Consider the following 55,825-nt stretch of genomic DNA (forward strand, 5'->3'; position numbering starts at 1 on the left):
CCCTGCGCGGGCACGCCGCCGTTCACGCCGCATTCGACGCTCAGCGTGAGCAGGCCCGCCACGCCTTCCTCGGCCGCCACCGACGGCACGCCGGCCGGGATGCCGATGCCCAGGTTGGTGACCGCGCCGGGCCGCAGCTCCATCGCGGCGCGGCGGGCGATGACCTTGCGCTCGTCCAGCGGCAGCGCCGGCACGCGGTCCAGCGGCACGCGCACGTCGCCGCTGAAGGCGGGATTGAAGGCCGTGGTGATGGTCTGCAGATGGTTCTCGGGCTGGGCGACGATCACGTAGTCCACCACCAGCCCGGGCACCTTCACGCTCTTGGGATGCAGGCTGCCGGCGGCCACCACCGCCTCGACCTGCGCCACGACGATGCCGCCGCAGGCGCGCGCCGCCTGCGCGATGGCGAGCTGCTCCAGCAGCACGCCTTCCTTGTCCATGCTGAGGTTGCCGCGCTCGTCGGCATAGGTGGCGCGGATGAAGGCGACGTCGATGCGCGGCGCGGGATGGAAGAGCCATTCCTCGCCCTCGAACTCGACCAGGCGCACCAGGTCCTCGCGCGACGCTGCATTCAGCCGGCCGCCTTCCTGCCGCGGGTCCACGAAGGTGCCCAGTCCGACCTTGGTCAGCAGGCCCGGCGAGCGGCTGGCGATGTGCCGCGTGAGGCTGGACAGCGAGCCTTGCGGGAAGTTGTAGGCCTCGACCTCGCCGGCATGGACCATGGCCATCATGGCCTTGCCGGTCTGCCCGAAATGGCCCGCGACGACGCGCTTGACCATGCCCGGGTGCGCCAGGTGCGTCATGCCGCCGCTGCCGGCGTTGCCGATGGCGCCGCAGGCCCAGGTGGTGAGCTGGCGCGGGTGGCCGGTGGCGAGGAAGTGGCGCTCCAGGCCCTGCAGCGCTTCCTCGGCCAGGCCCATCATGGCCAGGCCGCCGAGGAAGACGGTCGCACCGTCCTGGACGAGGGGGCCGACCTGGTCGGCGGTGATGATCTTCATGCGGGCCTCAGGCGTCAGGGTTCTCGATGAGCAGCGCCATGCCCTGGCCGCCGCCGACGCAGGCGGAGACCACGGCGTAGCGGCCGCCGCGGCGCTGCAGTTCCCGCGCGGCGGTCAGCGTGAGCCGCACGCCGGTGGCGGCCAGCGGATGGCCCAGCGCGATGGCGCCGCCATTGACGTTGAGCCGGTCCAGGTCCAGACCGAGCTCCTTCGCGCAGGCCAGGGTCTGGGCGCCCTGGGCCTCGTTGATCTCGAAGAGGTCGATGTCGGCCAGCGTCAGCCCGCAGCGCGACAGCAGCGCGCGGATGGCCGGCGCGGGGCCGATGCCCATGATCTCGGGCGGCACCCCGGCGGCCGCCGCGCCGCGCAGGCGCGCCAGCGGCCGCAGCCCGCGATCGCGCACCTGGACGCCGGAGGCCACGACCACCGCCGCCGCGCCGTCCACCAGCGCCGAGGAGTTGCCCGCCGTCTGCACGCCGCCCTCGTAGACCGGCCGCAGCGCGGCCAGCGCCTCGAACGAGGACGGACGCGGATGCGTGTCGCGGTCCGCGACGGCGACCTTGCGCGGCAGCCGGATGCCGCGCGGCTCGTAGCCGTCGAGCTCGAAGCGCTCGCTCGTCACCGGCACGATCTCGCCGGCATGGAAGCCCTCGGCCTGCGCGCGCAGCGCGCGCTCGAACGAGGACGCGGCATAGGCGTCGACCTCGGCGCGCGTGATGCCGTACTGGCGGGCGAGGTTCTCGGCGGTCTGGATCATCGAGACCTTCGCGGCCGGGTCGTCCAGCGCTTCCCACAGGAAGTCCTTGAACTCGACCGGCGCGCCGAGCCGGAAGCCGCCGCGGTGCGTGTAGGCGCAGATCGGGTTGCGCGACATCGACTCCGCGCCCACCACCAGCGCCAGGCTGGCGTAGCCCAGCGTGATCTGGTCCGCGGCCTGGCGAATGATCTCGAAGCCGCTGCCACAGATGCGCTGCGCCAGGATGGCCGGCACCGCGATGGGCACGCCGGCGTACAGACCGACGTGGCGCGGCAGCATGTAGGCATCGAAGGAGGCCTGCGCCATCGAGGCGGTGACCACCGAGTCGATGGCGGCGCCAGGCACCTGGGCGCGCGTCAGCGCGGCGCGGGCCGCCTTGATGCCCAGGTCGATGGGCGAGACCTCGGCCAGCGCGCCGCAGTAGTCCACCAGCGGCGTGCGCGCGCCATCGAGGAGCCAGTGATCATCGAATCGGGCGGAGAAGTCGGGCATGGGAACGACTGGCGAGGCCAGTTGCTTGGCTGCTGATGATTAACAGTATTAACTAAAAGCGAGTCGTGTCTTTCAGGGTTTGCACGGATCTACACGTCGTGATCACCGGCTTTGAAGGCCATGAATCGCATGAGGATGGCGAGAATGAGCGGGCCAGTGGCGATGCCGCCGCTGGCCGCGAACCAGTGGATTGATTAGCGAAATGAATCGATCGCCGGAGGGCGATATCGCGGCTCAGCCGGCGGGCGCGGGCGGTTGCGCGGCGCGCTGGAGCCGGTAGGCCAGCTGCGCGCGCGTGAGTCCCAGCCGGCGGGCGGCGGCGGCGAGATTGCCGTGCTCGGCCTCGGTGGCCTCGCGCAGCAGCTGGCGCTCGATGGCGTCCAGCGCCACGTGGCCGGCGCTGCCGGGATGCAGGGCCTCGCCCAGCAGGTCCAGCAGGCGCGGCGCAGGCGCCGCGCCCTTGCGCAGCGTGCCGTGCGCGCCGATGGCCAGCAGCGCCTCGTCGCTGAGCTGCTCGCGCCGGAACATGTGGGCCACGTCGATGGCTTGGCCGTCCTCGGCGGAGATGACGCCGCGCTCGACCAGGTTCTGCAGCTCGCGGATGTTGCCGGGGAAGGCGTAATGCAGCATGGCCCGCACCGCGCGGGGCGTGAAGCCGGTCGGGTGGCGGCCGTGCCGCTGGGCCTCGCGCCGCAGGAAATGCGCCATCAGCAGCGGGACGTCGTCGCGCCGCTCGCGCAGCGGCGGCAGGTGGATGGGGTAGACGTTGAGGCGGTAGTAGAGGTCCTCGCGGAAGCGCCCGGCGCTGACCTCGGCCTGCAGGTCGACGTTGGTCGCGGCGACCACGCGGACGTCGACCTCCAGCACGCGCGTGCCGCCCACGCGCTCGATCTCGCCCTCCTGCAGCGCGCGCAGCAGCTTGCCCTGGCTGACCAGGCTGAGCGTGCCGATCTCGTCCAGGAACAGCGTGCCGCCGTGCGCCCGCTCGAAGCGCCCGGGGCGCGACTGGCTGGCGCCGGTGAAGGCGCCGCGTTCGACGCCGAAGAGCTCGCTCTCGATCAGCGTCTCCGGGATGGCGGCGCAGTTCACCGCCATGAAGGGCTCGGCCGCGCGCGGACTGATGCGATGCAGCCGGCGCGCGAAGGCCTCCTTGCCCACGCCCGACTCGCCGGTGAAGAGCACGGTGGCGCGCGTCGCGGCCACGCGCGCCAGCTGGTGGCAGGCGGAGTTGAAGGCGGAGGAGGCGCCGACGATGTCATGGCGTTCGGCCTGGCGGTCTGCGCGGCCTTCCGCGTGGCGTTCCGCGGGGGCTCCATCACGCTCGGCGGGCCGCTCGCCACGGGCGTCGGCCGGCGCGGCCGGCGACGACGGGGCGGGTTCCGCGGCGGCGTTGATGCGGCGGAAGTCCTTGGCCTCCAGGTAGCGCAGGTCCTCGCTGATGTCGCCCCAGGCCGCGGCGTGCCGGCCGATCACGCGGCACACGCTCGCGCCCATGGCGCGGCACTCCACCTCGCGGAAGATCACGAGCTGGCCGAACAGGCTGGTCACGTAGCCGGTGGCGTAACCCACCTGCGACCAGCAGGCGGCCTCGGTGCCCAGGCCGTAGGCGCTGATGTGCTCGTCGTCCTCGCTGGAGTGCTCCCAAAGGAACTCGCCCTCGTAGGTGCCGCGGTCGATGTCGAAGTCGAAGGCCAGCGGCGTCACCTTGACCACGCCCTCGAGCGCATGCAGCCGCGTACCGGCCATGAAGACGTTGGCCGCGTCGGCCTGCGGCCAACGCTCGCGCACCAGCTGCGCGTCGCGCGCGCCGGACACGTAGCCGGCGCGCGTGAGCAGGCCGCGCGCGCGCTCCAGGCCCAGCGTGTCGATCAGCTCGCGCCGCAGGTGCCCGACGGCGGAGCTGTGCAGCAGCAGCATGCGCTGGTCGTTGAGCCAGATGCGGCCGTCGCCCGGGGAGAAGAACAGCGACTCGGTCAGGTCGTCCATCGTCGGCTGCTGCGCCTCGACGAAGTGCCGGCTGTCGCCGCGGCGCAGCATCGTGCCGGTCTGGCGGGCCACTTCGGCCAGGGAGATGCGGGGCGGCTTGGTCATGGCTTGATCAATTGAGCAGATCGACCGCGGGTCGGGTTCTCAAATTGTTTTCATTTCATAAATATCGATGACCCGGGATAACCCGTGACGAGACCATCCACATTGGGGTGAGGGAAAGTCCCAGGGTGAGCGATGGTTCCACTCTGAAATCGATCCAGGAAGGCGCATCGATGCACCGCGGCGGCGCGCCGCCCTGGCGCGGCGCGGCACGGGCGTTGCACTGCAAGAGGGCGAGCGAACACCGGGTTCGTGCCTTTCAACCTCTTCAGCGTGGCCTGACATGACCTCTCGACCCTTCCTCGACCCCGCCCTGTGGCAGGAGCACGTGTACAGCGGCGGCTGGCGCGCCGCCGCGCAAGCCGCCGACCTGATCGAGCCGGCCACCGGCGCGGTGCTGACGCGCACCGGCATCGCCGTGGCCGCCGACGTGGCGCCGGCCGCGCGCGCCGCCGCGCAGGCCCAGGCGGACTGGGCGGCCACGCCGCCGCGCGAGCGCGCCGCGGTGTTCCTGCGCGCGGCTCAGCGCTTCCAGGACCACTTCGACGAGCTGGCGCTCTTCGTCACCCGCGAGAGCGGCGCCATCCTGCCCAAGGGCCAGCACGAGCTGCGCGAGGCCATCGCCTTCTGCCAGATCGCGGCCTCGATGCCGCTGCAATCCCAGGGGCAGGTGCTGCCCAGCACGCCGGGGCGGCTGTCGGTCGCGCGGCGCGTGCCGCTCGGCGTGGTGGGCGTGATCTCGCCCTTCAACTTCCCGCTGGTGCTGACGCTGCGCGTCGTGGCGCCGGCGCTGGCCGCGGGCAACGCCGTCGTCATCAAGCCCGATCCGCGCACGCCGGTCAGCGGCGGCTTCCTGATCGCCCGCGTCTTCGAGGCCGCCGGCCTGCCCGCCGGCCTGTTGCACGTGCTGCCGGGCGGCGCGGCCGTGGGCGAGGCACTGGTCGAGGATCCGGCCATCGCGATGATCTCCTTCACCGGCTCGGTCGGCGTGGGGCGCCGCATCGGCGAGCTGGCGGGCCGCCATCTGAAGAAGGTCTCGCTGGAGCTGGGCGGGAGCAATGCGCTGGTCGTGCTCGACGACGCCGACCTCGACCTGGCCGCGAGCAACATCGCCTGGGGCGCCTGGCTGCACCAGGGCCAGATCTGCATGGCCAGCAATCGCGTGCTGGTGCACGAGGCCATCGCCCCCGCCATCACCGAGCGCCTGGTGGCCAAGGCCCAGCAACTGCCGGTGGGCGACGGCGCCACCGGGCAGGTCGCGCTGGGGCCGCTGATTGACGAGCGCCAGCGCGACCGCGTGCACGCCGCGGTGCAGGCCAGCGTGCGGGCCGGCGCCCAGTTGCTGGCCGGTGGCACTTTCGATCGGCTCTTCTACAAACCCACCGTGCTGGCCGGCGTGCGGCCTGGCATGCCGACCTTCGACCACGAGACCTTCGGCCCCGTCGTCAACCTGGTGACCTTCAAGACGGACGAGGAGGCCGTGGCGCTGGCCAACGACAGCCAGGGCGGCCTGGCAGCCGGCGTGATCTCGCGCTCGGTCGGCCGCGCGCTGGCGCTGGGGCGGCAACTGCGCGCCGGCATGGTCCATATCAACGACCAGACGGTCAACGACGACGCGGTCAATCCCTTCGGCGGCCCCGGCATCGCGGGCAACGGCAACTCGCACGGCGGCCCCGGCGACTGGGAGCAGTTCAGCACCTGGCAGTGGCTGACCGTCAAGGACGCGCCGCCGCAGTTCCCGTTCTGACGCGCGCCGCGCGAGACGGCGCGGGCCCGCGGCAGCAGACAGACGACAACACACAAGGAGACAAGCATGAACTTCCATGGCAAGACCATCGTCATCACCGGCGCGAGCTCCGGCATCGGCGCCGAGACCGCGCGCTTCCTGCGCCTGAAGGGCGCGCGCGTCATCGGCGTGGACCGCAACGAGCCCGCGCTGACGCTGGACGGCTTCATCAAGGCCGACCTGTCGGAGCAGGCCGCGATCGACGCCGCCTTCAAGCAGTTGCCCGAGCGCTTCGACGCGCTGTGCAACGTCGCCGGCGTGCCCGGCACCGCGCCGGTGGACCGGGTGGCGCGGGTCAACTACCTCGGGCTGCGTCACCTGTGCACGCGCGCCGTCGAGCGCCTGCCCCATGGGCATCAAGGCGGCGCGATCGTCAACATCGCCTCCATCCTCGGCGCCGAATGGCCCGAGCGGCTGGCGCTGCACAAGGCGCTGGCGGAGACGCCCAGCTTCGAGGCCGGCCTGGCCTTCCTCGCGAAGAAGCCGGTGCCGCAGGAGACCTGCTACCAGTACTTCAAGGAAGCGCTGATCGTCTGGACCCTCACGCAGTCGCAGAAGTGGTTCCTCGGCCACGGCGTGCGGATGAACTGCGTCGCGCCCGGTCCGGTGATGACGCCCATCCTGGGCGACTTCGTGCAGATGCTTGGCGAGGAGCGCGTGCAGCGGGACGCCCACCGCATCAAGCGCCCGGCGCTGGCGGACGAGGTCGCGCCCGTGATCGCGTTCCTGTGCGCCGATGAGTCGCGCTGGATCAGCGGGGCCAACCTGCCGGTCGATGGCGGGCTGGCCTCGACCTACCTCTGATTCATTCAAGCAGGCCGCCGAGCCCGCACCACCCTCGAGGAGACACCATGACCCGACCCACCCGCCTCGCGCTGGCGGCGGCGGCGGCGGCAGGCTTCGCCCTGCCGGCCGCGCACGCCTTCGACATCGACCTGCCCAGCAGCGACTACAAGCTGCGCCTGGACCTCACGCCCAAGTACAGCACCGCCGTGCGGCTCAAGAATCCGTCCGCCGCGCTGACGCGGCTGGACGTGGCCGTGGATCCCGGCACCGTCAATGAGGACGACGGCGACCACAACTTCAAGCGCGGACAGATCTCCAACCGCTTCGATCTGCTGGCCGAGCTCGACCTCACCAGCCAGAACTTCGGCGCGCGGCTCAGCGGCAATGCCTGGCACGACGCGGTCTACCTGCGCCGCAACCGCTACGCCGGCACCGAGGTCCAGGCCGGCGGCAACGACCTGGGCACCGCCGTGTCGACGTCCAACGGTTTCCCCGGCCAGGCCGCCAACGAGTTCCTGCCCGACACGCGCCGCCAGCACGGCCGCGGTGGCGAGTTCCTCGACGCCTTCGTCTACTTCAAGGGCGAGATCGCCGGCATGAAGGGCACCGTGCGCATCGGACGCCACACGCTGCAATGGGGCGAGAGCCTGTTCTTCGGCCAGAACGGCATCGCCAACGCGCAAGGGCCGGTGGACGTGGCCAAGATCATGTCGGTGCCCGGCTGGCAGTTCAAGGAAGTGCTGCTGCCGGTGGAGCAGGTGTCGGGCTCGCTGCAGATCGCCGAGGGCCTCTCGCTGGGCGCCTACTACCAGCTCAAGTGGCGGCCGAGCAAGATCCCCGGCGTCGGCAGCTACTTCTCCAACCAGGACTACGTCGGCACCGGCACCGTCAACTTCGGCCAGGCGCCCGACGGCAGTCCCATCCTGCTGACCTACGACAAGCGCCGCGACCTGCGTCCGCGCGACTCGGGGCAGGGCGGCGTGCAACTGCGCATCAGCCCGACCGGCAGCGACTTCGAGTTCGGCCTCTACGCCGCGCAGTACCACGACAAGACGCCCGCCGTGCCGGTGTTCGACTTCGTCAACGGCAACGTGCACCTGGCCTATGGCGACGACATCCGCACGATCGGCGCGAGCGTCACCTCATCGATCGGCCAGCTGAACTGGGCCGTCGAGGGCTCGTTGCGCTGGAATGCGCCGCTGAACAGCGACCCCGCCGTGCTGGGCCTGGGCCCGGTGCTGAGCTGCGGGGGCAGCGACGCGCCGTGCTTCGCGGTGGGCCGCACCGCCCACCTGCAGACCTCCGGCATCTACGTGCTGCAGCCCGGCGCGCTGTGGCAGGGCGGCTCGCTGCTGGCCGAGCTGGCCTACAACCGCCGGCTCAGCGTGACCAAGGACATCTTCGCCGCCAGCAACGGCGCGAGCCAGGGCATCGGCGGCCTGGACCCGAACACCACCAAGGGCGCCTTCGCGCTGCGCGTGCTGTTCGAGCCGCAGTACTTCCAGGTGCTGCCGGGCCTGGACCTGTCCGTGCCCATCGGACTGGGCTGGAACTTCGGCGGCCGCTCCTCGGCGGTCGCCAACTTCGCCGGCGGCGCCTCCAGCGCGGGGGACTACAGCATCGGCTTGAAGGGCAAGTACCAGAACGCCTGGAACGTCGCGCTGACCTACAGCGATTTCTTCGGCACCGCCAAGACCTTCACCGAGACCCTTGTCGCCGGCAGCGGCTCGCCGCGCCAGCTCACCTTCGGCCAGACGCTGCGCGACCGCGCCTACGTCAGCCTCGCCGTCTCGCGCACCTTCTGACGCTCCAGGAAAGACCCCATGAACCGCATCCACGCCAAGGCGGGCCTGCTCGCCGCTACCGCCGTCACCGCCACTACCGCCTCTGCCGGCATTAGCGCCCTGAGCGCCCTGAGCGCCGCCACCGCCGCCGCAGCGGCTCTGCTGCTGTCCGGTCCCGCGCTCGCCGCCGTCACGGCCGAGGAGGCCGCCCGGCTCAAGACCACGCTGACCCCGCTGGGCGCCGAGCGCGGCGCCAACAAGGACGGCAGCATCCCTGCCTGGGACGGCGGCATGACCAAGGCGCCTGCGGGCTTCAAGGCCGGCGACGCCCGGCCCGATCCCTTCCCGGGCGAGAAGCCGCTTTATGCGATCAGCGCGAAGAACATGGCCCAGTACGAGGCCAAACTCAGCGACGGCGTGAAGGCGCTGATGAAGAAGTACCCCGACTTCCGCATCGAGGTCTACCCGACCCACCGCACCGCCGCCGCGCCGCAATGGGTCTACGACAACACCTTCAAGAACGCCACGCGCGCCAAGCTCGTGGATAACGGCCACGGCACCGAGGGCGCCTATGGCGGGACGCCGTTCCCCATTCCCAAGGATGGCTACGAGGTGTTCCAGAACCATCGCCTGGCGTGGACCGGCACCTACATCCAGGCGCCGGTGCGCGTGTGGGTCGTGACGGCCGACGGCAAGCGCGCGATGGCCTCCGGCGGCACGCAGAGTTTCCGCAAGCAGTTCTACGATCCCGAGGGCAGCCTCGAGAAGTTCGATGGCTACTACCAGCTCGGCAAGTTCGCCGTCAGCGAGCCCGGCTCCAAGACCGGCGAGGCCATCCTCGCGCACGACAACCTGAACGCCAGCAACCCGCGCGGTCTGTGGCAGTACCTGGTGGGGCAGCGCCGCGTGCGCAAGGCACCATCGGTGGCCTACGACACGCCGGACTCGGTGACCTCGGGCATCGGCCTGTTCGATGAAGCGTTCAACCTCTTCGGGCCCATCGACAAGCACACGCTCAAGCTGGTGGGCAAGCGCGAGCTCTACATCCCCTACAACAACAACCGCGCGGCCTCGGCCAAGGTGGCGGACCTGGTGACGCCGGGCACGCTCAACCCGAGCCTGGTGCGCTGGGAGCTGCACCGCGTCTGGGAGGTCGAGGCGACGCTGGCCGAGGGCAAGCGCCACGTGGTGCCCAAGCGCAAGTACTACATCGACGAGGACAGCTGGCAGATCATCCTGTTCGACGGCTGGGACGCCAAGGGCGACCTCTGGCGCACCAACTACACGCTGACGCTGCTGGCACCGGACATCCCGGCCCTGGTCGGCAACATGTACTGGGGCGGCTACGACCTGCAGACCGGCGCCTACTACCTGAACATGGCCAGCAACGAGCTGCCCAGTCAGTACAAGGTCGTCGCGCCGTTGCCGCGCAGCTTCTTCAGCCCCGAGGAACTGGCCAACGAAGGAGCGCGGTGATGCGCGGGCTGGCTGCCTTGGCGCTGCTGGCCTACGCCGTCTCGGCGCAGGCCACCGCACTCGTGCCCACCGCGGCCACGGCGGCCACGGCGCCCGGTGTGACCGCCGGGGCCGGCGCACCGGGCGGGCCCACCGGCGCCGCCGTCGCCGCCGCGCCGACCGTGGCCACGCCGGCCGCGCTGACTGAACCGGCCCTGATCAGCCCCAAGGCGCTGGGCGCGGCGACGCTGGCGGTCGCGCGCGCCGGTGAGCGCCTGGTGGCCGCCGGCGAGCGTGGCACCGTGCTGTGGTCCGACGACGGCGGCAAGACCTGGCAGCAGGCCCGGGTGCCGGTGCGCGCGGGGCTGACGGCGCTGCGCTTCGTCGACGCCCGCCACGGCTGGGCCGCCGGCCATCTCGGCGTCATCCTGAAGACGGACGACGGCGGCAAGACCTGGTCGCTGCAACTGGACGGGCTGCGCGCGGCCCAGGCGATGCTGGCTGCCGCGACCGATGACGCCAGCCGCCGCGCCGCGCAGCGCCTGGTGGAGGAGGGCGCCGACAAACCCTGGTTCGACCTGGAGGCGATCGACGCGCAGCGGGCCATCGCCGTCGGCGCCTACGGCCTGGCCATGGCCACGCGCGACGGCGGCAGGACCTGGGACCCGCTGCCGCTGCGCGCGGTCAATCCGCGCGGCTTGCACCTGTACGGCGTGCGCGCCGTCGGCGGGCACTGGGTCATCGCCGGCGAGCAGGGCCTGCTGCTGCGCTCCAGCGATGACGGCGCCACGTTCTCGGCCCTGGCCTCGCCGTACAAGGGCAGCTTCTTCGGCCTGCTGTCCACGCGCAGCGGCGCGCTGCTGGCCTACGGCCTGCGCGGCAGCGTCTACCGCTCCGGCGATGCCGGTGTGAGCTGGGACAAGGTGGAGCTCGGCACGCCGGTCAGCCTGCAGGCCGGCCTCGAACGCGCGGACCGCGGCGAGCTCGCGCTGCTGGCGCAGAACGGCGAGCTCTTCGTCAGCACCGACGACGGCCACCGCTTCACGCGCCGTCCCCCGCCCGCCGGGCCCCTGCCGGCCGCCGGCCTCGCCGCCGCCCCCGACGGCGCCTGGGTCATCGCCAGCCTGCGCGGCACGCGCCGCGCCCCACCCACTCCCTGACACCGACGACGATGCACGCCGCCACCAACCTGGCCGGTACCCCACCCGTGGTGACCCGGCTCGACGACTTCGACACCCGCTCCGGCTCCTGGGCCGAGCGCTTGCTGTTCAACCATCGGCCCTGGGTCATGCTGCTTTGCCTGCTGGCCACGCTGTGGCTGGGCCAGCAGGCCTGGCGCCTGACGCTCAACGCCAGCTTCGAGAAGACCATCCCGACCCTGCATCCCTACATCGCCAACTACCTGGCGCACAAGGGCGACCTCGGCGGCCAGGGCAATGCGCTGCGCATCGTCGTCGAGGCCCGCCAGGGCACCATCTACGACCAGCGCTACCTCGACACGCTGCAGAAGATCAGCGACGAGGTCTACCTGATGCCGGGCGTGGACCGGCCCTTCATGAAGTCGCTGTGGACGGCCAACACGCGCTGGGTGGCCGTGACGGAGGAGGGCCTGGACGGCAACACCGTGATGGGCGACAGCTATGACGGCTCGCCCGCCGCGCTGGCCGAAGTCCGCGCCAACGTCGAGCGCTCCGGCGAGATCGGCCAGATCGTCGCCGGCGACGCGCGCTCCAGCATCGTCTTCGCGCCGCTGCTGGACGTGAATCCGAAGACCGGCCAGGCGCTGGACTACGGCGCGCTGGGCCGGCAGATCGAGGCGTTGCGCGCGAAGTACGACGGCGACGTCGTCACGCTGCACGTGACCGGCTTCGCCAAGGTCATGGGCGATCTCATCGAGGGGCTGCGCCAGGTGCTGGTGTTCTTCGGCGTGGCCCTGGTGATCTGCGCCGGCGTGCTGTGGGCCTACACGCGCTGCGTGCGCAGCACCGCGCTGGTGGTGGCCTGCTCGCTGATCGCCGTGGTGTGGCAGTTCGGGCTGCTGGCGCTGCTGGGCTACGCGCTGGATCCGTATTCGGTGCTGGTGCCCTTCCTGGTCTTCGCCATCGGCATGAGCCATGGCGCGCAGAAGATGAACGGGATCATGCAGGACGTGGGCCGCGGCATCCATCGCGTGGTGGCGGCGCGCTACACCTTCCGCCGGCTGTTCGTCGCCGGCCTGACCGCGCTGCTGTGCGACGCCGTCGGCTTCGCGGTGCTGGCGCTGATCCGCATCCAGGCCATCCAGGACCTGGCGCTGGTGGCCAGCATCGGCGTGGCGGTGCTGATCTTCACCAACCTCGTGCTGCTGCCCATCCTGCTGTCCTACGTGGGCGTGAGCCCGGCCGCCGCCAGGCGCAGCCTGCGCGACGACCCCGCGTTCAACCCGGCGGCCGGCGACGCCGGGCTGTGGCGCCTGCTCGACCGCTTCACGCGGCGCGGCCCGGCCACGATCGCGCTGGGCGTCGCGGCCCTCCTGGCCGTGGCGGGCTACGCCGTCAGCACGCGGCTGCACGTGGGCGACCTGGACCCCGGCGCCCCCGAGTTGCGCGCGGACTCGCGCTACAACCGCGACAACGACTACGTCACCCAGCATTACGCCGCGTCCAGCGACATCCTGGTCGTGATGGTCGCCACGCCCGAGGACCAGTGCACGCGCTACGGCACGCTGGCCAAGGTCGACCAGCTCGCCTGGCGGCTGGAGCAACTGCCCGGCGTCGAGTCCACCAACTCCATGGCCGCGCTCTCCAAGCTCGCGATGGTGGGCTACAACGAGGGCCAGCTGAAGTGGTATGAGCTCATCCCCAACGACAGCGCGCTCGGCGGCGTGCAGACGCGCGCGCCGCGCGAGCTGTTCAACCAGGGCTGCTCCTTCCTCTCGCTGTACGTCTACCTGAAGGACCACAAGGCCGAGACGCTGACGAGCGTCGTCGACACGGTCGAGGCCTTCATCGCCGCCAACGCCACCGCCACCGCCGCCGCCGCCGCACCGGGCCGCGGCGCCGGGCCGTCCGGGCCGTCCGGGACAGCGGCCGCGCCCTCCGAGCGCTTCATGCTCGCGGCCGGCTCGGCCGGCATCGCCGCGGCCACCAACATCGTCGTCAAGCAGGCGATGCGCGAGATGCTGTGGTGGGTCTACGGCGCCGTCGTCGTGCTGTGCTGGGTGACCTTCCGCTCGTGGCGGGCGGTGGTGGTGGCGGTGCTGCCGCTGGTGCTGACCTCCATCCTGTGCGAGGCCCTGATGGTGGGCCTGGGCATGGGGGTCAAGGTCGCCACGCTGCCGGTGATCGCGCTGGGCGTGGGCATCGGCGTGGATTACGCGCTCTACGTGCTCAGCGTCATGCTGGCCCGGCTGCGCGCCGGCGAGAGCCTGTCGGCGGCCTACCTGCACGCGCTGCAGTTCACCGGCCGCGTGGTCATGCTCACCGGCGTGACGCTCGCGCTCGCGGTGGGCACCTGGGCCCTGTCGCCGATCAAGTTCCAGGCCGACATGGGCCTGCTGCTCGCCTTCATGTTCGTCTGGAACATGGTCGGTGCGCTGGTGCTGCTGCCGGCACTGGCGCACTGGCTGCTCACCCCCCACCGGAGATCCTCATGCTCGACCAGCACTTGAAGCACCTGCTCGCCCAGGCGGCCGGCGCGCCCGACCTCTGCGACCTGCCGCCCGAGGCCAGCCGCGGCCTGTACCGCCAGATCTGCACGGCCGCGACGGTGCCGCCGGCCGATGTCGAGGTCACGCTGCACGAGGCCCGCTTCGGCGGCCAGGCGGTGCGCGTGCGCCTGTACCGGCCGCGCGGCGCGCAAGGACCGCTGCCGGTGACGCTCTACTTCCACGGCGGCGGCTTCGTGCTGGGCGACCTCGAGGGCTATGACGCGGTGTGCCGCCAGCTCTGCGCGGACAGCGGCGTCATGATCGTCTCGGCCGACTATCGCCTCGCGCCCGAGCATCCCTATCCGGCGGCGGTCGAGGACGCCATCGCCGCGCTGGGCTGGGTGGCCGAGTCCATCCGCGATCTCGGCGGCGATCCGGCCCGGCTGGCCGTGGCGGGCGACAGCGCCGGCGCGGCGCTGGCCGCTACCGCCGCGCTGCTGGCGCGCGACGCGGGCGGGCCGGCGATCGCGCTGCAGCTGCTGGTCTACCCGCCCGCCGCTGGCGGCCATGAGGGCGACTTTCCCTCCCGCGAGCGGCATGCCGCGGGCCCCACGCTGACGCGCCGGACGATGGACTTCTTCAGCCGGCATTACTTCGGCCCCGCGGCGAAGGCGCCCGACTGGCGCGGCGCGCCGCTGCTCGCGCCCAGCCTGGCCGGCCTGCCGCCGGCGCTGCTGGTGCTGGCGGCCCATGACCCGCTGCGCGACGAGGCGATGGCCTATGGCCAGGCGCTGGGCGCGGCCGGCAATGCCATCACCGTGGTCGAGTACCACGGCCTGGCGCATGGCTTCATCAGCATGGCCGGCGCCGTGCCGGCCGCGCGGCTGGCGCTGGGGCAGATGGCCGCCGCGCTCAGGCAGGCGCTGAACGGCTGAGCCGCGCCCTGGGCGTCAGCGCGCGACCTTGGCGAGCAGCTCCTGCAGCAGCTGGCGCTCGCCGCTGGTCAGGATGCCGTCGATCACCTGCTCGGTCTCCTGCAGCGCCGCCAGGCTCTTCTCGGCCAGGCGCGCGCCGGCGGGCGAGAGCCGCAGGTGCAGCGCACGCCGGTCGTTGGCCGAGCGCTCGCGCTTGACCCAGCCGCGCTCCTGCAGCCGGTCCAGGATCAGCGTCATCTGCGGCGCCGGCACCCGCAGCAGATCGCACAGGCGCTTCTGCGTGGTGTCGGGGTTGGAGAGGATCAGCTGCAGCAGCGTGAATTCCACGGGCCGCAGGCCCAGCGGGTCGCCCACGCCCTGGTTGAACAACTGGTTGGTGGTGACCGCCGCACGGGCAATGGCATAGCCCAGGGTGTGGGCCAGGCGGGACTGGTCGAGGGGAGGGTGCTTGTCACGCGGCGCGCTCATGGCCGAGCAGCATAACGGCTGCTTGCCCGTCGCCCGCGCTGCGGACCGCCCCCCGGACAGGCGTCATCCGGCATGGAGCTGCTGCTCGAGCCGGTGCAGCACCTGGTAGCAGGGCAGCACCTGGGCGACGCTGGCATTGGGCTCGCGGCCCTCGCGGATGGCGGCGAAGAACTCGCGGTCCTGCAGCTCGATGCCATTCATCGACACGTCGACGGCGGACACGTCCACGCGCTCGTCCTTGCCGGTGAACAGGTCGTCATAGCGGGCGATGTAGGTGCCGCTGTCGCCGATGTAGCGGAAGAAGGTGCCCAGCGGCCCGTCGTTGTTGAAGGACAGGCTGAGCGTGCAGATCGCGCCGCTCGCCGCCTTGAGCTGGATGCTCATGTCCATGGCGATGCCCAGTTCCGGATGGATCGGCCCCTGCAGCGCGTGGGCCTGCACGACCGGGCTGCGCGCCTGGTAGGCGAAGAGGTCGACCGTGTGGGCGGCGTGGTGCCAGAGCAGGTGGTCGGTCCAGCTGCGCGGCTGGCCCAGCGCGTTCATGTTGCTGCGGCGGAAGAAATAGGTCTGCACGTCCATCTGCTGCAGCGCGAAGCCGCCGGCCTCGACGCGCCGGTGCACCCACTGGTGGCTCGGGTTGAAGCGGCGTGTATGGCCGCACATCGCGACCTTGCCGCTGCGCGCGGCCAGTTCGACGACGGCTTGGCCCTCGCTCAGCACGTCGCACAGCGGGATCTCCACCTGCACGTGCTTGCCGGCCTTCAGGCAGGCCAGGGTCTGGCTCGCATGCATCTGCGTGGGCGTGCACAGGATGACGGCGTCGACCTGCGGCAGCGCGAGGCTGTCGGCCAGCTCGGTGGTGACGTGCGCGATGCCGTAGCGCTCGGCCACCTCGCGGGTCTTGGCCAGGTCGCGGCTGACCAGCGAGACGACCTCGACATCGTCGATGTGGCGGATGCCGTCCAGGTGCTTGATGCCGAAGGCACCGGCGCCCGCGAGCGCGACCCTGATCTTGCTGCTCATTTACGGGTTCTCCAGGATGAGGTGACCGACGGCCGTGTTGGAAGCCGGCACGTGATAGAAGCGGTGCTTCACGACCGGCCTGGCGCCGCCGGCGACATCGGCCATCGCGCCGCGGGCGATGAGCCACATGACCAGTTCGATGCCCTCGCTGCCGGCCTCGCGCACGTAGTCGATGTGCGGGATCTGACTGCAGGCCACCGGGTCGTCGATGAGCTGGTCGAGCCAGGCCTGGTCCCACTCGCGGTTGATGAGGCCGGCGCGCGGCCCCTGCAGCTGATGGCTCATGCCGCCGGTGCCCCAGATCTGCACGTTCAGCCCGGCGTCGAAGCTGTCCACCGCGCGGCGGATCGCCTGCCCGAGCTGGAAGCAGCGGCGGCCCGAGGGTGCCGGGTACTGCACGACATTGACCGCGAGCGGGATGACGCGGAAGGGCCAGGCCCGCGGTTGCCCGCACATCAGCGACAGCGGCACGGTCAGGCCGTGGTCCACGTCCATGCGGTTGACCAGCGTGAGGTCGAAGTCGTCCTGGATGACGCTCTGCGCGATGTGGGAGGCGAGCTCGGGATCGCCCAGCACCTCGGGCACCGGACGCGCGCCGTAGCCTTCGTCGGCCGGCGCGTAGCGCGCCGCCGTGCCCAGCGCGAAGGTGGGGATGAAGTCCAGGCTGAAGGCCGTGGCGTGGTCGTTGTAGACGAGCAGGACGACGTCGGGCCTCTGTTCGGCCAGCCACTGCTTCGAGAAGTCGAAGCCGCGGAACAGCGGCTGCCAATAGGGCTCGCCGGCCTTGCCCTGGTCCAGGGCGGCGCCGATGGCGGGCACGTGCGAGGTGTAGACGGATGCGGTGATGCGTGCCACGGTCAGACGTCCTTGGCCGCGTGGCCCTGGGGCTGATGCTGTGCCTGCGCGTCGCCGTCCTCGCCGATGCGGCGGTTGCCCTCGATGGAGCGGCCGCCGCCGAGCATCATGTCGCGGTACTCGGCCTCGGTCATGCCGGTCATGCTGCCGGCCATCTGCTGGAAGCTGCGCCCGTCGGTGGCGCCGATCTTGGCCAGGAAGTAGATGTTGCCGCCCAGGCGGATGCATTCGTTCAGGTCGCGCGCCAGCACGGCGGCCTTCTGCGCGTCGGTCATCGGCCAGTCGTCCAGGTAGGCGCGCTCGTCGGCCTTGAAGCGGACGCGGTTGTCGGCCTTCATCAGCGACATGCAGAACTGGTTCAGCCAGTAGCCCTTGCGGGACTGGTCGGCATCGAAGATGGTGGTGCCGGGGATGTCCTTGTACGGTTTGTCGAGTGCCATGGGGTCAGAGCTCTTCAGGCCAGTAGAGACGCATCGGGTTGTCCACCAGCAGTTTGCGCTGCAACGCGGCCGTGGGCGCGATGTGCGGGATGAAATCGACCAGCAGGCCGTCGTCGGGCATGTGGTCCTTCAGGTTCGGATGCGGCCAGTCCGTGCCCCAGAGCACGCGGTCGGGGAAGGATTCGACGACGCGGCGCGCGAAGGGGACGACGTCCCGGTACGCGGCCTGCTCGCCGTCCAGCGCGCGCGGGCCGGTGACGGACAGCCGCTCGGGGCAGCTGACTTTGCTCCAGACGTTCGGGTGCTCGCGCATGAACTTCAGGAAGAGCGCGAACTCGGGACCGTCGACGGGCTGGGAGACGTCCGGACGGCCCATGTGGTCGACGACCACGGTGGTGGGCAGCGCGCTGAAGAAGTCCCACAGCTCGGGCAGGTCCACGGCCTCGAAGTAGATGACGACATGCCAGCCCAGCCGCGCGATGCGCCCCGCGATCTCCATCAATTCGTCCCGGGGCGTGAAGTCGACCAGCCGCTTGACGAAGTTGAAGCGCACGCCGCGCACGCCGGCCGCGTGCAGGCGCTGCAGTTCGTCGTCGCCGATGTCGCGCCGCACGGTGGCCACGCCGCGCGCGCGGCCGCCCGAGGCCAGGCAGGCATCGACCATCGCGCGGTTGTCCGCGCCGTGGCAGGTGGCCTGCACGATGACGTTGCGCGCGAAGCCGAGGTGGTCGCGCAGCGCGAAGAGCTGCGCCTTGCTCGCGTCGCACGGCGTGTACTTGCGCTCGGGCGCGTAGGGGAACTCGCCGCCCGGGCCGAACACGTGGCAGTGCGCGTCGACGCTGCCTGCGGGCAGCTGGAAGCGGGGGCGGCTCGGGCCGGCGTACCAGTCCAGCCAGCCAGGGGTCTTGGTGAATGCCACGGCGGGGCCTCGGGTCAGTCGATGTAGCGCAGGCCGGCCTTCTCGAGGGGCTCGCGCATCTTGTACATGTCCAGGCCGAGCACGCCGGCCGCCAGCCTGGCGCGCTTCTCGCCCTCCAGGCTCTCCCGCTTGCGGGCGGCCTCCAGCGTTTCGACGGCGCGAGCGGCCGGCACGCAGACGACGCCATCGTCGTCCGCGACGATCACGTCGCCCGGCGTGATCCACATGCCGGCGCAGACGACGGGGATGTTGACCGAGCCCAGCGTGGCCTTGATGGTGCCCTTGCTGCTGATGGCCTTGCTCCAGACCGGAAAGCCCATCTGCTGCAGCGTCCTGACGTCGCGCACGCCGGCGTCGATGACCAGCGCGCGCGCGCCGCGCGCCTGGAAGGAGGTGGCGAGCAGGTCGCCAAAGTAGCCGTCGCTGCATTCGGCGGTGACGGCCGCCACCACGATGTCGCCGGGTTGGATCTGCTCCGCCGCGACATGCATCATCCAGTTGTCGCCCGGTTGCAGCAGCACGGTCACGGCCGTGCCCGAGACCTGCGCGCCCGGGTAGATCGGCCGCATGTAGGGCTTGAGCAGGCCGACGCGGCCCATGGCCTCGTGCACCGTGGCCGAGCCGAGCGCGGCGAGCGCATCCGCCGCTTCGCGGTCGGCGCGCCGGATGTTGCGATGGACCACACCGAGTTCGTACATCTCAGAGCCCCTTTGCCTTCAGCCTCGCGTCCAGCCGCGGATAGACGCGGCGCGCGTTGCCTTCGTAGATCGCGTGCTTCTCGTCGGCCCTGAGCTGGGTGCTGGCCTCGATGTAGCGCTTCGTGTCGTCGTAGTGGAAGCCGGTCTCCGGATCGATGCCGCGCACCGCGCCGATCATCTCGCTGGCGAAGAGGATGTTCTTCACCGGCACCACCTTCGTCAGCACGTCGATGCCGGGCTGGTGATAGACGCAGGTGTCGAAGAAGACGTTGTTCAGCAGATGCTCGGTCAGCAGCGGCTTCTTGAGCTCCTGCGCGAGCCCGCGGTAGCGGCCCCAGTGGTAGGGGGCGGCGCCGCCGCCGTGCGGGATGATGAACTTCAGCGTCGGGAAGTCTTTGAACAGGTCGCCCTGCAGCAGCTGCATGAAGGCGGTCGTGTCGGCGTTGATGTAGTGCGCGCCGGTGGTGTGGAAACAGGCGTTGCAGCTGGTGCTGACGTGGACCATCGCCGGGATGTCGTACTCGACCATCTTCTCGTAGAGGGGGTACCAGTGGCGGTCGGTCAGCGGCGGGCTGGTCCAGTGGCCGCCGGAGGGATCGGGGTTGAGGTTGATCGCGACGTTGCCGTACTGCTCCACGCACTTGATCAGCTCGGGAATGCAGGTTTCAGGCGCGACGCCCGGGGACTGCGGCAGCATCGCGGCGGGGACGAAATGCTCGGGGAAGAGCTCGCTGACGCGGAAGCAGAGCTCGTTGCAGATCGCGGCCCAGGTGCTGGAGACCTCGAAGTCCCCGATGTGATGGGCCATGAAGCTGGCGCGCGGGCTGAAGATCGTCAGGTCCGAGCCGCGCTGGCGCATCAGCCGCAGCTGGTTGCTCTCGATGGTCTCGCGCAGCTCGTCGTCGCTGATCCTCAGGTCGGCGGCCCGGGGCTTGAGCGACGGATCCTTGATGGCGGCGATCTGCTGGTGGCGCCAGTCCTCCAGCGCCTTGGGCGCGGTGGTGTAGTGGCCGTGGATGTCGATGATCATGGGACGGGTCCGGAAGGGTCAGTGGGCGAGCGCGCTGGCCGCGGGCTCGTCGTCGGGATCGGTGGCGCGATCGGTGCCGCGCTTGACCCACAGGGCCGCGGCGGCGATGAGCGCGGGAATGGCCACGACCGTGAAGACCGTGCCGATGCTGGCCTGCATCAGGTTGAGCTGGGCCACCAGGAAGGAGCCCGCGATGCCGCCGAAGCGGCCCACGCCCATCATCCAGGCCACGCCGGTGGCGCGTCCGTTGGTGGGATAGAAGGCCGCGGCCAGTGGCGCCAGCGAGGACTGCGAGGTGTTCATCAGCACGCCGGCCAGGAAGACGCTGACGACGAGCAGGCCCACCTGACCCACCAGCTGGCCGATCGAGAAGATCGCCACCGAGGTCAGCGCCCAGCCCAGCGCCAGCAGCCGGTTGGGCTCGAAGCGGTCCATCAGCCAGCCGAAGAACACGGCGCCGATGCCGCCGAGCGGGAAGAGGGCGGAGATCAGCGTCGCCGTCCGCGGCTCCAGCCCGGCTTCCTTCAGCAGCAGCGGCATCCAGTTGATCAGGCCGTAGAAGATGACCAGGCCCATGAAGTAGGCGGTCCAGAGCATCAGCGTGCCCAGGCGGTAGGGCCGTGCCAGCACCTGGGCCAGGCCGCCGCGTTCGTTGGTGACGACGCGGGTCTCGCTGAGCGTGAAGCGGTCGTAGTCGTGGACGCGTGCGCCGGCGATGCGGGCCAGCGCGGCGCGGATGCGCTCGACGCTCTGGCGCCGCGTCACCAGGAAGCGCACCGATTCGGGCAGCAGCGCCACCATGACCAGCGTCAGCAGCAGCGGCGCGATGCCGCCCAGCACCAGCACGCTGCGCCAGCCCCATTGCGGAATCATCCACGCGGCCAGGAAACCGCCGCAGGCCGCGCCCAGCGGGAAACCGCAGAACATCAGGTTGGTCAGCGTGGAGCGGCGCGAGGTCGGACAGTACTCGCTCATCAGCGTCACGGCGTTGGGCATGGCGGCGCCCAGGCCCAGGCCGGTGATGAAGCGCAGCGTGGCGAGCTGCGACAGGTCGGCGGCGAAGGCCGAGGCCAGCGACGCCAGGCCGAAGACCAGCACCGCGATCGTCAGCACGCGCTTGCGGCCGAGGCGGTCGGCCGCCGGACCGGCCGACAGCGCCCCCGCGGCCAGGCCGAAGAGCGCCGCGCTGAGCACCGGGCCCAGCATCGGCTTGGTGACGCCCCACTCCTTGATGAGGGAGGGTGCGATGTAGCCGATGGCGGCGGTGTCGAAGCCGTCGAGCAGCACGATGAGGAAGCACATCGCGAAGACCAGCCACTGCCAGCCGGACAGCGGGTGGTCGTCGATGAGGCGCTGCACGTCCACCGTGCGGGCGCCGGCGGGGGCGATGGGTCGAGGGTCCAAGCTTGTCTCCTGGCGGTTGGACGGGTCAGCGCCCGTCTTGGGGGTCGCGCACGGCTTGCATGCCGTGTCGTCGTTTGGATTCGTCGCTGGCCGGGCTCGCCAGGAAGTCCAGCAGCGCCTGCGCCGCCTCGGGCCGGGCCGCGGTGACCGGGACGGCGCCGCTGAAGCGGCTCACGATCTCGAGCCCTGGCGGCATGCCGCCGAGCAGCGTGATGCCCGGCAGGTCCATCAGCTCGCTGAGCTGCTGGAAGCCGAGTTCGACCTCGCCGCTGGCCACCAGGCTGCCGACGGGCACGCCGGGTCGGGCCTGGACGAGGCGGTCCTTCAGCGCGTCCGTCAGGCCCCAGCGCTCGAACAGGGCCATCAGCGCCGTGCCGCTCGGACCGGTCGAATAGCCGATGGCGCGAGCCCCCAGGACCGCCGCGCGCAGGGCCGCCTCGCTGCCGGTGTCGGGCCGCGGCGCGCCGGCCTGCACGGCGATGGCGACGCTGGAATCGGCGATGGGCCGGATGCTGCCGGGCCGCAGCCGCCCATCGGCGTCGAGCCGGGCGATCGCGTCGCTGGCCAGCACGACGGCGTCGAAGACCTCGCCGCCGCACACCCGCCGGGCGGCATCCACGCCACCGACCGATTCGATCCGGGTCTCCGGTCCACCGGCCCGCGCATGGGCCTGGGCCAGGTCGGCGAGCAGATGCCGCGTGGCCATGGAGGAGATGAGGGTCAGTGCGGTGCTCATGCGCTCGCCGGTGGAAGGGGATGGAGGGCGATTCTTCGTGCATCGCGTCTATCACGCTAGGTCTGGCTCGGGCTAGCTGCTATATCGAATCGGCATCGCTTCTGCCAAGATCGCGGCATGACCCTGAACCAGCTCGAGTACTTCATCCAGGTGGCCGAACACGGCAGCTTCAGCAAGGCGGCGCTGGTGCTGGGCGTGGCCCAGCCGGCGCTGAGCCGGCAGGTGAGGGCGCTGGAGACGGAGCTGCACGAGACCCTGTTCCTGCGCAACGGCCGCGGCGTCGAGCTGACCGAGGCGGGACGCCGCCTGCTGGAGCATGGGCAGGGCATCCTGCATCTGGTGGCGCAGGCGCGCGACGACCTGTCGGCCCATCGCCATGAACCGCTGGGACAGATCGTCGTGGCGATGCCGCCGACGCAGGCGCGGCTGCACACGCTGCCCTTGATCGAGGCCTTCCGGGTCGCCTGTCCGCGCGCGCGGCTGGTCGTCATGGAGGGCTTCTCGGCCCATCTGACCGAGTGGCTGGTGTCGGGCCGGGCGGACCTGGCCCTGGTCTACAACCCGGAGCCGCTGCCGGCGCTGGAGATCCTGCCGCTGCGCGAGGAGTCGCTGCGCCTGCTCAGCCCTGCCGGCGCGGCGCCGCCGGGGCCGCTCACGCTGGCCGGACTGTCGCGCTACCCGCTCGTCATGCCGCAGCGCGGCCATGTGTTCCGCAAGCGCATGGAGGAGGCCGCCGCGATGGCGGGCGTGCAGCTGCGCGTGGACTGGGAGGTGTCGAGCGTGCCGGCGATCCTGGAGCTGGTGGGCGCGGGTCTGGGTCATGCGGCGCTGAGCGAGGACGTGCTGCGCGCCTTCGAGCATCCGGAGCGGCTGGCGGTCACGCCGTTCGCGGACGCCGACGTGCGCATGACGCTGTGCCTGGTGACGCCGGCGCTCAAGCGCTCGACGCCGCTGACGCAGCGCACGGCGGCCTTGCTGATGCGCCTGGCGCGCCAGGAGCCGCCGCCCCTGCGCTGAATCACCAGGGCAGGCCGACGTAGTTCTCGGCCATCGCCGTCATCGCGGCGTCGGAGCCGACCAGGTAGTCCAGCTCGGCGCGGCGCAGCCGGGCATCGATCGCGGGCTCGTCCGGCAGCGGGTGCATCAGGCCAGTGAACCACCACGAGAAGCGCTCGGCCTTCCAGACCCGGGACAGGCAGCGGGCCGAGTAATGCGTGATGCCGGCGTCGCTGCGCTCGCGGTAGTGCTCGATCAGCGCCTGCGACAGGTAGCGCACGTCGGAGGCCGCCAGGTTCAGCCCCTTGGCGCCGGTGGGCGGCACGATGTGGGCAGCGTCGCCGGCCAGGAACAGGCGGCCGAAGCGCATCGGCTCGGCGACGAAGCTGCGCAGCGGCGCGATGCTCTTCTCGAGCGAAGGGCCGGTGACGAGCGCGTCCGCGGTGCCGGGATCGAGACGCCGGCGCAATTCGTCCCAGAAGCGGGCGTCGCTCCAGTCCTCGGCCCGCTCGGTCAGCGGGACCTGGAGGTAGTAGCGGCTGCGGGTGCTGGAACGCATGCTGCACAGCGAGAAGCCGCGCTCGTGACGCCCATAGATGAGTTCGTGCGAGACCGGCGGCGTGTCGCTGAGCAGGCCCAGCCAGCCGAAGGGATAGACCTTCTCATGGGTCTGGATCGCGCCGGGCGGCACGCTGGCGCGGCTCACGCCGTGGTAGCCGTCGCAGCCGGCAATGAAGTCGCAGCGCACCTCGACGGTCTCGCCGTCCACGGTGCAGCGGGCCAGCGGATGGCCGGTGTCGAAGCCCGAGAGCTGCACATCCGCAGCGCCATGAAAGGTCGGCAGACCGGCAGCGGCGCGGGCCTGCATCAGGTCGCGCGTGACCTCGGTCTGGCCGTAGACCACCACCGACTTGCCGCCGGTCAGCCGGTGCAGGTCCACGTGATGGCGCTGGCCATCGACCATCAGATCGAAGCCGTGGTGCACGAGGCCCTCCGCGTGCATGCGGGCGCCGACGCCCGCTTCGTCCAGCAGGTCCGCTGTCGTCTGCTCGAGCACGCCGGCGCGGATGCGGCCCAGCACGTAGTCGCCGGTCTGGCGCTCCAGGATGAGGTTGTCCACGCCGGCCTTGTGCAGCAACTGCCCCAGCAGCAGCCCCGCCGGTCCGGCTCCGATGATGAGCACCTGGGTGCGCAAGGTCTTCATGTCCCGCTCCGTCTGTTTGTTGGTCTGGCCGCGAGACTAGGCCGGCGGAAGCGGGGAAGGAATGCACGCAGTGAACCAGTGATTGCACAATCCGAACCATGCCGCGCGCGCCCGCTTCTTCGCAATTGCCCTCGTATGAGCTCTATGGCGAGCTGGGACGGGACGCGGCGCTGGACGGGCTGCATCTGGAATCGATCGCCGATCGCAGCCGCTTGCACAATTGGGAAATCCGGCCGCACCGGCACGCCGCGCTGCTGCAGCTGCTGCTGATCGAGCGGGGCAGCGCCCGGGTCGGCATCGACGGCCGCGAGCTGACGCTGCGCGGGCCGGCGGCCGTGTGGGTACCGACCTTCGCGGTGCACGGCTTCGGTTTCGCGCCGGAGACGCAGGGGCAGGTCGTAACGCTGGACCAGGCGCGGCTGCGCAAGCTGCTGGAAGGTGCGGGCGGCCTGTGGGAGGAGCTGGGTCATGCGCGGGCGCTGCCGCTCAGGCGCGGATCGGCGCCGCTGAGCGGGCTGCGCTCGGTCACCGGCGCGCTGCGGACGGAGTACGCGGCCCTGCATCGCTGGCGCGGCCAGGCGCTGGATGGCGCGGTGCTGATGCTGGCGGCCCTGGTCGCGCGGCTGCCGCGGCTGGTGGAGGAGTCGGCGTCGAGCGGTGCGATCGAGGGGCGCTCGATGGTGCATCTGGCCCGCTTCCGGGAGCAGGTCGAGCGTCACTTCCGCCAGCACCCGCCGCTGGCGGCGCTGGCCGAGCCGCTGGGCATCACGCCCACTCAGCTGAACCGGCTGTGCCGCCGGCATCTGCATTGCTCGCCGCTGGACGTGCTGCATCAGCGCCTGCTGCTGGAGGCCAAGCGCGAACTGGGCTACACGACGCTGCAGGTGCGGCAGATCTCGGATGGGCTGGGCTTCTCGGACCCGGCCTACTTCACGCGGTTCTTCCGGCGGCTCACGGGGCGTTCGCCGAAGGACTGGCGTGAGGCGGAGCGGCAGCGGGACGCCGGTTGAGGGCTGGAGGGCCGCAACGCCTCGCTCCAAAGCCTTCGGCTACTGACTGATTGGTCGGACCGCCTGGGTCCTGGCGGTCGTTGACGTAGCCGCCGTCGAAGCGGAGCAGGGGCGGCAGGTCCGGGCGGAGCGTGCTCAGGTCATGTGATTGCGCACAAATTGTCGCAACCGGTCAGACCAAAATCATCGCCGATGAATGCGGCGCCTTTACGCTGCGGGCCTCCAAAGCTGCTGCTCCAGGGATGGGATATGTCGACACCTACCGATCAAGACTTCGATTCCGTTCACCCGGCCAGCCCGGCCCGGCGTGCTTTGTCGCTGGGCTTGGGTCTGTTCCCGCTGCTGCCCGTGTTGCACGGCTGCGGCGGCAGTGCCGGCTCTGGGCCCCAGGCGGACGCCGCTGTATCCGAGGCGCCTGCTGCCGCGCCAGAGAGCTTGTCGCCAGCTGCCGGAATCCAGCCGCCCGCGACGACCCAGCGTCAGCCCGCGTCCGTCACGGGCGTGTTCCAGCATCCGGGCCTGCTCGTCACGGAGCCGGACTTCGCGCGCATCCGTGACCTGATCAAGACCGGTCAGCAACCTTGGACGAACTGGTACAACAAGCTGTGCGTCGACAAGTTCGGCGGCTTGGAAACTCGACCCTATCCGTTGGCGGGCGTCTACCGGCAGGATGGCAGCAAGAACAACCTCTACGTCGACATCTGGCGCGCCTGGAGCTTGGCGCTGCGCTGGAAGCTGTCGGGTGACGATCGCTTCGCCGACAAGGCGGCGGAGTTCCTGGACGCCTGGGCGAACACGCTGAAGGTGGTCGGCACCGTCCCGCCGGGGTCGACCGCCCATGACGACCACACCTTCATCCTGATGGCCGGCATGCAGGGCCACCAGCTCGCGCAGATCGGCGAGATCCTGCGTACCTACTCCGGTTGGCCACGGGAGAACCTGAAGCGCTTCCAGGACATGCTGATGACGGTGTTCGCGCCCATCTCCTCGTGGTTCCTCAGCGAGGGCCGCATCGGGTCCCACGCCAACTGGGACATGGCCTCCATGGTCGGCGCCATGGCCATCGGCATCTTCTGCGACAACGCCGAGCTGTACCGGCAGGCCGTCGATGCGTACGCCTGCAACAACCGCGGCAAGCTGCGGAACTTCGGCAACGGCTCGGCCCTGCACGGCGTGTACTACCTGCACCCCGGCCACTTGGGGCAATGGGAGGAGAGCGGGCGCGATCAGGGGCACGCGACGCTGGGCATGTCGCTCGGCGGCGACGTGATGGAAATGGCCTGGAACCAGGGCGACGACCTCTACGGGCTGTACAACAACCGCTTCCTCGCGGCCGCCGAGTACGTGGCGCGGACCAACCTGCAGGACGAGAACGGCAAGCCCTACCCCATGCCGTTCGTGCCTGAGCAGAACCCGACCGCGCCGCACACCAGCCAATGGACGGAGGTGGCCTTTGGTCCCACCCCTGACGGCAAATACATCGGATTCGGGCGCAATTGCTGGGAGCCGATGTTCAACCACTATGTCAACCGCCTGGGAATAGCGGCACCGAACGTCGCGCGCATGGTGCCGTACTGCGAGGCGAAGTACGGCGGCAGCAGCGACGACATCTGGTGGCCGACGCTGATCCATCGCCGCGTGCCGTATGCCGGGCCGATGAAGCCGCCGTCCGGCCTCACGGGTCATCTGAATGACGGCCGCGTGCTGTTGTCGTGGTGGGGGAGCGTGGGAGCAACGTCCTATCTGGTGCAGCGCGGCACGTCACCCAGGGGCCCCTTCACGACGGTGGCCACGGTGGCTGCGGACCAGCTGCTCACCTACACCGATGCACCGTCCAACGGCGTCTGGTTCTACCAGGTCGTTGCGCAAGGTCCGGGCGCGCCGCGTGCCGGCTCCAACACGGTTCGAGTCGCGGCCCCTGGCGAGCTGCGCTTTCGCATGCCGCTGGGCGGCGTGACCGGCACGGCCCCTGTCGGCGTGCTGTTGAATCCGGATGGCGTCGCGACGCCCGTGGAGGGCAAGCTGCTGGACGGCGTGACTTGGGGCGAAGGGCGCAACAAGGACCAGGCTCCCGCGTTCGATGGCAAGTCAGCGGGCATCCAGCTGCCGGCGGGTCTGTTCAACAACCTGGACGACTTCACGGTGTCGATATGGACCTATGCCAACGGGTACCGCTGGAACACCTGCATCCTGTTCGCCGGGACCGATGCCAATTCCGCCCTCGGCATTGCCGCTCAGGCCGGCCGAGGGGGACTGCAGTTCGGAATATTCGGCGCCACCGGAAACGACATTCGTGCGGTGGAAGGCCCCAGTGCCCTGCCCACGAGGCGCTGGGTTCATGTGGCCTACACGCAGAAAGGCACGACGGGGCGGCTTTATATGGATGGCAATGAGGTGGCGAATGCGGACCACATGACGCTGTCGCCGCGTCAGGTGGGAGACCAGGTGACCTTCCTGGGGCGCAACTGGGGGCACCCGGCATTCAACGGCCGCCTGCAGGACTTCCGCATCTATGCCGGAGCCCTGAGCGCCGCGGAGATTGCCGCACTCGCCAAGAGCGCCTGACAGACTGCTGGCAGCGGACGGCCGCGGATGGCGAGGCGGGAGCGGCCGGTCTCCCGGGGCAAGCTGTGTCTGTCGGGACATCAGGTCATGATCGAAGCGGATCGCGGGCTCCATCGGGCCATCGTCACCGAGCAGGCAGGTCTGCAGTCCCCTGCCCGGCAGACGAGCTGGGCAGTCAGGCACCTAAGCTCAATCCAACGCCGCCTCCGCCTTTTGATCCATGCCAGGATCGACGCGTTTCCCGATGTCTTTCAGCCTCGCCAACTTGTCCACGACCGAAGGCGCGTCGTCGAGGCCAATGACGAAGTTCCACAGGTAGGTCATCACCGAGTAGATGTGGCCAGCCTTGACACCGATGCCAGTGGACAGCTCGTAGATCGCGATGGCGAAGAGCGTGGCCGCTGCCGCGCCGATGATCAAGTACGCGGTCGCTTCCCGGTCAGAAAGGCGCACTCGCAGCATCGCGAGCGTTCGATAGTGGCGCGTCAGCGTGGACGCGCCGACCGAATCGACAAGACGAACTTCCTTCTCGAGCCTGGTGTTCAGTCGACCGTGGAGTTCCTCGTTCTTGCGGGCAAATCCCGGCATCAGCATGGCGCAAAGAATCAAGGCGAGAAGGCACGCCGCGCCCAGCCATGGTTCGAGCCACAAGAGCATGCCGACCGCGCCAACGAGCGCGATCAGAGCCGTCGCAATGATCGGAATGTGGTCCTCGAAGAAGTCGACGAACTCTCGGGCCAGCACAACGCGCGCTGCTGCCGTCGAAGTGCTCTGCTGTTGTGAACGCTGTCTGAGCACCACCGGCACGGCCAGTTCGGCGTAGATGGTCGTGAACGTCCTTGTGTCCACGGCCCGGCGGATGGCGCCAATGACCCAGAAGGCCATCACCACGCCCGCGTAGAGCATGGCCCTGAAAAGGTTTCCCTCCAGGATCGCGTTGATGGCGAAACCGGCGAACAGCGGATACGCCACCATGAGCGAGTTTTCCAGGAGCACCAGACCGAACGTCAGCGTCAGCTTGCCGGCGTGCACCTTGCTCAGGGCAGTCAACGTTTGAAGCGCAGATTGCTGCCCAGGACCTTGCGACCGCGTCGGTCCCGCTTGCGGCGTCTCGTAATTCATGGAATCTCTGTTGAAGGTAAGCGCATCGCTGCTCCCGACGCGGTGTATGAGGCCTGCGGCGAGGACCCGGCACGCGGCGCGGCATGTTTGCGATACGTCGTCGGAGGCGACTGCTCCGGGACGAGCACTCTCTCGCGATCAGATGGAGATTGCGTTGCGCATCCGTGGACGAGCGGTGGATCCAGATGCTGGACACAGGCGCGACCGAAGCGAACACCGCCGTGGGAAGCGGCGGCGCCGCCCCGCGTGAAGATGCGGCAACCGGTCATCGATGTGCTCCATCGAATCTCAATGGATTCGCAGTGAGCGCTCCATCGTCGGGTTGGAGACTCGGGCTCGCCGAGACCAAGGTTCCGTGACTCCCATGAGGAGCGCAGGTCAGGTCCGGCGTCGTCTTCGTCGTTTCCGCTTTGCCTGAACCCCGCCGATGAGCCCATTCCCGAGCCGGGGGCCGCGATCCTCGCGCCGCCTTCCGTCGCCCACTCCCCGCCTGATGCCACACGGCCTGGCTCTCACGCTGGTCACCGCGCTGGCGCTGACGGGCTGCGTCAACCTGGCACCGGACTACCGCCGTCCCGAGGCCGCCGTTCCGAGCAGGGCCGGCTCTGCGTCGGCCACCGGCGCGCCCGAACTGGAGTGGCGGGCGATGTTCCTCGACCCGCGCGTTCGCGGCGCCGTTGCCCTGGCGCTGCGCGAAAACCGCGACCTGCGCGTGGCGGCGCTGCAGGTCGAGCAGGCCCGTGCCGTCTTTCGCCAGACCGATGCGCAGCGCCTGCCCGCGGTGGGCGCCACCGCCGGCGCAACGCGCAGCGGCATCGCGGGCCGGGTCACGCAGCAGGCGTCGATGCAACTGGCGCTGTCGAGCTTTGAGCTCGATTTCTTCGGCCGCGTGCGCAATCTGAGCGCTTCGGCCGAAGCGTCGCTGCTGGGCGCCGCCGAATCGCGCCGCAGCGTCCAGATCTCGCTGGTTGCCGAGACCGCGAGCGCCTGGCTGACCTGGGCCGCCGACCTGGAGCGCCAACGGCTCGCGCAGCAGACGCTGGACAGCCAGCAGCGCTCGCTGGCGCTGACCCGCCGCCGACATGCGGCGGGCGCGGTGTCGGGCCTGGTGCTTGCGCAGGCGGAGACGGCGGTGCAGAGCGCGATTGCGGAGGCCGCCGCCTATCCCGCGACGATCGCGCAGGACCGTCATGGTCTGGAGCTGCTGCTCGGCGCGGCGCTGCCCGCGGACTTCGAGCCGCACGCCGACGACGCGCTGGCAACGGTGAGCCTGCTGGTCGATTTGCCCGCCGGCGTACCGTCGAGCGTGCTGCAACGCCGTCCCGACGTACTCGCGGCCGAGCATGCGCTGATCGCCAGGCACGCCGACATCGGCGCGGCACGCGCGGCGCGCTTCCCGTCCATCAGCCTGACCGCGAGTGCGGGCACCGGCAGCAGTGCGCTGTCCGGGCTGTTCAAGGCGGGCAGCGGCTCATGGAGCTTCGGCCCCTCCGCCTCGCTGCCGATCTTCGATGGTGGCGCGCGCGACGCGGCCGTGCGCCAGGCCGAGGCCAGCCGCGACATCGCGCTGGCGACCTACGACAAGACGGTGCAGACGGCGTTCCGCGAGGTCGCCGACGCGCTCGCCGTGCGCGCGACGCTGGCTGATCGGCTGGCCGCGCAGCAGGCGCTGCTGGACTCGGCGGAGCGCCAGCTCCGTCTGGCGCAGGCGCAGTACCGCGCCGGCAGCACGACGCAGCTGGACCTGCTGGACGCGCAGCGCTCGCTGGTCGGCGCGCAGCAGGCGCTGGTGACGCTGCGGCTGAGCGAGCAGCTCAACCGCATCACGCTCTACAAGGTGCTCGGCGGCGGCTGGCGAGAGGGCGAAAGCGGCAGAGACGGCCGAGCAGGCGAAGCGGCGACACGGTCGCCACAACTGTGAAGCGCGCGACGGCTGGCTCGTCGCGGCGTGATCAAGGATCGAGGGATTTCCAATGAAGCAATGGATGAGGCCGGGCCGGCTGGTGCTGGTCGTGGCGGGGCTCGCGGCTGCGGGCGTGGCGGTGAAGATGATCTGGTTCAGCCCACTGCCGCCGCCGCAGGTGACGTCGGCCGCGGTCGAACGCGGCGACCTGGAGGTCAGCGTGCTGGCCACCGGCACGATCAACGCCTTCAAGCTGGTGAGTGTCGGCGCCCGTGCATCCGGCGAGGTCAAGCGGCTCGCGGTGGCGCTGGGCGACAGGGTCAAGGAAGGCCAGTTGATCGCCGAGATCGACGCGCTGACGCAGCGCAACGAGTTGCGCGATGCCGAGGCCTCGCTGCGCAGCGCCCGAGCGCTGTTGACCGCGCGGCGGGCGACGCTGGAGCAGGCCGACCTCGCCGCGAAGCGGCAGCGCGAGCTGGCCTCGGGCGATGCCGGCGCGCGCGCCGATCTGGAAACCGCGGAAGCGGCGCTCAACACCGCGCGCGCCGATGCCGAGTCGCAGCAGGCCATCGTCGCGCAGGCCCGCATCAAGGTGGACACCGCGCGGCTGAACCTGGGCTATGCGAAGGTGCTGGCGCCGATGGACGGCACCGTCGTTGCCATCGTCACCGAACAGGGCCAGACGGTGAACGCCACGCAGAGTGCGCCCACCATCATCAAGCTGGCGCGGCTGGACACGATGACGATCAAGGCGCGCATCTCCGAAGCCGACGTGCCGCGAGTCAAGATCGGCATGCCGGTGCACTTCGCGCTGCTGGGGGAGCCCGACCGCCGGATCCGGGCCACGCTGCGCGCGGTCGAGCCCGGCGACACGGGGCTGGCCGACGCGGCGAATGTCTCGGGCTTGTCGACGTCGACCGTCTCGGGCGCGGCCAACGCGATCTACTACAACGGTATCTTCGACGTGCCCAATCCCGACGGCACGCTGCGCATCAACATGACGGCGCAGACGTCCATCGTGCTGACGCAGGCCAAGGGCGTGCTGTCGATCCCCGTGGCGGCGCTCGGCCCCCGCGAGGGCAAGACCGACCGTTACCGGGTTCGCGTGGTGGGCGAGGACGGGCAGCTTGAGGACCGGGAGGTCCGCATCGGCCTGAACAACCGTGTTCGCGCGCAGGTCCTCGATGGGCTGGAAGAAGGAGAGAAGGTGGTCACTTCCGAGGCCAAGCCGTCCGCGGGCGCCAGCGTGGCTGATGCCATGGGGTTCGGCGACGAGCTTCGTCCGTCGCCGTTGGAGAACTGAGCATGGCGGCCCTCCTTGAACTGCGCGGCCTCGTCCGCGAATATCCGGCCGGCGAGGGCACCGTGGCGGTGCTGCGCGATGTCGACCTGACGATCGAGGCTGGCGAGATGGTCGCCATCGTCGGTCCGTCGGGCTCCGGCAAGTCGACGCTGATGAACATCCTGGGCTGCCTGGACCGGTCGACCCGCGGCAGCTACCGCGTTGCCGGCCAGGAGACCGGCGCGATGGGGCCGGATGAGCTCGCCCGGCTGCGGCGCGAGCATTTCGGCTTCATCTTCCAGCGCTATCAGTTGCTGGGCGACCTGGACGCGGTCGGCAACGTCGAGATCCCGTCGATCTACGCCGGCGCGCGGACCGAGCACCGGCACGCGCGCGCGAAGGCGCTGCTCGCGCGGCTGGGGCTGGCGGAGCGGCTGCATCACCGGCCGGGCCAGCTGTCCGGCGGTCAGCAGCAGCGCGTGTCGATCGCGCGGGCGCTGATGAACGGCGGCGACGTGATCCTGGCCGACGAGCCCACGGGCGCGCTCGATCAGGCCAGCGGCCGCGAGGTGATGAAGATCCTCGAGGAGCTGCATGCCGACGGTCACACCGTGATCCTGGTGACCCACGACGCACAGGTGGCCGCGCATGCGCAGCGCGTGATCGAGATCAGCGACGGCGTCATCGTCGCGGACCGCCGCCGCCCGGATGCGGCGCCACCAGCGGAGATGGCCAAGCCGGACCCCGCGCCGGCGGGGCCGGCCTGGGCCGCGGAGCTGGCGCGCGTGGCCGAGGCCACGCGCATGGCGCTCAAGGCGATGCTGGCCCACCGGCTGCGCGCGCTGCTGACGATGCTCGGGATCATCATCGGCATCGCCGCGGTGGTGGCGGTCGTCGGGCTGGGGCAGGGCATGCGGGAGAAGGTGCTGGCGGACATCAACTCGATGGGGACCAACACGATCGAGGTGATGGCGGGCGAGGGCTTCGGCGACCGGCGCGCCGCCACGATCCGGACGCTGAGCGCCGCGGATGCGGATGCGCTGGCGCACCTGAACTACGTCGACAGCGTGACGCCCTCCGTCATCGTCAACAGCGGGCTGCGTTATCGCAACGTCGATGTGTCGGCAAGCGTGACCGGCGTGGGCGCGCAGTTCTTCCGCGCGCGAGGCTACTCACTTGCCGAAGGCCGCGCCTTCGATGCCCAGGGGGAGCGCACGCTGGCGCAGGACGCGGTGATCGACGCAAGCACCCGCAAACGCCTGTTCCGCAACGGCGAGCCGGCGCTCGGCGAGGTCATCCTGCTGGGCAGCGTCCCGGTTCGCATCGTCGGCGTGACGGCGAAGAAGAGCAGCGCTTTCGGCAACGACAACTCGCTCAACGTCTGGATCCCTTACACGACGGCGATGAATCGCATCAATGGTCAGGACCACGTGAACAGCATCACCCTGCGCGTCAACGGCGCGGTGTCCAGCGCCGCGGCCGAGCAAGGCATCCGCGCGCTGCTGACGCAGCGACACGGGTCTACCGACTTCTTCCTGTTCAACAGCGACAGCATCCGCAAGACGGTCGAGAAGACCACCGGCGTGATCACGCTGCTGATCTCTTCGATCGCGTTCATCTCGCTGCTGGTGGGCGGCATCGGCGTCATGAACATCATGCTGGTGTCGGTCACCGAGCGCACCGGTGAAATCGGTGTTCGCATGGCCGTCGGTGCGCGGCAGACGGACATCCTGCGGCAGTTCCTCATCGAGGCGGTGCTGGTCTGCCTGATAGGTGGCGGGCTGGGCGTGGTGCTGGCGATCGGCGCAAGCCAGGTCTTCAACCATTTCGCCGAGGCGGCGGGCTTCAGGATGATGGTCTCGACGAGCGCCATTGCGGGGGCCGTTGCCGTGTCCTCGATGATCGGCGTGATCTTCGGTTTCCTGCCCGCGCGCAACGCGGCCCGGCTCGACCCGGTCGACGCACTGGCGCGGCCATGAGGTCATGGGGCAGGGGAGCGCGTCGGTCCGGTGGAGCGCCTGCCGATTTTTGCGCCGCTCTGAGCTCCTGGGCCGACTCGCTGGACAGCGATCTGGCGGCCGTGGCCGCCGAGACTGAAGCGCTGCAACCGGGCCGGCCTGCCGGCGAACGTCAATGGCCCCGGCGCGAGAAGCTGGCGGCGCACCCGCCGCGCCGCCAGCTCTCATGAGAACTTACTCAATGTTCTGCACCTGCTCCCGCAGCTGCTCGATCGCCACCTTCATCTCCACCGAGATGTTGGTCAGCTCGATGGCCACTGCCTTCGAGCCCAGCGTGTTGGCCTCGCGGTGCAGCTCCTGCATCAGGAAGTCCAGCCGCTTGCCGATCTCGCCGCCCTTCTTCAGCAGCCGCTCCACTTCGTCCAGGTGCGCGCGCAGCCGCGTCAGCTCCTCGGCCACGTCGATGCGCAGCGCATAGGCCGCGGCCTCGTTGATCGCGCGTTCCTGCAGCGTCTGCTCGGAGATCGTCTGCGTCGCGCCCGTGGCGCTCAGCGCCTCCTGCCAGCGCTCCAGGAAGCGCTCCCGCTGCCGCTGCACCGCCGCGGGGATCAGCGGCTCGGCCTGTGTGGCGAGGTCCCGCAAAGTGGCGACGCGCTGCTTGAGCATCGTCACCAATTTGCCGCCTTCGCGCTCGCGCGCCTCCAGGAATCCCTTGATGCACTGGCGCGCCGCCTCGAGCACCGTCTCGTCGTTCGCGCCGCCGCCCGTCGCGCCGGTCTTGCACCAGTTCAGCGCCTCCTGGACGCTCAATCCCTGCGCCTTCGGCAGCCACGTCTGCACCTGCGATTCCAGCCGCGCGAGCCGGTTCAGCTGCTCTGGCTGCGGGTTCGGCCACGAACTGTCGGCATCACGCTGCGCGCTGATGCGCAGTTCGATCTTGCCGCGCTTGACGCTCCCCGCCACCAGCTCGCGCAGCGCCGGCTCCAGCGCGCGCAGCTCGTCGGGCATGCGGAAACTCAGGTCCAGGAAGCGTCCGTTCACCGAGCGCGCCTCCACCGTGACGGACGGCGCGGACGCCGGGCTAGGGGTTTCGCCGGGGTGCGCGGGTTGTGCCGTGGCGCTGGCATAACCGGTCATGCTGTAAACTGGCATCAGCTATCGGTAGAACAATCGAACCGCGATTATGTCAAAGCCGAAACCGGCGCCCTTGCCCGCAGGCACGGTGGTGGGGGGCTATCAGATCATCAAGAAGCTGGCTGCGGGTGGATTCGGCGTCGTTTATCTCGCCGAAGACCCCGACCATCATTTGGTGGCTCTGAAAGAATACCTCCCCTCGTCCCTTGCAGAACGATCCCCAGGCGAACTCACGCCTCGAGTGAAGCCAGAAAAGCAGCCCCTGTACCGCCTGGGGCTGCGGAGCTTTTTCGAGGAGGGACGCTCCCTCGCGCAAATTTCGCATCCGAGCGTCGTCTCGGTGCTGAATTTCCTGCGCGAGAACGAGACCGTCTATATGGTCATGAATTACCTGCAAGGCGATACCTTGCAGGATTTCATCGTGACCGCGCGTGATTTGAAACGCGACAAGGTCTTCCGCGAATCGACCATCCGGTCGCTGTTCGACGAGATTCTCAAAGGCCTGCGCATCGTGCATCAGCACAAGATGCTGCACCTGGACATCAAGCCGGCCAATATCTTCATCACCAACGACAACAAGGCGGTGCTGCTCGATTTCGGCGCGGCGCGCGAAGTGCTGTCCAAGGAAGGCAACTTCATCCGGCCGATGTACACGCCCGGCTTCGCCGCGCCCGAGATGTACCGCCGCGACGGCTCGCTGGGCCCGTGGACCGACATCTACGCCATCGGCGCCTGCATCTACGCCTGCATGCAGGGCTACCCGCCCAACGACGCGCCGCAGCGTCTGGAGAAGGACCGCCTCGGGCTGTCGCTCTCGCGGCTGCGCAACGTCTACTCCGACAACCTGCTCGAGGTCACCGAGTGGTGCATGTCGCTGGACCCGCTGACCCGGCCGCAGAGCGTCTTCGCGCTGCAGAAGGAACTCTCGCGCGAGACCGAGCGCCGCTACACGAAGCTCAGCTTCAGCGAGCGCCTGAAGCTGCAGCTGGAGAACCTGAAGACCGGGGCGAAGGCGTGAAGTTCTCCGTCTACCAGGTGAGCCGCCGTGGCGGCCGGGAGAAGAACGAGGACCGCATGGGGTATTGCTATACCCGCGAGGCCGGCCTCTTCGCGCTCGCCGACGGCATGGGCGGCCACCCCGACGGGGAGGTCGCCGCGCACCTCGCGCTGCAGAACGTCGCGGCGCTGTTCCAGCGCGACGCGCAGCCCGTGCTGAAGGAGCCAGCGCGCTTCCTCGAGACCGCGGTCCTGCTCGCGCACCAGCAGCTGCTGGCCTACGCGGCCGAGCGCAACATGAACGACACGCCGCGCACGACCATCGTCGTCGGCGTGATGCAGCAGGGCCAGATCTGGTGGGCCCATTGCGGCGACTCGCGCATGTACCTGCTGCGCGAGGCCGAGCTGATCGCCCGCACCCGCGACCACTCCTACAGCGAGCTGCAGGAGGCGCTGGGCCGCCATGCGACCGGCGCCGAGCGCTTCAACCGCCATGTGCTGTTCACCTGCCTGGGCAGCCCCGGCAAGCCGATGATCGACGTCAACGGCCCGGTGCTGCTGCAGAACGGCGACCGCATGCTGCTGTGCTCGGACGGGCTGTGGAGCTCGGTCAGCGACGCCGACATCCTGCGCCACCTGTCGGACAGCCGCTCGGTCGGCGACGCGGTGCCGGAGCTGGTCGAGCTGGCGCTGCGCCAGGCCGGCGCGCGCAGCGACAACGTGACGGCCCTGGCGGTGGAATGGGAAGGCGAGGGCGATGCGCCCGACTCCATCTCCACGCAGGACCTCGATGACCAGGGCTTCGCCTCCACGATCCAGGGCGCGGCCCAGGACGTGCAGCTCGACGAAGCCGAGATCGATTCCGCCGTGCGCGAGATCCAGGACGCGATCCGCAAGGCCGGCAAGAAGCCCCACTGAAGGAATTTCTCATGAGCCATGCCAGCCGCCCGAACGGGCGCGCGGCCGACGCCCTGCGTCCGGTGCGCATCACCCGCCAGTACACCCGGCATGCCGAAGGCGCCGTGCTGATCGAGTTCGGCGAGACCAAGGTGCTGTGCACCGCCTCCGTCGAGGAGAAGGTGCCGCCGCACAAGAAGGGCAGCGGCGAAGGCTGGGTCACCGCCGAGTACGGCATGCTCCCGCGCGCCACCCACACGCGCAGCGACCGCGAGGCCGCGCGCGGCAAGCAGACCGGCCGCACGCAGGAGATCCAGCGCTTGATCGGCCGCGCGCTGCGCGCCGTCTTCGACCTGTCCAAACTGGGCGAGCGCACCATTCAGCTCGACTGCGACGTGATCCAGGCCGACGGCGGCACCCGCACCGCGGCCATCACCGGCGCCTACGTCGCCGCGCATGACGCGGTCAGCTGGCTGATGTCGCAGGGCAAGATCGCCGCGTCGCCGCTGAAGGACGCGGTGGCCGCGATCTCGGTGGGCATTCATGAAGGCCACGCGCTGCTGGACCTCGAGTACGTCGAGGACTCCGCCTGCGACACCGACATGAATGTGGTCATGACCGGCGCGGGACACTTCGTCGAACTGCAGGGCACGGCCGAGGGCGTCGCGTTCACGCGCGCCGAGGTCGACGTGCTGCTGAACCTGGCCGAGAAGGGCATCCGCGAACTGCTCGCCGCGCAGCGCGAGGCGCTCGGCCTGAAGTAATTGCGGTCTGGAGTGGAGCAAGCGATGAAGTTGGTCCTGGCCTCCAACAATGCGAAGAAGCTGAAGGAATTGCAGGCGCTGTTCGAGCCGCTGGGCATCGAGCTGGTCACGCAGGGCAGCCTCGGCATCCCGGAGGCGGAAGAGCCCTTCCACACCTTCGTCGAGAACGCGCTGACCAAGGCGCGCCACGCCGCCCAGGCCAGCGGCCTGCCGGCGCTGGCCGACGATTCGGGCCTGGCGGTCGAGGCGCTGGGCGGCATGCCCGGCGTGCTGTCGGCGCGCTATGCGACGCTGTTCGGCCGCGAGAAGAGCGATGCCGAGAACAACCGCGTGCTGCTCGAGAAGCTCGATGGCATCGAGGATCGGCGCGCCCGCTTCGTCTGCGCGCTGGTCGCGGTGCGCTCGGCCGATGATCCCGAGCCGCTGATCGCGATGGGCCGCTGGCAGGGCGAGATCCTGCGCGCCGAGGAAGGCGAGGGCGGCTTCGGCTACGACCCGCTGCTGTTCATTCCCGAGCTGGGCAAGAGCGTCGCGGCGCTCGGCGCGGAGCTCAAGAACCGGCTGAGCCATCGCGCGCTCGCGTCGCAGGACCTGCTGCGCCAGATGCGCCAGAGCTGGCACCTGGGCTGATCCCGTGGCCGACATCATCCGCATGATGCGGCCCGGCACGCTGACGCTGCCGTCGCTGCCGCCGCTGTCGCTGTACGTGCACCTGCCGTGGTGCCTGCGCAAATGCCCGTACTGCGACTTCAACTCGCACGAGTACCGCGATGGCCGCGAGCTCGGCGCCAAGACCGCGCGCGAATACCTGGCCGCGCTGCGCGCGGATCTGGAAGCGGCGCTGCCGCTGGTCTGGGGCCGGCCCGTCGTGTCGGTCTTCATCGGCGGCGGCACGCCCAGCCTGTTCGCGCCGGATCAGATCGCCGAGCTGATCTCCGACCTGCGCGCGCGGCTGCCGCTGGAGCCGGGCTGCGAGATCACGATGGAAGCCAACCCGGGCACCTTCGAGAAGGAGCGCTTCGCCGGCTTCGCGCAGGCGGGCGTGACGCGGCTGTCCATCGGTGTTCAGAGCTTCGACGACCGCAAGCTGCAGGCGCTGGGGCGCGTCCACAGCGGCATGCAGGCGCGCGCGGCGATCGAGGAGGCGGTCCGCGCCTTCGCGACTTTCAACATCGACCTGATGTATGCGCTGCCCGGGCAGACGCTGGCGGAGCTGGACGAGGACCTGCGCCTGGCGCTGTCCTTCGAGCCGCCGCATCTCTCGGTCTATCACCTGACGATCGAGCCCAACACGCGCTTCGCGAACGCGCCGCCGGAGCATCTGCCGGATCCGGACCTGGCCAGCGAGATGCTGGACCTGATCACCGCGCGGACCGGCGAGCGCGGCATGTCGCGCTACGAGGTCTCGGCCTATGCACGCGATGGCCATCGCTGCACGCACAACACCAACTACTGGCAGTTCGGCGACTACCTGGGCATTGGCGCGGGCGCGCACACGAAGCTGAGCTTCGCGCACCGGATCCTGCGGCAGGTGCGCTGGCGCGATCCGGCCACCTTCATGCAGAAGGCGGCCGAGGGCCAGGCGGTGTCCAACGAGCACGAGGTCACGCGCAGCGAGCTGCCCTTCGAGTTCATGCTGAATGCGCTGCGCCTGCGCGAAGGCGTGACGATGCAGAGCTTCCTGGAGCGCACCGGCCTGCCGCCGTCGGCGATCGCCAAGGCCATGGAGCAGGGGCGCGCCAAAGGCCTGCTCGATCCCGATCCGGCGCTGATCCGTGCGACGCCGCGCGGTTTCGATTTCCTCAGCGATCTGCAGGAGCTGTTCCTGGCGCCGTGAGCGCGTCACCGCGTGCCATGGGGGTCACCATCCCCGTGGACAGGCAGGTCCGCGCGCCGTCCAACGCCGCGCGCGACTCCGCGATCTCCGCGTGCAGCCACGCGATGAAGGCGCGCACGGCGGGCTCGTCGCGGACCTTGGGCGGATACACCACGTGATAGCGCTGCGGCTCCTTGAGCATTGCCTGGCGCGGCGCGACGCGCACCAGCCGGCCGTCCAGCAGCGCATCGGCGGCCAGCAGCTCGCGCGTCAGGCCCACGCCCATGCCTTGCTCGGCGGCCTGCAGCAGGATGCCGAAGTCATTGAAGATCGCCACCGGCACGACCTGGCGCCGCAGGCCGGCCTGCGCGAACCAGTCTTCCCATTGCCCGGCGTCGCCCAGCAGCGGCGCCTGCGCGAGCGCCTCCAGCGGCTGTCCGATGAGCTGGTGCGCCAGCGCCGGTGAGGCCACCGGCAGCATGGACAGGTCGAACAGCGGCTCGCTCTCGAGCCCAGGCCAGGGACCCAGCCCCTGGCGCAGGCCGATGTCGAAGCCCTCGCGCTCCAGGTCGACGACGCGCGGCGAGGCCTCGATCTCGATGGTGACCTCCGGATGCAGCGCGTGCCAGCGGCCCAGCCGCGGCAGCAGCCAGCGCTGTGCGAACGAAGGCAGCATCGTGACGCGCAGGCTGCGTTGCTCGACGCCATGGGCGGAGGCCGCGGCGCGCAGCGCCTGGTCGAGCTCCTGGTAGGCGCGCTCCACGCCACGCAGCAGCGCGGAGCCGGCCGCGTTCAGCACCACGCGCCGCCCTTGGCGATCGAAGACCGGAAAGCCGAGCTGCACCTCCAGCGCGCGGATCTGCTGGCTGACCGCGCTGTGCGTGAGATTCAGTTCCTCGGACGCGGCGCGCAGGTTCTGGTGCAGCGCGGCGGCACGGAAGGCGGCCAGGTACTGGAGCGGAAGGCGGGGGCTGCGCATCGGCGGGGCGTCCTTGTCTGGGCGGTGGGAGGCATTCTGGAAAGCCAGTCTGCACAAGGAGGCAAGGATATAGCGTTTGGAAGCGCCTTCTTGGGCATCTAGCATTACCAGCACTGATTCAAACGGCCTGTGCCGCTGAATCGATCCCCCACCCCCCGATGCCAGAAGGAACGACCATGAACGAGCCCGTCATCACCTGCCGCCCGGACGCCGGCCGCTTGCCCGCGACGGCCTGCTACGCCTATTCGCCCTGGGAGCGCTTCCCCGTGATTGGCCCGGCGCTGACCGTGCTGATCGCGATCCTCGGGGCGCTGGCGCTGGTCTCGAACGCCAACGCCTTCAACGACGTCAACGCCGAGTTGCAGATCGCGGCGCGCGAGCAGCGCCTGGCGAAGGCGGAGGCCGAGCGCGTCGCCCGCGCCCAGGCCGCGCGCCGGGCCGCGTTGCTGGCGAGCGCCACGCCGGCCAAGGCCGCGGGCGCTGCTCCCGAGCCGCCCGCGGCCGCGCCGGCGCCCGCCAGGAAGGAGCCGCGTCCCCAGTGACGCGTTCCCTCAGTGGCCGGTTTCAGGCACCGGCAGGTCGGGCTGATGCCACAGCGGATCGCCCGGCGCGACGTGGCTCGTCAGGTAGGCGTCGAGCTTGCGGTCGAAGGCTGTCTGCGTCGTCGTCTCACCTTCCGGATCGCCTTCGATGATCCGGAGGTAGGCGGCGGCGACACGCCGGAAGTCCTCCGACTCGCGGTCTTCCAGCGCGCGCAGCACGCGGTCGACCTTGCCCGATTTGATTGCCTCGCCGAAGTACTCGCCCTCGAAGTGCGGGAACTGCGTGTGGATGCGCCCCAGGCCGGCCGCGCCGACGGCGGCGCGGATGCTCGCGTTCATCGTCCACATCGCGTTGCGCTGATAGCCGCGCGCGGTCCGCGCGAAGCGCGTGTCGGCGTCATGGATCACGGTGTAGGGCACCTCGAAGTGGTTGAGGATGCGCGCGAACATCGGCAGGTTGGCCTTGCCCAGCGCGTTGATGACGTGCACGTCCCGCCCCAGGTCCTGCGCGACGCTCAGCAATGCGATCTGCTCCGTCGCGCCCTCGACCAGCACGATGTCGTCGTAGAAGAAGAACTCGTTCACCACCGGGTTGCAGGCACGGATCATCTTCAGGCGCTCGCGTTCCTCGGCGTTGAAGGAGACCTGGTCCGTCGAGATGAAGTGCGGCGCCGCGCCCGGCGAGTTGTCCACGCGGATGATGGTCGTGTGGTCCTTGGACAGGTCGATGAAGATCGGCGAGTGCGTCGTTGCGATCACCTGCCAGTCCGGATTGCCCAGCGCGAAGGCGTACAGCGCCTCGCGGGCGCCGCGGATGGTGGGGGGATGCAGGAAGGCCTCGGGCTCGTCGATCAGCAGGATGCGCGGCTGGGACGGGTCGGCGGCGCGGCGGCGCGGGCCCGATGACATCACCGACAGCGTCGACCACAGCAGCGCGCGCTGCAAGCCGGTGCCCTGCAGCTCGAGCGGCGCGCTCGAGCCATTCGTCACCCGCAGATAGGAATCGGCGGCGATCAGTTTCTCGTCGAGGGCGTCCTTGGAACGCGGGACCAGCTCGATCGACGTGCCCGGAAACACCTGCCCGACGTGGCGCGTGATGCGCTCGGACACCTCGTCAAAGGCCTGCCTCGCGCCGGCGAAGATCTGCTGCGCCAACTGCTCGATCTGCTCGAAGGCGGCCTGCGTCTGGCTGGCGTCGGCCTTCAGGCTCTGCTTGACGTGCTCCTTGAGCATGGCCAGCAGCCGGGCCTGCGTCGTGTCCATCGGGTCCGTCGGCCGGATGCGCACGGGCTGCGGGATGCGGCTCATGATCAGCGCATCGAAGCCGCCCAGTCCGCCATCCTCGAAGGCGGCCGTGTCGGGGTCGTAGGACTGCTTGCGGGCGCGCTCGTGCGGCGCCCGCCACACGTAGCGGAAGGCGACGCAGTCGCCGAAGTCCGCGTGCGGAAAGCGCCAGCCCCGGCCGATGCGCGCTTCGTCCTCGTCCGAGACCTCGTCGAAGAAGCCGGTGATGACGATCGGGACGCTCGGGTCCTGGTTGTGGAAATGGCCCGAATCCAGCGGCGCGCCGCTGGAGGCCAGGGCCTCGTAGGCGTCCAGGATCGTGGACTTGCCGACGTTGTTGCGGCCGATCAGCACGACGATCTCGTCGATGCGGATCAGGCAGCCCGTCGGGCCGATGCTCTTGAAATTCTCGATGTGGAATCCAGCCAGGCGCATGGCGCTCCTCCAGGTTGATGAAGACGCTCCGGGACAGCGGGGCTGCCTGGAGCGCTTCTGCGTGGAGGGGGAGTGGCTGGCGGGTTCGGAATCGAGTGGTTGTCAGACGCGGTTCAGCGACGCGCCCACGGTGCTGCGCAGGCGCTCGATCAGCCGCGTGGCGATCTGGTGCAGCGGCAGGACCTCGTCGGCCGCGCCGGCATTGATCGCCTCGCGCGGCATGCCGAAGACGACGCAGGTGGCCTCGTCCTGCACGAGGTTGTAGGCGCCCGCGTCCTTCATCGCCTTCATCGCCTTGGCGCCGTCCGCGCCCATGCCGGTCAGCATGATGCCCAGCGCATTGGGGCCGACCACGCGCGCGGCGGAGTTGAACAGCACCTCGACCGAGGGCTTGTGGCGGTTCACCGGCTCGCCGTCCTGCACGCGCGCGATGTAGTTGGCGCCCGAGCGCTCGACGCTGAAATGCATGCCACCCGGCGCGATGTAGCCGTGGCCGGGCAGGATGCGCTCGCCGTCCTGCGCCTCCTTGACGCGGATCTTGCACAGGCCGTCCAGCCGCGCCGCGTAGCTGCGCGTGAAGCCCGGCGGCATGTGCTGCGTGATGCAGACCGCGGGGCAGTCGGCCGGCAGGTTGATCAGCACGTCCTTGGTCGCCTCGGTGCCGCCAGTGGAGGCGCCGATGAAGATGAGCTTCTCGGTGGAGAGCCGGCCCAGGCTCGCGATCGGCGCGGCCGGCTTCAGGGGCGGCGTCGTGCCGCCGGCCGGGGCCGGGGCGCCGGGTGCCGCGGCCGGGCCCGGCGCGTGCAGGCGGCGGATGTGCGCCTTCGACGCGATGCGGATCTTGTCCGTGATGTCCTGCGCCAGCGCCCGGATGCCGTCGGCCACGCCGATCTTGGGCTTGGCCACGAAGTCCACCGCGCCCAGCTCCAGCGCCTTGAGCGTGACCTCGGCGCCGCGCTCGGTCAGCGTGGACACCATCACGACCGGCATCGGCCGCAGCCGCATCAGCCGCTGCAGGAAATCCAGGCCGTCCATCTTCGGCATCTCGACGTCCAGCGTGATCACGTCCGGGTTGAGGTTGCGGATCATCTCGCGCGCCGCGAGCGGGTCGCTGGCCGCGCCGACGCACTGCATGTCGGGCTGCCGGTTGATGATCTCGGTCAGGATGCTGCGCACCAGCGCGGAATCGTCGACGACGACGACGGTGGTCTTGGCCATGGCTTCTTACTCCTCGGAACTTCGGGACGTCTGGCCGTCTCAGAACAGATCGATCGAGCCGCCGCTGCTGGCCACCGGCTGCGCGCGCTGCGCGGCCGCCTTGTCCTGCTGGACCAGCGCGTCGGTGTTGGTGGGCGCCAGACGCTTGACCATGGCCTTGCCGCTCTTGGGCAGGAAGCACACCTTGCGCGGGTACACGTCCATCACGTCCTTGGACACGATGGGGATGCGCTCCAGCTTCAGGAAGTCGATGACGAAGTTGGTGTTGCGCTCGCCCACGTTGATCGTGTTCATGCCGGAGATGACCGCGCCGCCGCCGAAGATCTTCGCCTCCATGCGGCTCTTGGCGGCGCCGCGCTTCATCATCTCGTTGATCAGCAGCTCCATCGCGAAGGAGCCGTAGCGGCCCGAGTCGCCATGGCCCTCGGGCAGCATGAAGTGGTTCATGCCGCCGATCTGCGCGTGGCGGTCCCACAGGCAGGCCGCGATGCACGAGCCCAGCGTCGTCATGACGAGCAGATCGTCGTTGTCGACGAAGTACTCGCCCGGCAGCACCTTGACCGCGGCGTTCTTGAAGTGGGCGTCGTAGAAGAAGAACGAGGCTTCGCCGTTCTTGCGGGACACCAACTTCAACTGGGCCACGCGCTGCGCGCCGGCGCTGGCCATCGCCGCGCTTTGCTGCAGGGCCGAGGAGGCGGAAGGCAGGGTCATGGGATGGTTCCGTTAAACGCGCTCGTAGATCGTCTTGCCGCGCAGGCGGAAGAGATCGCGGGAATCGGTGAAGTTCTCGGAATGCCCGACGAACAGCAGCCCGCCCGGACGCATCACCTTGTGGATGCGCTCCAGGACCTTGCGCTGCGTCGGCGCGTCGAAATAGATCATCACGTTGCGGCAGAACACGATGTGGAAGGGGTCGCCCAGCGGCCACGAGGTGTGCATCAGGTTCAGCGTCCTGAACTCGATCATCTTGGCAAGCTCGGGCTTGACGCGGATGCGGCCCTCGTTGGCGCCGGTGCCGCGCAGGAAGAACTGCTTGAGCCGCTGCGGCGACAGCCCGCGCGACTCGGCCGCGTAGACGCCGCGCCGGGCCGTGTTCAGCACGTTGGTGTCGATGTCGCTGGAGACGATCTGCACGCCCGCGCCGCTGCCCAGCGACTCCTGGCAGGTCATCGCGATGGAGTAGGGCTCCTCGCCGGTCGAGGCCGCGCAGCACCAGATCCGGATCGGCTTGCCGGTCAGCGCCTTGAGGTCGTCGTTGAGCGAGAGGAAGTGATGGTCCTCGCGGAAGAAGGAGGTCAGGTTGGTGGTCAGGCAGTTCACGAACTCCTGCCACTCCTGGTCGCCTTGCGCGCCGCTGACGCTCTCCAGCCAGTTCAGGTAGTCGGCGAAGCTCTTGTGGCCGGTGTCGCGCAGCCGGCGCGACAGCCGGCTGTAGACCATCGCATGCTTGCCGTCGTGCAGCGAGATGCCAGCGTGTTGATAGATCAGCTGGCGGACCCGTTCGAAGTCGGCGCGGCTGAAGCTGAACTCGTGATCGATCGCCTCGACGGGCGACGGCGTCGCGAGCGAGACCGGTTGACCTTGGCGCATGGGGCTGTATTGGACTTCTTCGAAGGTGGGATGCCGTAGCACCGGATGGCCGCCATTGTCGGCAATCGTTAGTTTGATTGTGTTCGGTCGGAATGATGTGTGAAAGAGGTGGGGGGAAGCCCTCTTTTCTGCGCGCTCATTTGGGGGGGAAGCCGCTAGACTCCGCCCGAAATTGCCCCATCCGATCTTGGACGCTCCCCACAGTCTCATTGCCGCGCACAAGTTGCGCCTGGACCTGGCCTTGCAGCTCCTGCAGCAGGCCGGGGCGATGCTGCCCGACGCGGAGCCCTACTCCGAGGCCTGGCTGCAAGGCATCCTCGACGCGCTCTGCGACCTCTCGAGCAAGGACGCGTTGACCGGGCTGGTCAACCGCCGCAGCTTCGAAATGGCGCTGGGACGCGAGGTGGACCGGGTGGCGCGGTCCGGAGAGCCGGCGCTGCTGCTGGTGCTGGACATCGACCACTTCAAGGCGGTCAACGACACCTACGGGCATGCCGCCGGCGACCTGGTGATCCGCGCGGTCTCGCAGGCGATCGGCCAGACGGTGCGGCCGATGGACACGGTGGCCCGGATCGGGGGCGAGGAATTCGCCATCATCCTGCCCAACTGCCCGACCTCGTACGGCGTGACGGTGGCCGAGCGCATCCGGCAGCGGGTGCAGGCGCTGGCCGTCAGCATGGGCAGCGGCCAGCCGCCGCTGACCTGCACGATCAGCATCGGTGGGGCGTTCGCGCCGCAGTGGGTGCGGTCGTCGACGCTGATCTGGACCGAGCGGGCCGACCGCCAGCTCTACCGCGCGAAGGCCGAGGGCCGCAATCGCGCCTGTCTCGAGAGCCATGTCGACTCGCTGGTCAGCGCCGAGGAAAAAGGCATGTTGTTCGCCGTAACGCAACAGGATAGTGAATGAGCATGACAACAGCTCCTGCTGCACCGAAAGCCCGCGCAGGCGCTCGCACCTTGGCCGTCACGAGCGGCAAGGGCGGCGTGGGCAAGACCTTCGTCACCGCCAACCTGGCGGCGGCCCTGGCCGCGCGCGGCGAGCGCGTGCTGGTGCTGGATGCCGACCTCGGCCTGGCCAACCTGGACGTGGTGCTGAACCTGCACCCCAAGCTGACGCTGCACGACGTCTTCACCGAACGCTGCACGCTGGAGCAGGCGATCCTGCCGGCCCCGGGTGGCTTCCACGTGCTGCTGGCGGGCTCGGGCATGGTGGAGTACTCGCGCCTGACGCCTGACGTGCGCGACAAGCTGCTGCACATCCTGGAGGTGGTGCGGCCACGCTTCGATTACGTGCTGCTGGACACGGGGGCGGGCATCTCGGACGTGGTGCTGTTCGCCGTCTCGATGGCGCATGACGTGCTGGTCGTGGCGACGCCGGAGCCGACGTCGCTGACGGACGCGTACGCGACGATCAAGGTGCTGGCGACCCAGCAGGAGCGCCGCCAGGTGCACCTGATCATCAACCAGGCCAACCGGCCGGGCGAGGGCAAGCTGATCTGCGGCCAGCTGCAGCAGGTGCTGCAGCGCTTCGTCGGACCGGCGCCGGGCCAGAGCTTCAAGCTCGAGCTGCTGGGCGAGGTCAAGAACGACGCGATGGTCCGGCAGGCGGTGCTCAAGCGCCAGTTGCTGCTGGAGCACTACCCGGGCTGCGACGCCGCCCAGGGCATCCGCGGCCTGGCCGCCAAGGTGCTGGAACAATCCGCCGGTCATCCCTGATCCGCGGCCGCAGCGGCCGCATTCCCCTGCCGATGTCCGATTCCCCTGAAACCGGCGCCCCTCGTGGCGCCGGCACCCCGGCGGGTGCCGCGCCCGCCACCCCCTTCGAGTGGGTCGGCGGCGAGGAGGCGGTGCGCCGCCTCGTCGACCGCTTCTACGACCTGATGGACGTGGAGCCGCGCTACGCGCAGCTGCGGGCGATCCACCCGACGACGCTGGACGGCTCGCGCGACAAGCTGTTCTGGTTCCTGTGCGGCTGGCTGGGCGGTCCGGACCACTTCGTCGAGCGTTTCGGCCATCCGCGTCTGCGCGCGCGTCACCTGCCGTACCGCATCGGCATCGCCGAGCGCGACCAGTGGATGTCGGCGATGACGCAGGCGATGGCGGAGTGCGAACTCGACGTCGAGCTGCAGCGGCGCCTGGCCGCGTCCTTCGCCCATACGGCGGACTGGATGCGCAACGTCTGAGTCCCGACGGCCCGGCCGCGTGGCGGCTGGCGAGACATCGGTTCGCAGGGCGGCGGCGCCGAAATGATGTAAACGGCGCGGGCAGCGTGCATATCTGACACCGGCCCGGACCGCGTGCCCGGCCCGGTGATCACGTGGCGGGGGCCTTCGTCTACTGTCTGGTCCATGATGGAAACCCTGCTCGACGACGATGTGGTCGGCATCGATGCCAATCCCGACCTGCTGCACGTGAGGATCGACGACGGCCGTCTCTGGCTGTCCGAGGATGCCCGCGAGGACATCGAGGTCTGCGCTGGCTACTGCCCCGACACGGACAGCCCGATCCAGATGCTGAATTTCCTGCGCGCGGCCTGCGTGCGGCTGCAGCATGTGGACATGGACTGCGACGAGGCCGAACACGCCTTCATGTCGTTCTGCGTGCTCAAGGGACTCGAGCATGCGATCGAGACCCACTGGCAGGGCGCCGACACGGTCGGCGAGTTCCGCCCGGAGCGCCTGCTGATGGCGTTCACGACGCCGGTGTCCCCCTACGGCAGCCTGATGCTGCACTGAGCGGGGCGGCCGTCAGGCCGCGTTCAACAGCACCATCAGCGCGCCGCTGCCGCCATCGCTGGCGCGGGCCTGGACGAAGGCCAGGACCTCCTGCTTCTGCACCAGCCAGCGCCGCACGCGCGCCTTGAGCACCGGCTCCTTGCCGGGCGAGCCATTGCCCTTGCCGTGGACCACCCGCACGCAGCGCAGCCCGCGCCGCGCGCTGTCGTGGATGAACTGGCCGAGCGCCTCGCGCGCCTGGTCGCGGCGCAGCCCGTGCAGGTCGATCTGCGCCTGCAGCGACCAATGCCCCCGTCTGAGCTTGCGCACCGACTCCGCCGAGATCTCCGGGCGGCGGAAGGACAGCGTCTCGTCGGTCTCCAGCAGCGAGTCGACGTCGAAATCATCCGACAGCGCCTGCCGCCAGGCCCGCTGTTCATCGAGCTCGCGCTGGCGCGGCTCCGGCTCGGGGCGGCCGGGATGCAGGAGGACGCGGTTGGCGTCGGGCAGCGGGATCACGTCGCCGACGCTGCGCTCGAAGATGCGCGCCTCATGCTCGCGCAGCCGCGCCAGCGCGGCTTCGCGCTCGCGGCGTTCCTCCTCCGCGCGCTGGCGGAGCTTCAGTTCTCGATGCAGCGTCTGCAGGTCTTGCAGGCTGCGCAGTCGGTCGGTCACAGCAGGCCCAGGTCGGTCATCGATACGGGATCGCCCGCGCCGACGATGAAGTGGTCCAGCACCTTCACGTCCACCAGGGCCAGCGCCTGGGCCATCGCGCGGGTCAGCGTGAGGTCCTGGGGCGACGGTTCGGCATGGCCGGAAGGATGGTTGTGGACCAGCACGGCCGCCGCGGCGTTCAGGGCCAGCGCGCGCTTCACCACCTCGCGGGGGTAGGCAATGGTATGGGATACGGTGCCCTGGAACAGGGTCTCCAGGGCGATCAGCCGATGGCGGATGTCCAGGAACATCACGGCGAAACACTCGGATTCAAGGCCGCCATACGTGATCCTGAGGTAATCGCGCACCTGCCCGGCGGACTCGAAGACCGGCGCCCGGGAGAGCGGGCGGCGGAACACGCGGCGCGAGATCTCCAGCACCGCCTGGACCGTGGTGCGCTTGGCCGGCCCCAGGCCCTTGATCCTGGCCAGCTCGTCCTGGCCGGCGCGCATCAGGCCGTCCAGGCCGCCGAATTCGTCGAGCAGCTCGCAGGCCAGGTGCAGTACCGGCTGGCCTGGCAGGCCGGTGCGCAGCAGGATGGCCAGGAGCTCGGCGTCGGCGAGGGCGGCGGGGCCGAGGTCGCGCAGCTTCTCGCGCGGACGCAGCGCCGGCGCAAGGGCATGGAGGGAGGCGGAGGGCGGGAAGTCGGCGGTCAGGACGGTCATGACGGCTTTCGGCGGAAGGACCACGGCGCTCCAGCCTAAAATCGCGCCTCGATTCCCAAAATCCCCCTGACTAGTGAACCTCGTTCAACCAGGATCCTTCCTGACCCTGCATTACCGGCTCAGCGGGCCGGACGGCCAGGATCTGATCAACACCTTCGCCGACAAGCTGCCGGCCACGCTGACGCTGGGCGCCGGCGAACTGGCGCCCGCGATCGAGGCGCGCCTGATCGGCCTGGACGAAGGCACCCACACCCGCATCGAGCTGGCGCCGGGCGAGGCCTTCGGCGAGCGCAACCCCGAGCTGCTGCAGCGCGTCAAGCGCAGCCTGATGCGGGAGCTGGGCGATCCGGACGAGGACTACCACGTCGGCGACGTGGTGCAGTTCCCGACGCCGGACGGCCAGGGCCAGTACGCCGGCGTGGTCCGCGAGCTGGGCGAGGACTGGCTGCTGTTCGACTTCAATCACCCGTTGGCGGGACAGCCCGTCAGTTTCGAGGTGCAGCTGATCGGGGTGCTGTGATGACGGACATGACCATGGACAAGGACATCGTGCTGGCGGAGCCGCGCGGCTTCTGCGCCGGCGTGGACCGCGCGATCGAGATCGTCGAGCGCGCGCTGAAGAAGTTCGGCGCGCCGATCTACGTGCGGCACGAGATCGTGCACAACACCTATGTCGTCAACGACCTGAAGGCCAAGGGCGCGATCTTCATCGAGGACCTGGCCGAGGTCCCGGCCGGCGCGACGCTGGTGTTCTCGGCGCACGGCGTCAGCCAGGCGGTGCGCAAGGAGGCGCAGGCGCGCGGCTTCCAGATCTTCGACGCGACCTGTCCGCTGGTGACCAAGGTCCACGTCGAGGTCGCCAAGCTGCATCGCGAGGGCTACGAGTTCATCATGATCGGCCACAAGGGCCACCCCGAGGTCGAGGGCACGATGGGCCAGCTCAGCGACGGGATCTACCTGGTCGAGGAAGCCGCCGACGTGCCGCATGTGCGGGTCAACAACCCGTCCAAGCTGGCGGTGGTGACGCAGACCACGCTGAGCGTGGACGACGCGGCCGAGATCCTGGCGGCGGTGAAGCGGCACTTCCCCCAGATCCGCGAGCCCAAGAAGCAGGACATCTGCTATGCCACGCAGAACCGCCAGGACGCGGTGAAGGTGCTGGCACCGCAGGTCGAGGTGGTGATCGTGGTCGGCAGCCCGACCAGTTCCAACAGCAACCGCCTGCGCGAACTGGCCGAGCGGCTGGGCACGCCGGCCTACATGGTGGATGCCGCCGAGGACGTGAAGGCCGAGTGGCTGGACGGCCGCTCCCGGGTGGGCCTGACGGCGGGGGCCTCGGCGCCCGACGTGCTGGTGCAGGCGGTCATCGCCCGGCTGCGCGAGCTGGGCGCCACGACGGTGCGCACGCTGCCGGGCGTCGAGGAGCATGTGCGCTTCCCGCTGCCGATGGGCCTGGGCGACAAGTCGATGGCCGAGGTCACCAGCGATCGATCTTGATCGCCGCGCGGTCCGGCCCCGTCCGGGCCGGCCGCTGACCTCCGGCTGACACATCCCCCCATGCGATCGCCAACGCCCCCCGGAAAGGGGAGGCCGCTGGCGCAGAACACGAAAGACACATCCCCATGCTGGACATCACCCTGCTGCGCAAGGACCTGGACGCCGTCATCGAGCGCCTGCAACTGCGCAAGAACCCGCAACCGTTCCTGGACGTCGAGCGCTTCAAGGCGCTGGAGGCCGATCGCAAGCGCCTGCAGACCCGCACCGAGGAGCTGCAGGCCCGGCGCAACCAGCTCTCCAAGCAGATTGGCGTGCTCAAGGGCAAGGGCGAGGACGCCAGCGCCGTGATGACCGAAGTGGCCGGCATCGGCGACGAACTGAAGGCCGGCGCCGAGCGGCTGGACGCCATCCAGGTCGAGCTCAACGCGATGCTGATGGGCGTGCCCAACCTGCCGGACGCCAGCGTCCCGGCCGGCGCGGACGAGACCGGCAACGTCGAGGTGCGCCGCTGGGGCCAGCCGCGCGCCTTCGATTTCGCGATCAAGGATCACGTCGACCTGGGCGCCCCGCTGGGCCTGGACTTCGAGATGGGCGCCAAGCTGTCGGGCTCGCGCTTCGCCTTCCTGAAGGGACCGGCCGCGCGGCTGCACCGGGCGCTCGCGCAATTCATGCTGGACATGCAGACGCAGCAGCACGGCTACACGGAGTGCTACACGCCCTACATCGTCAACCGCGAGATCCTGGAGGGCACCGGACAGTTGCCCAAGTTCAAGGAAGACATGTTCTGGGTGCTGCGCGGCGGTGACGACGAGGCGCAAGAGCAATACCTGATCTCCACCTCCGAAATCTCGCTGACCAACACCGTGCGCGAGAGCGTGCTCAAGGCCGAGGATCTGCCCATCAAGCTGACGGCGCACAGCCCGTGCTTCCGCTCGGAGGCCGGATCGGCCGGCCGCGACACCCGCGGCCTGATCCGCCAGCACCAGTTCGACAAGGTCGAGATGGTCCGCATCGAGCAGCCCGAGCACAGCATGGCCGCGCTGGAGGAGATGACCGCTCACGCCGAGGCCGTGCTGCAGAAGCTGGACCTGCCGTACCGCACGATGCTGCTGTGCGCGGGCGACATGGGCTTCGGCTCGACCAAGACCTATGACCTGGAGGTCTGGCTGCCGGCGCAGAACACCTACCGCGAGATCAGCTCGTGCTCCAACATGGGTGCCTTCCAGGCGCGACGCATGCTCGCGCGCTTCAAGAACGCGGAGGGCAAGAACGAGCTCGTGCATACGCTCAACGGCTCGGGGCTGGCGGTGGGGCGCACGCTGGTGGCGGTGCTGGAGAACTACCAGCAGGCCGACGGCAGCATCGCGGTGCCGCAGGCGCTGCGTCCATACCTGGGCGGCCAGGATGTTTTGCGCGCCTGACGCACGCATCTGCCATTGGCGCAGGAATTTCTTGTGCCGAAGCCAAAAAGCTCGCTATACTCTTAGGCTTACTCGCTAACAACCACAGCGGGCACCGAATTCGGAGAGGTGGCAGAGTGGTTGAATGTACCTGACTCGAAATCAGGCGGACGGAAACGTCTCGGGGGTTCGAATCCCCCCCTCTCCTCCAAAGAAACAAGCCCCTGGCAATTTGCCAGGGGCTTTTTTCATTCCTCCGCAAAATACGCCATCCGTGTTTGGCGTGAGAACGGCGGTAAGGATCCGGAAAGTCGATCCACGGCACGATGCCGGCAAGATCTTCGCGCTCAGGGCGCCCCTGCGCATCGTCACTGTGAGAAACCCCGGATATGCCCTTCGCGACGCCCGCGTGGCTGAGTAGCCTGACCCTGAAGGTGATGCTGGCCTACGTGGCCGGCGTGCTGTTGACCGTCGCCACCCTGGCGCTGGTCTTCAACGGCGTGACCACGCTGCGCGGGCCGCTGTTCTTCGACGAGGACATCACCGAGTTCGCCGAGGAGCTCGGCGAGAACCTGCACTTCGATGCTTCGGGCACGCCGGTCGGCCTCGCCGATGACGAGCGGGGCCGCGAATGGCTCTACCGCGCGCTCAAGGACGACCTGGCCTACCGGGTGCTCGACGCTTCGGGCCGGGTCGTGATCGAGCCCACTCCGGCCAATCCGATCTGGCTGGCGGCGGGCGAGGGCGCTCGCGCGCTGCGCCCGGGTCAGTTCGAGTTCGCCCACGCCGGCCAGCGCATGCACGGCGCGACCGAGGTGGTGCGGCACCAGGGCCGCACCTGGTATCTGCAGCTGGCCGGCAGCGCGCGGCTGTTCGAACTCTTCCGCCTGGACTTCGCGCTGCCGTTCATGGGCATGGGCATGGTGCTGTTCAGCTCGGTGATGCTGCTGCTGTTCGGCGTGTGCGTGTTCGTGATGCTCAAGCGGGTGCTCAAGCCGCTGCGCGAGGTCTCGGCGACCGCGGCGGCGATCTCGCCGCGCTGGCTGCACGCGCGGCTCCAGGTCGATCGCGTCCCGTCGGAGATCGTGCCGCTGGTGGAAAGCTTCAACCGGGTGCTGGAACGGCTCGAGCGCGGCTATCGCGTGCAGCAGGAGTTCCTGGCGATGGCCGCGCATGAATTGAAGACGCCGCTGGCGCTGATCCGGGCCCAGGTGGAGTTCATGGAGAAGGGGCTGGTGGACGACTCGCTGCTGCAGGACGTCGAGCACATGACGCGGCAGGTGCAGCAACTGCTGTTGCTGGCCGAGGCCTGCGAGGTGCGCAACTACCAGTTCCAGCCGACCGACATGGCCGCCGCCGCGCGGGAGACCATCGGCTACCTGCGCCGGATGGCCGACACGCTGGGCGTCGAGGTCGAACTCCACGCGAGCGGCGAGGACATGATCTGGCATGCGGATCGCGGCGCGGTGTTCACGCTGCTGAAGAACCTGCTGGAGAACGCGCTGCAGCATGCGCCGGCGGGCAGCCGGCTGAGCGTCGAGGTGGGCGGGAGCGCAGTCTCCGTGCGCGATCGCGGTCCGGGCGTGACGCCGGAGCAGTTGTCGCGGATGTTCGGGCGGTTCTGGCGCGGCGCCCACCGGCGCGACCATGGCGCGGGGCTGGGGCTGGCGATCTGTCAGGAGATCGCGGACGCCCACGGCTGGACGCTGTCGGCCGAGCGCGAGTCGCCCGGCCTGCGCATGGTGGTGGCCCGTCCCGACGACGGGACCTGAGCCTCAAAACGCCTGCGGCGAGGACAGCGTCATCGGCAGGGTGGCCGGGGCCAGCCCCCATTCAAGGGGGAGTCGTACGATCACCGAATCTTCACCTTGCCGCTCTTTGAGGGGTATCGCACACTGGCTCGAATGCCCCCCGCAATCGCTTTCAAAGAGGCACCCCTGGCCAGCGACGGCTCGTCTCTTCACGGACGGCCCATCACGCGCCGCCTGGCGCTGCGCACATTGGGCATCATGGCCGCCGGCATCGGGACTGTCCGGGCGGCGCAACGCCCGCGCGTGATCCGCGCGCTCGTGGAATCGTGGGCACCCTACCTGGTCCCCGGCGCCGACGGCACGATGCGCGGCCTGGATGCCGATCTGCTCCAGGCCATCTGCAAGCAGGCGGGCTTCCAGCTCAATTGGGTCCGCGGACCGCAGCAATGGCGTCGGCGGCGCCTTCGTGAACTGCAGAACGACCAGTTCGACGTGATCTTCTCGGCCACCCCGGCACGGGAGCACGACCAAGTGGTGCTGTACAGCCGCCCCTATCGCAACGAGGCCTTCATGGTCGCCGCGGCGGACCGGCGCGATGCCCGGCTCGACCGTCTGAAGGGCTTTGAGGACGTGCTGCGGCGCCGCGTCCCGCTGCTGCACGTGGACGCCTTCCGGCTCGGCGCGGACTTCGAGAGCTGGCGGCCCCGGCTTGCCGAGGCCGGCCTGCTGATCCCCTACCAGACCGCGCGGCAGGGTCTGGACATGATGCGGCTCGGCCGGGCGCCGTTGATCCTGGGCGACGAGCTCGAACTGACGGCGCAGGCGAAGCTTTCCGGCCAGCGGCTGCGCCGCCAGGCCTTCGGCGACAGCGTGCAGCCGGTGAGCCTGATGCTGAGCCGGCGCCGCCTCGACGAGGCCGACGTCGCGCGCCTGGACCAGGCGATCCACGCGCTCGAGCAGCGCGGCAGGCTGGCGGCGATCCGCCGCCGCTACGGCGCGGCCTGAAGCCGGGGACGCGCCGGCCGCTGCGGTCCGCCTTGAGCCGCGTCATGCGCCGGTGGCAGACTCAGCGCTCATTCCATTGCAGGAGCGGCGATGAGCGATTCC

51 protein-coding genes and 1 tRNA gene (2 of these 52 cut by a window edge) are annotated in these 55,825 nt (G+C 69.7%); 30 read left to right on the forward strand and 22 right to left on the reverse strand.

Features of this window, described 5'->3' with window-relative positions; all coding sequences use genetic code 11:
• From ABDW61_RS07305 to ABDW61_RS07315, 3 genes are all read right to left on the reverse strand, one after another.
• Positions 1–998: the 5' portion of a CoA-transferase gene (locus ABDW61_RS07305; protein WP_343637692.1), read on the reverse strand. 583 nt of this gene lie to the left of the window's left edge; 998 of the gene's 1,581 nt are visible here — the first part of the coding sequence; the start codon lies at positions 996–998; the stop codon falls past the left edge of the window.
• Between the two features lie 7 nt (positions 999–1,005).
• Positions 1,006–2,247, reverse strand: a complete 1,242-nt coding sequence (locus ABDW61_RS07310) for a thiolase family protein (RefSeq protein WP_343637694.1) — start codon at positions 2,245–2,247, stop codon at positions 1,006–1,008.
• A gap of 234 nt (positions 2,248–2,481) precedes the next feature.
• A complete protein-coding gene (locus ABDW61_RS07315; RefSeq protein WP_343637696.1) occupies positions 2,482–4,338 on the reverse strand; it encodes a sigma 54-interacting transcriptional regulator in 1,857 nt (618 codons plus the stop codon).
• Between the two features lie 280 nt (positions 4,339–4,618).
• Between ABDW61_RS07315 and ABDW61_RS07320 the strand changes: the two genes are divergently transcribed.
• The 7 genes from ABDW61_RS07320 (at position 4,619) to ABDW61_RS07350 (ending at position 14,709) form a co-directional block, all read left to right on the forward strand.
• Positions 4,619–6,082, forward strand: a complete 1,464-nt coding sequence (locus ABDW61_RS07320; protein ID WP_343637698.1) for a benzaldehyde dehydrogenase — start codon at positions 4,619–4,621, stop codon at positions 6,080–6,082.
• Between the two features lie 66 nt (positions 6,083–6,148).
• The gene (locus ABDW61_RS07325) at positions 6,149–6,925 is read left to right on the forward strand and encodes a coniferyl-alcohol dehydrogenase (protein WP_343637700.1); all 777 of its coding nucleotides are present in this window, start codon (positions 6,149–6,151) and stop codon (positions 6,923–6,925) included.
• Positions 6,926–6,972: 47 nt separating this feature from the next.
• On the forward strand, positions 6,973–8,712 hold the full coding sequence (locus ABDW61_RS07330) for a DUF1302 domain-containing protein (protein WP_343637702.1): 1,740 nt from the start codon (positions 6,973–6,975) through the stop codon (positions 8,710–8,712).
• A gap of 18 nt (positions 8,713–8,730) precedes the next feature.
• Positions 8,731–10,167, forward strand: a complete 1,437-nt coding sequence (locus tag ABDW61_RS07335; RefSeq protein WP_343637704.1) for a DUF1329 domain-containing protein — start codon at positions 8,731–8,733, stop codon at positions 10,165–10,167.
• Positions 10,167–11,306 (forward strand): YCF48-related protein, encoded by a 1,140-nt coding sequence (locus ABDW61_RS07340; protein ID WP_343637706.1) that lies wholly within the window; start codon positions 10,167–10,169, stop codon positions 11,304–11,306. The genes ABDW61_RS07335 and ABDW61_RS07340 overlap by 1 nt, the downstream gene beginning before the upstream one ends.
• An 11-nt stretch (positions 11,307–11,317) precedes the next feature.
• Complete coding sequence (locus tag ABDW61_RS07345) at positions 11,318–13,795, forward strand: MMPL family transporter (protein WP_343637708.1); 2,478 nt, start codon at positions 11,318–11,320, stop codon at positions 13,793–13,795.
• On the forward strand, positions 13,777–14,709 hold the full coding sequence (locus ABDW61_RS07350; RefSeq protein WP_343637710.1) for an alpha/beta hydrolase: 933 nt from the start codon (positions 13,777–13,779) through the stop codon (positions 14,707–14,709). Before ABDW61_RS07345 ends, ABDW61_RS07350 begins: the two co-directional genes overlap by 19 nt.
• Before the next feature lie 15 nt (positions 14,710–14,724).
• Here the strand turns inward: ABDW61_RS07350 and ABDW61_RS07355 are convergent, their stop codons facing one another.
• The 9 genes from ABDW61_RS07355 to ABDW61_RS07395 form a co-directional block, all read right to left on the reverse strand.
• Positions 14,725–15,177, reverse strand: coding sequence for a MarR family winged helix-turn-helix transcriptional regulator (locus tag ABDW61_RS07355; RefSeq protein ID WP_343637712.1), 453 nt, complete (start codon positions 15,175–15,177; stop codon positions 14,725–14,727).
• A 63-nt stretch (positions 15,178–15,240) separates the two neighbouring features.
• A complete protein-coding gene (locus ABDW61_RS07360; protein ID WP_343637713.1) occupies positions 15,241–16,200 on the reverse strand; it encodes a Gfo/Idh/MocA family oxidoreductase in 960 nt (319 codons plus the stop codon).
• Positions 16,201–17,055 carry a class III extradiol dioxygenase subunit beta gene (locus ABDW61_RS07365; protein WP_343637715.1) on the reverse strand — a complete coding sequence of 285 codons (855 nt, stop codon included), beginning with the start codon at positions 17,053–17,055 and terminating at the stop codon, positions 16,201–16,203.
• Positions 17,056–17,057: 2 nt separating this feature from the next.
• Positions 17,058–17,495 carry a protocatechuate 4,5-dioxygenase subunit alpha gene (ligA, locus tag ABDW61_RS07370; RefSeq protein ID WP_343637717.1) on the reverse strand — a complete coding sequence of 146 codons (438 nt, stop codon included), beginning with the start codon at positions 17,493–17,495 and terminating at the stop codon, positions 17,058–17,060.
• A 4-nt stretch (positions 17,496–17,499) separates the two neighbouring features.
• Positions 17,500–18,414 carry an amidohydrolase family protein gene (locus ABDW61_RS07375; protein WP_343637719.1) on the reverse strand — a complete coding sequence of 305 codons (915 nt, stop codon included), beginning with the start codon at positions 18,412–18,414 and terminating at the stop codon, positions 17,500–17,502.
• Positions 18,415–18,428: 14 nt separating this feature from the next.
• Complete coding sequence (gene ligK / locus ABDW61_RS07380) at positions 18,429–19,112, reverse strand: 4-carboxy-4-hydroxy-2-oxoadipate aldolase/oxaloacetate decarboxylase (protein ID WP_343637722.1); 684 nt, start codon at positions 19,110–19,112, stop codon at positions 18,429–18,431.
• Position 19,113: 1 nt separating this feature from the next.
• A complete protein-coding gene (locus tag ABDW61_RS07385; RefSeq protein ID WP_343637724.1) occupies positions 19,114–20,142 on the reverse strand; it encodes an amidohydrolase family protein in 1,029 nt (342 codons plus the stop codon).
• Between the two features lie 18 nt (positions 20,143–20,160).
• Positions 20,161–21,546, reverse strand: a complete 1,386-nt coding sequence (locus ABDW61_RS07390) for an MFS transporter (protein ID WP_343637726.1) — start codon at positions 21,544–21,546, stop codon at positions 20,161–20,163.
• 25 nt (positions 21,547–21,571) lie between these two features.
• Positions 21,572–22,282, reverse strand: coding sequence for a substrate-binding domain-containing protein (locus tag ABDW61_RS07395; protein ID WP_343637728.1), 711 nt, complete (start codon positions 22,280–22,282; stop codon positions 21,572–21,574).
• A gap of 117 nt (positions 22,283–22,399) precedes the next feature.
• Here ABDW61_RS07395 and ABDW61_RS07400 point away from each other — a divergent pair, with 117 nt between their 5' ends.
• Positions 22,400–23,299, forward strand: coding sequence for a LysR family transcriptional regulator (locus ABDW61_RS07400; protein ID WP_343637730.1), 900 nt, complete (start codon positions 22,400–22,402; stop codon positions 23,297–23,299).
• A gap of 1 nt (position 23,300) precedes the next feature.
• On the opposite strand, the gene pobA is transcribed toward ABDW61_RS07400, so the two are convergent.
• Positions 23,301–24,473 carry a 4-hydroxybenzoate 3-monooxygenase gene (pobA, locus tag ABDW61_RS07405; RefSeq protein ID WP_343637961.1) on the reverse strand — a complete coding sequence of 391 codons (1,173 nt, stop codon included), beginning with the start codon at positions 24,471–24,473 and terminating at the stop codon, positions 23,301–23,303.
• Between the two features lie 107 nt (positions 24,474–24,580).
• Between pobA and ABDW61_RS07410 the strand changes: the two genes are divergently transcribed.
• Both ABDW61_RS07410 and ABDW61_RS07415 read left to right on the forward strand, forming a co-directional pair.
• Positions 24,581–25,492: a helix-turn-helix domain-containing protein gene (locus tag ABDW61_RS07410; protein ID WP_343637732.1), complete on the forward strand. Its 912-nt coding sequence runs from the start codon at positions 24,581–24,583 to the stop codon at positions 25,490–25,492.
• 192 nt (positions 25,493–25,684) lie between these two features.
• Positions 25,685–28,057, forward strand: a complete 2,373-nt coding sequence (locus ABDW61_RS07415) for a LamG-like jellyroll fold domain-containing protein (protein ID WP_343637734.1) — start codon at positions 25,685–25,687, stop codon at positions 28,055–28,057.
• 189 nt (positions 28,058–28,246) lie between these two features.
• Here the strand turns inward: ABDW61_RS07415 and ABDW61_RS07420 are convergent, their stop codons facing one another.
• Entirely contained in the window at positions 28,247–29,179 is a 933-nt protein-coding gene (locus ABDW61_RS07420; protein ID WP_343637736.1) for an ABC transporter six-transmembrane domain-containing protein, read from the reverse strand.
• A 493-nt stretch (positions 29,180–29,672) separates the two neighbouring features.
• Between ABDW61_RS07420 and ABDW61_RS07425 the strand changes: the two genes are divergently transcribed.
• Genes ABDW61_RS07425 through ABDW61_RS07435 form a run of 3 tightly spaced genes read left to right on the forward strand, consistent with a single transcriptional unit; the run spans position 29,673 to position 34,343 of the window.
• Entirely contained in the window at positions 29,673–31,100 is a 1,428-nt protein-coding gene (locus ABDW61_RS07425) for an efflux transporter outer membrane subunit (RefSeq protein ID WP_343637738.1), read from the forward strand.
• A 52-nt stretch (positions 31,101–31,152) separates the two neighbouring features.
• Positions 31,153–32,385, forward strand: a complete 1,233-nt coding sequence (locus ABDW61_RS07430; RefSeq protein ID WP_343637740.1) for an efflux RND transporter periplasmic adaptor subunit — start codon at positions 31,153–31,155, stop codon at positions 32,383–32,385.
• A 2-nt stretch (positions 32,386–32,387) separates the two neighbouring features.
• Positions 32,388–34,343, forward strand: coding sequence for a MacB family efflux pump subunit (locus ABDW61_RS07435; protein ID WP_343637742.1), 1,956 nt, complete (start codon positions 32,388–32,390; stop codon positions 34,341–34,343).
• Positions 34,344–34,556: 213 nt separating this feature from the next.
• Here ABDW61_RS07435 and ABDW61_RS07440 read toward each other — a convergent pair whose 3' ends face one another.
• On the reverse strand, positions 34,557–35,474 hold the full coding sequence (locus tag ABDW61_RS07440) for a YicC/YloC family endoribonuclease (protein WP_343637744.1): 918 nt from the start codon (positions 35,472–35,474) through the stop codon (positions 34,557–34,559).
• Positions 35,475–35,505: 31 nt separating this feature from the next.
• Between ABDW61_RS07440 and ABDW61_RS07445 the strand changes: the two genes are divergently transcribed.
• The 5 genes from ABDW61_RS07445 to hemW are packed head-to-tail and all read left to right on the forward strand — an operon-like array spanning position 35,506 to position 39,950.
• Entirely contained in the window at positions 35,506–36,474 is a 969-nt protein-coding gene (locus tag ABDW61_RS07445) for a serine/threonine-protein kinase (protein ID WP_058936168.1), read from the forward strand.
• Positions 36,471–37,370, forward strand: a complete 900-nt coding sequence (locus ABDW61_RS07450; RefSeq protein WP_343637746.1) for a PP2C family serine/threonine-protein phosphatase — start codon at positions 36,471–36,473, stop codon at positions 37,368–37,370. The genes ABDW61_RS07445 and ABDW61_RS07450 overlap by 4 nt, the downstream gene beginning before the upstream one ends.
• An 11-nt stretch (positions 37,371–37,381) precedes the next feature.
• The gene (gene rph, locus ABDW61_RS07455; RefSeq protein ID WP_343637748.1) at positions 37,382–38,113 is read left to right on the forward strand and encodes a ribonuclease PH; all 732 of its coding nucleotides are present in this window, start codon (positions 37,382–37,384) and stop codon (positions 38,111–38,113) included.
• Positions 38,114–38,137: 24 nt separating this feature from the next.
• Positions 38,138–38,743 carry an RdgB/HAM1 family non-canonical purine NTP pyrophosphatase gene (gene rdgB, locus ABDW61_RS07460; RefSeq protein ID WP_343637750.1) on the forward strand — a complete coding sequence of 202 codons (606 nt, stop codon included), beginning with the start codon at positions 38,138–38,140 and terminating at the stop codon, positions 38,741–38,743.
• A gap of 22 nt (positions 38,744–38,765) precedes the next feature.
• Positions 38,766–39,950, forward strand: coding sequence for a radical SAM family heme chaperone HemW (hemW, locus tag ABDW61_RS07465; protein ID WP_343637962.1), 1,185 nt, complete (start codon positions 38,766–38,768; stop codon positions 39,948–39,950).
• On the opposite strand, the gene ABDW61_RS07470 is transcribed toward hemW, so the two are convergent.
• A complete protein-coding gene (locus ABDW61_RS07470; RefSeq protein WP_343637752.1) occupies positions 39,916–40,908 on the reverse strand; it encodes a LysR substrate-binding domain-containing protein in 993 nt (330 codons plus the stop codon). The two genes, hemW and ABDW61_RS07470, sit on opposite strands and share 35 nt — an antisense overlap.
• Before the next feature lie 176 nt (positions 40,909–41,084).
• Between ABDW61_RS07470 and ABDW61_RS07475 the strand changes: the two genes are divergently transcribed.
• Positions 41,085–41,450, forward strand: a complete 366-nt coding sequence (locus ABDW61_RS07475) for a hypothetical protein (protein WP_343637754.1) — start codon at positions 41,085–41,087, stop codon at positions 41,448–41,450.
• Positions 41,451–41,459: 9 nt separating this feature from the next.
• On the opposite strand, the gene ABDW61_RS07480 is transcribed toward ABDW61_RS07475, so the two are convergent.
• The 4 genes from ABDW61_RS07480 to ABDW61_RS07495 form a co-directional block, all read right to left on the reverse strand.
• Entirely contained in the window at positions 41,460–43,169 is a 1,710-nt protein-coding gene (locus tag ABDW61_RS07480) for an AAA family ATPase (protein WP_343637755.1), read from the reverse strand.
• A 102-nt stretch (positions 43,170–43,271) separates the two neighbouring features.
• Positions 43,272–44,387 (reverse strand): chemotaxis response regulator protein-glutamate methylesterase, encoded by a 1,116-nt coding sequence (locus tag ABDW61_RS07485; protein WP_343637757.1) that lies wholly within the window; start codon positions 44,385–44,387, stop codon positions 43,272–43,274.
• A gap of 39 nt (positions 44,388–44,426) precedes the next feature.
• Complete coding sequence (gene cheD, locus ABDW61_RS07490) at positions 44,427–45,053, reverse strand: chemoreceptor glutamine deamidase CheD (RefSeq protein WP_343637963.1); 627 nt, start codon at positions 45,051–45,053, stop codon at positions 44,427–44,429.
• A gap of 57 nt (positions 45,054–45,110) precedes the next feature.
• Positions 45,111–45,977 (reverse strand): CheR family methyltransferase, encoded by an 867-nt coding sequence (locus ABDW61_RS07495; RefSeq protein WP_343637759.1) that lies wholly within the window; start codon positions 45,975–45,977, stop codon positions 45,111–45,113.
• A gap of 187 nt (positions 45,978–46,164) precedes the next feature.
• Here ABDW61_RS07495 and ABDW61_RS07500 point away from each other — a divergent pair, with 187 nt between their 5' ends.
• The 4 genes from ABDW61_RS07500 to ABDW61_RS07515 all read left to right on the forward strand — a co-directional run bounded on the left by ABDW61_RS07500 (position 46,165) and on the right by ABDW61_RS07515 (position 48,712).
• Positions 46,165–46,884: a GGDEF domain-containing protein gene (locus tag ABDW61_RS07500; protein ID WP_343637761.1), complete on the forward strand. Its 720-nt coding sequence runs from the start codon at positions 46,165–46,167 to the stop codon at positions 46,882–46,884.
• Positions 46,881–47,693 (forward strand): MinD/ParA family protein, encoded by an 813-nt coding sequence (locus tag ABDW61_RS07505; protein ID WP_343637763.1) that lies wholly within the window; start codon positions 46,881–46,883, stop codon positions 47,691–47,693. Before ABDW61_RS07500 ends, ABDW61_RS07505 begins: the two co-directional genes overlap by 4 nt.
• A gap of 32 nt (positions 47,694–47,725) precedes the next feature.
• A complete protein-coding gene (locus ABDW61_RS07510; RefSeq protein ID WP_343637765.1) occupies positions 47,726–48,160 on the forward strand; it encodes a group II truncated hemoglobin in 435 nt (144 codons plus the stop codon).
• Positions 48,161–48,325: 165 nt separating this feature from the next.
• Positions 48,326–48,712: a hypothetical protein gene (locus ABDW61_RS07515; RefSeq protein WP_343637767.1), complete on the forward strand. Its 387-nt coding sequence runs from the start codon at positions 48,326–48,328 to the stop codon at positions 48,710–48,712.
• 12 nt (positions 48,713–48,724) lie between these two features.
• Here ABDW61_RS07515 and ABDW61_RS07520 read toward each other — a convergent pair whose 3' ends face one another.
• Positions 48,725–49,366 carry a Smr/MutS family protein gene (locus ABDW61_RS07520; protein ID WP_343637769.1) on the reverse strand — a complete coding sequence of 214 codons (642 nt, stop codon included), beginning with the start codon at positions 49,364–49,366 and terminating at the stop codon, positions 48,725–48,727.
• Positions 49,363–50,070: a DNA repair protein RadC gene (radC, locus tag ABDW61_RS07525; protein WP_343637771.1), complete on the reverse strand. Its 708-nt coding sequence runs from the start codon at positions 50,068–50,070 to the stop codon at positions 49,363–49,365. Before radC ends, ABDW61_RS07520 begins: the two co-directional genes overlap by 4 nt.
• Before the next feature lie 73 nt (positions 50,071–50,143).
• Here radC and ABDW61_RS07530 point away from each other — a divergent pair, with 73 nt between their 5' ends.
• The 7 genes from ABDW61_RS07530 to ABDW61_RS07560 all read left to right on the forward strand — a co-directional run.
• On the forward strand, positions 50,144–50,590 hold the full coding sequence (locus ABDW61_RS07530; RefSeq protein ID WP_343637773.1) for an FKBP-type peptidyl-prolyl cis-trans isomerase: 447 nt from the start codon (positions 50,144–50,146) through the stop codon (positions 50,588–50,590).
• A gap of 8 nt (positions 50,591–50,598) precedes the next feature.
• The gene (ispH, locus tag ABDW61_RS07535) at positions 50,599–51,567 is read left to right on the forward strand and encodes a 4-hydroxy-3-methylbut-2-enyl diphosphate reductase (RefSeq protein WP_343637964.1); all 969 of its coding nucleotides are present in this window, start codon (positions 50,599–50,601) and stop codon (positions 51,565–51,567) included.
• A 125-nt stretch (positions 51,568–51,692) separates the two neighbouring features.
• Positions 51,693–52,988, forward strand: coding sequence for a serine--tRNA ligase (serS, locus tag ABDW61_RS07540; RefSeq protein WP_343637775.1), 1,296 nt, complete (start codon positions 51,693–51,695; stop codon positions 52,986–52,988).
• A gap of 102 nt (positions 52,989–53,090) precedes the next feature.
• Positions 53,091–53,178 (forward strand) — tRNA-Ser (locus ABDW61_RS07545).
• 178 nt (positions 53,179–53,356) lie between these two features.
• Complete coding sequence (locus tag ABDW61_RS07550; protein WP_343637777.1) at positions 53,357–54,739, forward strand: ATP-binding protein; 1,383 nt, start codon at positions 53,357–53,359, stop codon at positions 54,737–54,739.
• Positions 54,740–54,976: 237 nt separating this feature from the next.
• On the forward strand, positions 54,977–55,723 hold the full coding sequence (locus ABDW61_RS07555) for a transporter substrate-binding domain-containing protein (RefSeq protein ID WP_343637779.1): 747 nt from the start codon (positions 54,977–54,979) through the stop codon (positions 55,721–55,723).
• A 90-nt stretch (positions 55,724–55,813) separates the two neighbouring features.
• Positions 55,814–55,825 carry the beginning of an FAD-containing oxidoreductase gene (locus ABDW61_RS07560; protein ID WP_343637781.1) on the forward strand. 1,377 nt of this gene lie beyond the right edge of the window, so only the first 12 of its 1,389 coding nucleotides appear in the window; the start codon lies at positions 55,814–55,816; the stop codon falls past the right edge of the window.

This window comes from Roseateles sp., from assembly GCF_039595595.1.
Classification (GTDB): domain Bacteria; phylum Pseudomonadota; class Gammaproteobacteria; order Burkholderiales; family Burkholderiaceae_C; genus Roseateles.

Excerpts from the sequence above, each read along its gene's own strand:
- ABDW61_RS07310 (WP_343637694.1), bottom strand. The coding sequence starts at position 2,247 with ATGCCCGACTTCTCCGCCCGATTCGATGATCACTGGCTCCTCGATGGC.
- ABDW61_RS07315 (WP_343637696.1), bottom strand. The coding sequence starts at position 4,338 with ATGACCAAGCCGCCCCGCATCTCCCTGGCCGAAGTGGCCCGCCAGACC.
- ABDW61_RS07320 (WP_343637698.1), top strand. The coding sequence starts at position 4,619 with ATGACCTCTCGACCCTTCCTCGACCCCGCCCTGTGGCAGGAGCACGTG.
- ABDW61_RS07325 (WP_343637700.1), top strand. The coding sequence starts at position 6,149 with ATGAACTTCCATGGCAAGACCATCGTCATCACCGGCGCGAGCTCCGGC.
- ABDW61_RS07330 (WP_343637702.1), top strand. The coding sequence starts at position 6,973 with ATGACCCGACCCACCCGCCTCGCGCTGGCGGCGGCGGCGGCGGCAGGC.
- ABDW61_RS07335 (WP_343637704.1), top strand. The coding sequence starts at position 8,731 with ATGAACCGCATCCACGCCAAGGCGGGCCTGCTCGCCGCTACCGCCGTC.
- ABDW61_RS07340 (WP_343637706.1), top strand. The coding sequence starts at position 10,167 with ATGCGCGGGCTGGCTGCCTTGGCGCTGCTGGCCTACGCCGTCTCGGCG.
- ABDW61_RS07345 (WP_343637708.1), top strand. The coding sequence starts at position 11,318 with ATGCACGCCGCCACCAACCTGGCCGGTACCCCACCCGTGGTGACCCGG.
- ABDW61_RS07350 (WP_343637710.1), top strand. The coding sequence starts at position 13,777 with ATGCTCGACCAGCACTTGAAGCACCTGCTCGCCCAGGCGGCCGGCGCG.
- ABDW61_RS07355 (WP_343637712.1), bottom strand. The coding sequence starts at position 15,177 with ATGAGCGCGCCGCGTGACAAGCACCCTCCCCTCGACCAGTCCCGCCTG.
- ABDW61_RS07360 (WP_343637713.1), bottom strand. The coding sequence starts at position 16,200 with ATGAGCAGCAAGATCAGGGTCGCGCTCGCGGGCGCCGGTGCCTTCGGC.
- ligA (WP_343637717.1), bottom strand. The coding sequence starts at position 17,495 with ATGGCACTCGACAAACCGTACAAGGACATCCCCGGCACCACCATCTTC.
- ligK (WP_343637722.1), bottom strand. The coding sequence starts at position 19,112 with ATGTACGAACTCGGTGTGGTCCATCGCAACATCCGGCGCGCCGACCGC.
- ABDW61_RS07385 (WP_343637724.1), bottom strand. The coding sequence starts at position 20,142 with ATGATCATCGACATCCACGGCCACTACACCACCGCGCCCAAGGCGCTG.
- ABDW61_RS07395 (WP_343637728.1), bottom strand. The coding sequence starts at position 22,282 with ATGAGCACCGCACTGACCCTCATCTCCTCCATGGCCACGCGGCATCTG.
- ABDW61_RS07400 (WP_343637730.1), top strand. The coding sequence starts at position 22,400 with ATGACCCTGAACCAGCTCGAGTACTTCATCCAGGTGGCCGAACACGGC.
- ABDW61_RS07410 (WP_343637732.1), top strand. The coding sequence starts at position 24,581 with ATGCCGCGCGCGCCCGCTTCTTCGCAATTGCCCTCGTATGAGCTCTAT.
- ABDW61_RS07415 (WP_343637734.1), top strand. The coding sequence starts at position 25,685 with ATGAATGCGGCGCCTTTACGCTGCGGGCCTCCAAAGCTGCTGCTCCAG.
- ABDW61_RS07420 (WP_343637736.1), bottom strand. The coding sequence starts at position 29,179 with ATGAATTACGAGACGCCGCAAGCGGGACCGACGCGGTCGCAAGGTCCT.
- ABDW61_RS07425 (WP_343637738.1), top strand. The coding sequence starts at position 29,673 with ATGCCACACGGCCTGGCTCTCACGCTGGTCACCGCGCTGGCGCTGACG.
- ABDW61_RS07430 (WP_343637740.1), top strand. The coding sequence starts at position 31,153 with ATGAAGCAATGGATGAGGCCGGGCCGGCTGGTGCTGGTCGTGGCGGGG.
- ABDW61_RS07435 (WP_343637742.1), top strand. The coding sequence starts at position 32,388 with ATGGCGGCCCTCCTTGAACTGCGCGGCCTCGTCCGCGAATATCCGGCC.
- ABDW61_RS07440 (WP_343637744.1), bottom strand. The coding sequence starts at position 35,474 with ATGCCAGTTTACAGCATGACCGGTTATGCCAGCGCCACGGCACAACCC.
- ABDW61_RS07445 (WP_058936168.1), top strand. The coding sequence starts at position 35,506 with ATGTCAAAGCCGAAACCGGCGCCCTTGCCCGCAGGCACGGTGGTGGGG.
- rph (WP_343637748.1), top strand. The coding sequence starts at position 37,382 with ATGAGCCATGCCAGCCGCCCGAACGGGCGCGCGGCCGACGCCCTGCGT.
- rdgB (WP_343637750.1), top strand. The coding sequence starts at position 38,138 with ATGAAGTTGGTCCTGGCCTCCAACAATGCGAAGAAGCTGAAGGAATTG.
- hemW (WP_343637962.1), top strand. The coding sequence starts at position 38,766 with ATGATGCGGCCCGGCACGCTGACGCTGCCGTCGCTGCCGCCGCTGTCG.
- ABDW61_RS07470 (WP_343637752.1), bottom strand. The coding sequence starts at position 40,908 with ATGCGCAGCCCCCGCCTTCCGCTCCAGTACCTGGCCGCCTTCCGTGCC.
- ABDW61_RS07475 (WP_343637754.1), top strand. The coding sequence starts at position 41,085 with ATGAACGAGCCCGTCATCACCTGCCGCCCGGACGCCGGCCGCTTGCCC.
- ABDW61_RS07480 (WP_343637755.1), bottom strand. The coding sequence starts at position 43,169 with ATGCGCCTGGCTGGATTCCACATCGAGAATTTCAAGAGCATCGGCCCG.
- ABDW61_RS07485 (WP_343637757.1), bottom strand. The coding sequence starts at position 44,387 with ATGGCCAAGACCACCGTCGTCGTCGTCGACGATTCCGCGCTGGTGCGC.
- cheD (WP_343637963.1), bottom strand. The coding sequence starts at position 45,053 with ATGGCCAGCGCCGGCGCGCAGCGCGTGGCCCAGTTGAAGTTGGTGTCC.
- ABDW61_RS07495 (WP_343637759.1), bottom strand. The coding sequence starts at position 45,977 with ATGCGCCAAGGTCAACCGGTCTCGCTCGCGACGCCGTCGCCCGTCGAG.
- ABDW61_RS07505 (WP_343637763.1), top strand. The coding sequence starts at position 46,881 with ATGAGCATGACAACAGCTCCTGCTGCACCGAAAGCCCGCGCAGGCGCT.
- ABDW61_RS07510 (WP_343637765.1), top strand. The coding sequence starts at position 47,726 with ATGTCCGATTCCCCTGAAACCGGCGCCCCTCGTGGCGCCGGCACCCCG.
- ABDW61_RS07515 (WP_343637767.1), top strand. The coding sequence starts at position 48,326 with ATGATGGAAACCCTGCTCGACGACGATGTGGTCGGCATCGATGCCAAT.
- radC (WP_343637771.1), bottom strand. The coding sequence starts at position 50,070 with ATGACCGTCCTGACCGCCGACTTCCCGCCCTCCGCCTCCCTCCATGCC.
- ispH (WP_343637964.1), top strand. The coding sequence starts at position 50,599 with ATGACCATGGACAAGGACATCGTGCTGGCGGAGCCGCGCGGCTTCTGC.
- serS (WP_343637775.1), top strand. The coding sequence starts at position 51,693 with ATGCTGGACATCACCCTGCTGCGCAAGGACCTGGACGCCGTCATCGAG.
- ABDW61_RS07550 (WP_343637777.1), top strand. The coding sequence starts at position 53,357 with ATGCCCTTCGCGACGCCCGCGTGGCTGAGTAGCCTGACCCTGAAGGTG.
- ABDW61_RS07555 (WP_343637779.1), top strand. The coding sequence starts at position 54,977 with ATGGCCGCCGGCATCGGGACTGTCCGGGCGGCGCAACGCCCGCGCGTG.